Annotated in this window: 57 protein-coding genes (2 of these 57 running past the window's edge); 14 read left to right on the top strand and 43 right to left on the bottom strand. The window is 69.6% G+C overall.

Annotated elements, in window-relative coordinates; translation table 11 throughout:
• Together NHN26_RS03075 and NHN26_RS03070 are read left to right on the top strand one after the other, a co-directional pair.
• Positions 1-116, top strand: the end of a protein-coding gene (locus NHN26_RS03075; protein ID WP_253088060.1) for an SPFH domain-containing protein. The gene continues 985 nt to the left of window position 1, outside the view; only the last 116 of its 1101 coding nucleotides appear in the window; its start codon lies beyond the left edge, outside the window; it ends in the stop codon at positions 114-116.
• A gap of 18 nt (positions 117-134) precedes the next feature.
• A complete protein-coding gene (locus NHN26_RS03070; protein WP_253088059.1) occupies positions 135-1271 on the top strand; it encodes a primosomal protein N' (replication factor Y) - superfamily II helicase in 1137 nt (378 codons plus the stop codon).
• A 43-nt stretch (positions 1272-1314) separates the two neighbouring features.
• Here the strand turns inward: NHN26_RS03070 and NHN26_RS03065 are convergent, their stop codons facing one another.
• Positions 1315-1734, bottom strand: a complete 420-nt coding sequence (locus NHN26_RS03065) for an Hsp20/alpha crystallin family protein (RefSeq protein WP_253088058.1) — start codon at positions 1732-1734, stop codon at positions 1315-1317.
• A gap of 154 nt (positions 1735-1888) precedes the next feature.
• Between NHN26_RS03065 and NHN26_RS03060 the strand changes: the two genes are divergently transcribed.
• The 4 genes from NHN26_RS03060 to pdeM are packed head-to-tail and all read left to right on the top strand — an operon-like array spanning position 1889 to position 6444.
• On the top strand, positions 1889-2812 hold the full coding sequence (locus NHN26_RS03060) for a carbohydrate kinase family protein (RefSeq protein ID WP_253088057.1): 924 nt from the start codon (positions 1889-1891) through the stop codon (positions 2810-2812).
• Positions 2809-3246 carry a D-aminoacyl-tRNA deacylase gene (gene dtd / locus NHN26_RS03055; RefSeq protein ID WP_253088056.1) on the top strand — a complete coding sequence of 146 codons (438 nt, stop codon included), beginning with the start codon at positions 2809-2811 and terminating at the stop codon, positions 3244-3246. The genes NHN26_RS03060 and dtd overlap by 4 nt, the downstream gene beginning before the upstream one ends.
• A gap of 58 nt (positions 3247-3304) precedes the next feature.
• Positions 3305-5701: a ligase-associated DNA damage response DEXH box helicase gene (locus tag NHN26_RS03050; RefSeq protein ID WP_253088055.1), complete on the top strand. Its 2397-nt coding sequence runs from the start codon at positions 3305-3307 to the stop codon at positions 5699-5701.
• A gap of 38 nt (positions 5702-5739) precedes the next feature.
• Positions 5740-6444, top strand: coding sequence for a ligase-associated DNA damage response endonuclease PdeM (gene pdeM, locus NHN26_RS03045; protein WP_253088054.1), 705 nt, complete (start codon positions 5740-5742; stop codon positions 6442-6444).
• Here pdeM and NHN26_RS03040 read toward each other — a convergent pair.
• Entirely contained in the window at positions 6362-7138 is a 777-nt protein-coding gene (locus NHN26_RS03040; RefSeq protein WP_253088053.1) for a LytTR family DNA-binding domain-containing protein, read from the bottom strand. The two genes, pdeM and NHN26_RS03040, sit on opposite strands and share 83 nt — an antisense overlap.
• A gap of 182 nt (positions 7139-7320) precedes the next feature.
• Between NHN26_RS03040 and NHN26_RS03035 the strand changes: the two genes are divergently transcribed.
• Complete coding sequence (locus NHN26_RS03035) at positions 7321-7755, top strand: PaaI family thioesterase (RefSeq protein WP_253088052.1); 435 nt, start codon at positions 7321-7323, stop codon at positions 7753-7755.
• Between the two features lie 6 nt (positions 7756-7761).
• Here the strand turns inward: NHN26_RS03035 and folD are convergent, their stop codons facing one another.
• The 16 genes from folD to ruvC form a co-directional block, all read right to left on the bottom strand.
• Positions 7762-8664: a bifunctional methylenetetrahydrofolate dehydrogenase/methenyltetrahydrofolate cyclohydrolase FolD gene (gene folD, locus NHN26_RS03030; RefSeq protein ID WP_253088051.1), complete on the bottom strand. Its 903-nt coding sequence runs from the start codon at positions 8662-8664 to the stop codon at positions 7762-7764.
• The gene (locus NHN26_RS03025; RefSeq protein ID WP_253088050.1) at positions 8661-8969 is read right to left on the bottom strand and encodes a chorismate mutase; all 309 of its coding nucleotides are present in this window, start codon (positions 8967-8969) and stop codon (positions 8661-8663) included. The genes folD and NHN26_RS03025 overlap by 4 nt, the downstream gene beginning before the upstream one ends.
• Before the next feature lie 73 nt (positions 8970-9042).
• The gene (locus NHN26_RS03020) at positions 9043-10719 is read right to left on the bottom strand and encodes a formate--tetrahydrofolate ligase (protein ID WP_253088049.1); all 1677 of its coding nucleotides are present in this window, start codon (positions 10717-10719) and stop codon (positions 9043-9045) included.
• 181 nt (positions 10720-10900) lie between these two features.
• A complete protein-coding gene (gene ftsH / locus NHN26_RS03015) occupies positions 10901-12811 on the bottom strand; it encodes an ATP-dependent zinc metalloprotease FtsH (protein ID WP_132694970.1) in 1911 nt (636 codons plus the stop codon).
• A 78-nt stretch (positions 12812-12889) separates the two neighbouring features.
• The gene (gene tilS / locus NHN26_RS03010; protein ID WP_253088243.1) at positions 12890-14101 is read right to left on the bottom strand and encodes a tRNA lysidine(34) synthetase TilS; all 1212 of its coding nucleotides are present in this window, start codon (positions 14099-14101) and stop codon (positions 12890-12892) included.
• A 5-nt stretch (positions 14102-14106) separates the two neighbouring features.
• On the bottom strand, positions 14107-14937 hold the full coding sequence (ybgF, locus tag NHN26_RS03005; protein WP_253088047.1) for a tol-pal system protein YbgF: 831 nt from the start codon (positions 14935-14937) through the stop codon (positions 14107-14109).
• 10 nt (positions 14938-14947) lie between these two features.
• Positions 14948-15463 carry a peptidoglycan-associated lipoprotein Pal gene (gene pal, locus NHN26_RS03000; protein ID WP_253088046.1) on the bottom strand — a complete coding sequence of 172 codons (516 nt, stop codon included), beginning with the start codon at positions 15461-15463 and terminating at the stop codon, positions 14948-14950.
• An 89-nt stretch (positions 15464-15552) separates the two neighbouring features.
• Entirely contained in the window at positions 15553-16884 is a 1332-nt protein-coding gene (gene tolB / locus NHN26_RS02995; protein WP_253088045.1) for a Tol-Pal system beta propeller repeat protein TolB, read from the bottom strand.
• Positions 16885-18090, bottom strand: coding sequence for an energy transducer TonB (locus NHN26_RS02990; RefSeq protein WP_253088044.1), 1206 nt, complete (start codon positions 18088-18090; stop codon positions 16885-16887).
• Between the two features lie 8 nt (positions 18091-18098).
• Entirely contained in the window at positions 18099-18575 is a 477-nt protein-coding gene (gene tolR / locus NHN26_RS02985) for a protein TolR (protein ID WP_253088043.1), read from the bottom strand.
• 1 nt (position 18576) lies between these two features.
• Positions 18577-19272 carry a protein TolQ gene (gene tolQ, locus NHN26_RS02980; RefSeq protein ID WP_253088042.1) on the bottom strand — a complete coding sequence of 232 codons (696 nt, stop codon included), beginning with the start codon at positions 19270-19272 and terminating at the stop codon, positions 18577-18579.
• A gap of 108 nt (positions 19273-19380) precedes the next feature.
• Entirely contained in the window at positions 19381-19788 is a 408-nt protein-coding gene (ybgC, locus tag NHN26_RS02975) for a tol-pal system-associated acyl-CoA thioesterase (RefSeq protein WP_253088041.1), read from the bottom strand.
• Positions 19785-20411 carry a DUF2927 domain-containing protein gene (locus NHN26_RS02970; protein ID WP_253088040.1) on the bottom strand — a complete coding sequence of 209 codons (627 nt, stop codon included), beginning with the start codon at positions 20409-20411 and terminating at the stop codon, positions 19785-19787. The genes ybgC and NHN26_RS02970 overlap by 4 nt, the downstream gene beginning before the upstream one ends.
• Positions 20412-20483: 72 nt before the next feature.
• Positions 20484-21512, bottom strand: a complete 1029-nt coding sequence (ruvB, locus tag NHN26_RS02965) for a Holliday junction branch migration DNA helicase RuvB (protein ID WP_253088039.1) — start codon at positions 21510-21512, stop codon at positions 20484-20486.
• A 3-nt stretch (positions 21513-21515) separates the two neighbouring features.
• Positions 21516-22172, bottom strand: coding sequence for a Holliday junction branch migration protein RuvA (gene ruvA, locus NHN26_RS02960; protein WP_253088038.1), 657 nt, complete (start codon positions 22170-22172; stop codon positions 21516-21518).
• Positions 22169-22675, bottom strand: a complete 507-nt coding sequence (gene ruvC, locus NHN26_RS02955) for a crossover junction endodeoxyribonuclease RuvC (RefSeq protein ID WP_253088037.1) — start codon at positions 22673-22675, stop codon at positions 22169-22171. The genes ruvA and ruvC overlap by 4 nt, the downstream gene beginning before the upstream one ends.
• Positions 22676-23001: 326 nt before the next feature.
• On the opposite strand from ruvC, the gene NHN26_RS02950 reads away from it, so the two are divergent.
• Positions 23002-23235, top strand: a complete 234-nt coding sequence (locus tag NHN26_RS02950) for a DUF1127 domain-containing protein (protein WP_253088036.1) — start codon at positions 23002-23004, stop codon at positions 23233-23235.
• 227 nt (positions 23236-23462) lie between these two features.
• Here NHN26_RS02950 and NHN26_RS02945 read toward each other — a convergent pair whose 3' ends face one another.
• The 5 genes from NHN26_RS02945 to NHN26_RS02925 form a co-directional block, all read right to left on the bottom strand.
• Entirely contained in the window at positions 23463-23813 is a 351-nt protein-coding gene (locus NHN26_RS02945; protein ID WP_253088035.1) for a hypothetical protein, read from the bottom strand.
• A 70-nt stretch (positions 23814-23883) separates the two neighbouring features.
• On the bottom strand, positions 23884-24759 hold the full coding sequence (locus tag NHN26_RS02940) for a 50S ribosomal protein L11 methyltransferase (protein WP_253088034.1): 876 nt from the start codon (positions 24757-24759) through the stop codon (positions 23884-23886).
• Positions 24760-24792: 33 nt separating this feature from the next.
• A complete protein-coding gene (locus NHN26_RS02935; RefSeq protein ID WP_253088033.1) occupies positions 24793-25350 on the bottom strand; it encodes an AAA family ATPase in 558 nt (185 codons plus the stop codon).
• Between the two features lie 12 nt (positions 25351-25362).
• On the bottom strand, positions 25363-26013 hold the full coding sequence (gene msrA, locus NHN26_RS02930; RefSeq protein ID WP_253088032.1) for a peptide-methionine (S)-S-oxide reductase MsrA: 651 nt from the start codon (positions 26011-26013) through the stop codon (positions 25363-25365).
• Positions 26014-26080: 67 nt separating this feature from the next.
• Positions 26081-26572 carry a GNAT family N-acetyltransferase gene (locus NHN26_RS02925; RefSeq protein WP_253088031.1) on the bottom strand — a complete coding sequence of 164 codons (492 nt, stop codon included), beginning with the start codon at positions 26570-26572 and terminating at the stop codon, positions 26081-26083.
• 72 nt (positions 26573-26644) lie between these two features.
• Here NHN26_RS02925 and NHN26_RS02920 point away from each other — a divergent pair, with 72 nt between their 5' ends.
• From NHN26_RS02920 to NHN26_RS02910, 3 genes are all read left to right on the top strand, one after another.
• Positions 26645-27250: a flavin reductase family protein gene (locus NHN26_RS02920; RefSeq protein WP_253088030.1), complete on the top strand. Its 606-nt coding sequence runs from the start codon at positions 26645-26647 to the stop codon at positions 27248-27250.
• 92 nt (positions 27251-27342) lie between these two features.
• Positions 27343-28215: an S-methyl-5'-thioadenosine phosphorylase gene (locus NHN26_RS02915; protein ID WP_253088029.1), complete on the top strand. Its 873-nt coding sequence runs from the start codon at positions 27343-27345 to the stop codon at positions 28213-28215.
• 123 nt (positions 28216-28338) lie between these two features.
• Complete coding sequence (locus NHN26_RS02910; protein ID WP_253088028.1) at positions 28339-28878, top strand: adenine phosphoribosyltransferase; 540 nt, start codon at positions 28339-28341, stop codon at positions 28876-28878.
• 159 nt (positions 28879-29037) lie between these two features.
• Here the strand turns inward: NHN26_RS02910 and NHN26_RS02905 are convergent, their stop codons facing one another.
• The 4 genes from NHN26_RS02905 to NHN26_RS02890 all read right to left on the bottom strand — a co-directional run bounded on the left by NHN26_RS02905 (position 29038) and on the right by NHN26_RS02890 (position 33664).
• Positions 29038-30456, bottom strand: a complete 1419-nt coding sequence (locus NHN26_RS02905) for an FAD-binding oxidoreductase (RefSeq protein WP_253088027.1) — start codon at positions 30454-30456, stop codon at positions 29038-29040.
• 64 nt (positions 30457-30520) lie between these two features.
• The gene (locus NHN26_RS02900) at positions 30521-31351 is read right to left on the bottom strand and encodes an MBL fold metallo-hydrolase (protein WP_253088026.1); all 831 of its coding nucleotides are present in this window, start codon (positions 31349-31351) and stop codon (positions 30521-30523) included.
• Between the two features lie 78 nt (positions 31352-31429).
• The gene (locus tag NHN26_RS02895; RefSeq protein WP_253088025.1) at positions 31430-31771 is read right to left on the bottom strand and encodes a DUF427 domain-containing protein; all 342 of its coding nucleotides are present in this window, start codon (positions 31769-31771) and stop codon (positions 31430-31432) included.
• A gap of 87 nt (positions 31772-31858) precedes the next feature.
• The gene (locus NHN26_RS02890; RefSeq protein WP_253088024.1) at positions 31859-33664 is read right to left on the bottom strand and encodes an aminopeptidase P family protein; all 1806 of its coding nucleotides are present in this window, start codon (positions 33662-33664) and stop codon (positions 31859-31861) included.
• Positions 33665-33833: 169 nt separating this feature from the next.
• Between NHN26_RS02890 and NHN26_RS02885 the strand changes: the two genes are divergently transcribed.
• Positions 33834-34274 (top strand): BLUF domain-containing protein, encoded by a 441-nt coding sequence (locus tag NHN26_RS02885; RefSeq protein ID WP_253088023.1) that lies wholly within the window; start codon positions 33834-33836, stop codon positions 34272-34274.
• Between the two features lie 6 nt (positions 34275-34280).
• Here NHN26_RS02885 and cobT read toward each other — a convergent pair whose 3' ends face one another.
• Both cobT and cobS read right to left on the bottom strand, forming a co-directional pair.
• Positions 34281-36155 (bottom strand): cobaltochelatase subunit CobT, encoded by a 1875-nt coding sequence (cobT, locus tag NHN26_RS02880; RefSeq protein ID WP_253088022.1) that lies wholly within the window; start codon positions 36153-36155, stop codon positions 34281-34283.
• An 86-nt stretch (positions 36156-36241) separates the two neighbouring features.
• Positions 36242-37210 (bottom strand): cobaltochelatase subunit CobS, encoded by a 969-nt coding sequence (gene cobS / locus NHN26_RS02875; protein ID WP_132695016.1) that lies wholly within the window; start codon positions 37208-37210, stop codon positions 36242-36244.
• A gap of 753 nt (positions 37211-37963) precedes the next feature.
• Between cobS and NHN26_RS02870 the strand changes: the two genes are divergently transcribed.
• A complete protein-coding gene (locus NHN26_RS02870) occupies positions 37964-39340 on the top strand; it encodes an FAD-binding oxidoreductase (RefSeq protein WP_253088021.1) in 1377 nt (458 codons plus the stop codon).
• Between the two features lie 165 nt (positions 39341-39505).
• On the opposite strand, the gene recN is transcribed toward NHN26_RS02870, so the two are convergent.
• The 14 genes from recN to ftsW all read right to left on the bottom strand — a co-directional run bounded on the left by recN (position 39506) and on the right by ftsW (position 54741).
• The gene (recN, locus tag NHN26_RS02865; protein ID WP_253088020.1) at positions 39506-41158 is read right to left on the bottom strand and encodes a DNA repair protein RecN; all 1653 of its coding nucleotides are present in this window, start codon (positions 41156-41158) and stop codon (positions 39506-39508) included.
• A 24-nt stretch (positions 41159-41182) separates the two neighbouring features.
• Positions 41183-42028 carry an outer membrane protein assembly factor BamD gene (locus tag NHN26_RS02860; RefSeq protein ID WP_132695021.1) on the bottom strand — a complete coding sequence of 282 codons (846 nt, stop codon included), beginning with the start codon at positions 42026-42028 and terminating at the stop codon, positions 41183-41185.
• A 127-nt stretch (positions 42029-42155) separates the two neighbouring features.
• Positions 42156-43073, bottom strand: a complete 918-nt coding sequence (gene lpxC, locus NHN26_RS02855) for a UDP-3-O-acyl-N-acetylglucosamine deacetylase (RefSeq protein ID WP_253088019.1) — start codon at positions 43071-43073, stop codon at positions 42156-42158.
• Positions 43074-43408: 335 nt separating this feature from the next.
• Positions 43409-45028 (bottom strand): cell division protein FtsZ, encoded by a 1620-nt coding sequence (gene ftsZ / locus NHN26_RS02850; RefSeq protein WP_253088018.1) that lies wholly within the window; start codon positions 45026-45028, stop codon positions 43409-43411.
• A gap of 176 nt (positions 45029-45204) precedes the next feature.
• The gene (gene ftsA, locus NHN26_RS02845) at positions 45205-46539 is read right to left on the bottom strand and encodes a cell division protein FtsA (protein WP_253088017.1); all 1335 of its coding nucleotides are present in this window, start codon (positions 46537-46539) and stop codon (positions 45205-45207) included.
• Complete coding sequence (locus NHN26_RS02840; protein WP_253088016.1) at positions 46536-47414, bottom strand: cell division protein FtsQ/DivIB; 879 nt, start codon at positions 47412-47414, stop codon at positions 46536-46538. Before NHN26_RS02840 ends, ftsA begins: the two co-directional genes overlap by 4 nt.
• The gene (locus NHN26_RS02835) at positions 47402-48280 is read right to left on the bottom strand and encodes a D-alanine--D-alanine ligase (protein ID WP_253088242.1); all 879 of its coding nucleotides are present in this window, start codon (positions 48278-48280) and stop codon (positions 47402-47404) included. Before NHN26_RS02835 ends, NHN26_RS02840 begins: the two co-directional genes overlap by 13 nt.
• 84 nt (positions 48281-48364) lie before the next feature.
• Complete coding sequence (murB, locus tag NHN26_RS02830; RefSeq protein ID WP_253088015.1) at positions 48365-49297, bottom strand: UDP-N-acetylmuramate dehydrogenase; 933 nt, start codon at positions 49295-49297, stop codon at positions 48365-48367.
• Positions 49294-49560, bottom strand: a complete 267-nt coding sequence (locus NHN26_RS02825) for a hypothetical protein (RefSeq protein WP_253088014.1) — start codon at positions 49558-49560, stop codon at positions 49294-49296. Before NHN26_RS02825 ends, murB begins: the two co-directional genes overlap by 4 nt.
• Complete coding sequence (locus tag NHN26_RS02820; protein WP_132695033.1) at positions 49557-49817, bottom strand: DUF2484 family protein; 261 nt, start codon at positions 49815-49817, stop codon at positions 49557-49559. The genes NHN26_RS02825 and NHN26_RS02820 overlap by 4 nt, the downstream gene beginning before the upstream one ends.
• Before the next feature lie 43 nt (positions 49818-49860).
• On the bottom strand, positions 49861-51048 hold the full coding sequence (locus NHN26_RS02815; RefSeq protein WP_253088013.1) for an APC family permease: 1188 nt from the start codon (positions 51046-51048) through the stop codon (positions 49861-49863).
• 6 nt (positions 51049-51054) lie between these two features.
• On the bottom strand, positions 51055-52452 hold the full coding sequence (gene murC, locus NHN26_RS02810; RefSeq protein WP_253088241.1) for a UDP-N-acetylmuramate--L-alanine ligase: 1398 nt from the start codon (positions 52450-52452) through the stop codon (positions 51055-51057).
• Positions 52453-52480: 28 nt separating this feature from the next.
• Entirely contained in the window at positions 52481-53575 is a 1095-nt protein-coding gene (locus NHN26_RS02805) for a UDP-N-acetylglucosamine--N-acetylmuramyl-(pentapeptide) pyrophosphoryl-undecaprenol N-acetylglucosamine transferase (protein ID WP_253088012.1), read from the bottom strand.
• Positions 53572-54741, bottom strand: coding sequence for a putative lipid II flippase FtsW (gene ftsW / locus NHN26_RS02800; protein ID WP_253088011.1), 1170 nt, complete (start codon positions 54739-54741; stop codon positions 53572-53574). Before ftsW ends, NHN26_RS02805 begins: the two co-directional genes overlap by 4 nt.
• Positions 54742-54915: 174 nt before the next feature.
• Here ftsW and NHN26_RS02795 point away from each other — a divergent pair, with 174 nt between their 5' ends.
• Positions 54916-55086: the 5' portion of an error-prone DNA polymerase gene (locus tag NHN26_RS02795; protein ID WP_253088010.1), read on the top strand. The gene runs 2718 nt beyond the window's last position; 171 of the gene's 2889 nt are visible here — the first part of the coding sequence; the start codon lies at positions 54916-54918; the stop codon falls past the right edge of the window.

Genomic DNA, 55086 nt, shown 5'->3' with positions numbered 1-55086 from the left:
GGCGCGAGAGTCTCGTCTGGACCCCGGGCCAGGACGGCTGGAAACGCGCCGAGGAGGTGACGGAGCTTGCCCAGCTTTTCACCGTCGCGCCCCCTCCGCCCCCGCCTGACGCCTGATCGCGCCGCCTGCGCCCGATGCCCGACACCGCGCCCCCGCCCGCGCCGCATGACCACCGCTTCCCCTGCGACCAGTGCGGCGCGAACCTGCGCTACGATCCGGGCGCGCGGCAACTGGTGTGCGCCCATTGTGGCCATGCCGAACCGATCGCCGGGGCGGGACCGGACGCGCGGCACCTGCACGAGCTGGACTATCGCGCCGCGCTGGCCGCCGCCCTGCCCCCCGACGACATGGAGGAGGTGCGGCGGCTGAAATGCCCCAATTGCGGCGCCGAGGTCGAACTGGACGACCAGACCCATGCCGCTTCCTGTCCGTTCTGCGCGACCCCCGTCGTCACCGATACCGGCCGCCAGCGCCGGATCAAGCCGCAGGCCGTGCTGCCCTTCGCGCTCAGCGAACGCGAGGCGCACAAGGCGATGACCGACTGGCTGGGCCGGCTATGGTTCGCACCCTCGGGACTGACCGAATTCGCCCGCCGGGGCCGCCCGATGCAGGGCATCTATGTCCCCTTCTGGACCTATGACGCCCGGACGAGGTCACGCTATTCCGGCGCGCGCGGCACGATCCATTACGAGACGCGGATGGTCACACGCAACGGCCAGCGCCAGGCCGAGCGGGTGCAGACGATCCGCTGGAGCCCGGTTTCGGGCCGGGTGGCGCGGGATTTCGACGATGTGCTGGTGCTGGGCTCGACCAGCCTGCCGCGGCGGCATACCGACGGGCTGCAACCCTGGGACCTTGCGCAACTGGAACCCTACCGGCCCGACTATCTCGCGGGGTTCGGCGCCGAGGGCTATACCGTCGGTCTGGAGCAGGGCCTTGCCACGGCGCGCGCGGTCATGGACGGCCAGATCCGGCGCGACGTGATGCGCGACATCGGCGGCGACCAGCAACGCATCGACCGGCTGGATACCGAGGTTTCGGACGTCACCTTCAAGCATATCCTGCTGCCGGTCTGGCTGGCCGCCTATCGTTATCGCGGCAAGAGCTATCGCTTCGTGGTGAACGGGCGCACGGGGCGGGTGCAGGGTGAACGGCCCTGGTCGGTCTGGAAGATCGCCCTTGCCGTCCTGCTGGGGCTGATCCTTGCGGGGGCGGTGGGCTATCTGGTGGCGCTCGATCAGGGCGCCGTGGGCATGGTCGACTGGCAATAGGGCGTCCGGGGCACCCCCCCTTGCCCCGGAACGCCACGCATCCTCAGCCCCGGCCGATCGGGATCTCGGTGCTGCCTGCCGTCTCGTCGGACGCCTTCTTGCCGATGCTGACCGTCAGCACGCCGTCCTTCAGGTCGGCCTTGACCGCGCCCGCATCGGCATCGGGCGGCAACCGGAAGCTGCGCGAGAACGCGCCATATTCGCGTTCGCTGAAATACCAGGTCTCGCCCTTTTCCTCGCGGCTCGACTGCTTTTCGCCGCGCACGGTGACGACGCCATCGGCCAGCGACACCTTGACGTCCTTTTCCTCGACCCCCGGCAGTTCCATCCGGATGCTGTAGCCGTCCTCGCCGACCGACGCCTCGGATGCGGGCGCGAACCAGTCGGCCATCCGCGCGCCAAGCCCGCGGAAGGGTTCGTAAAGCGAGGGCCAGAAGCCCGCGCTGTGCGATTTCTCGACCATCTCGACCTCCTGTCTAGTGGAATGCTGCAATGGCCGCAGGATTCCCCGCCCCTGCCCGCCTGTCGTTGACGGCCGTCAAGGCGCGACGCCGCGCGGCGGGTTTGCGCCGGGCCAAGGGGCCGGGTATGGCTGGGACACGGCAAGGAGATGCGCCATGATCCTTTGTGCGGGCGAGGCCCTGATCGACATGCTGCCCGGCCGGACCGGGGCGGGCGAACCGGCCTTCGTGCCGCATCCGGGCGGGTCGGTCTTCAACACCGCGATCGCGCTGGGCCGGTTGGGCGCACCGACCGGGTTCTTCTCGGGGCTGTCGGGGGATCTGTTCGGCCAGATGCTGGACCGGGCGCTGATTGCATCGGGGGTCGATGCGGGCTTCGCGATCCGTTCGGCCCGGCCGACGACGCTGGCCTTCGTGGCGCTGAGTGATGGCCAGGCCAGCTATGCCTTCTACGACGAGAACAGCGCCGGGCGGATGCTGACCGCCGCCGATCTGCCCACCCTGCCCGACCGGATCGAGGCGCTGTTCCTCGGCGGCATCTCGCTGGCGGTCGAGCCGTGCGGCGCGGCCTATCAGGCGCTGATGCTGCGCGAGGCGGGGGCGCGGGTGACGATGCTCGACCCCAATATCCGCCCCGGTTTCGCCGCCGACGAAGCCGCCCTGCGCACCCGTCTTGCGGCGATGATCGCGGCGGCCGATATCGTCAAGCTGTCGCTCGACGATCTGCGCTGGCTTCTCGGGCCGGGCGATGCGGCGGAACTGGCCCGCGGTCTATTGGAACGCGGCCCGAAACTGGTGGTCCTGACGCTGGGGGCCGATGGCGCCCGCGCCTTTGCCCGCACGGCGGAGGCCGAGATTCCCGCCCGCCCGGTCGAGCCGGTCGATACCCTCGGCGCGGGCGACACGTTCAACGCCGGGCTTCTGGCGGCACTCAGGGCCGGGGGGCATCTGTCGAAGGCGGGGCTTGGCTGCCTGTCGCATGCCGCCCTTGTCGGCGCGCTGGATCTGGCCAGCCGGGCCGCGGCGGTCACGGTCAGCCGCGCGGGCGCGAACCCGCCCTGGCGCGAGGAACTGGCATGAGGGCGCTTGTCCAGCGCGTCAGCGAAGCGGCTGTGCGCGTCGATGGCGAGGTGCTGGGCCATATCGGTCCGGGGCTGATGATCCTCGTCTGCGCCATGGCCGCCGATACCGAGGCCGAGGCCGACCGTCTGGCCGCACGGATCGCCCGCATGCGCATCTTCCGCGACGCGGATGGCAAGATGAACCTGTCGGTTCTGGATACCGGCGGCGCGGCGCTGGTCATCAGCCAGTTCACGCTGGCCGCCGACACCTCGCGCGGGAACCGCCCGGGCTTTTCCGCCGCCGCCCCGCCCGACCGGGGCGAAGGGCTTTACGAGCATTTCGCCCGCGCGCTGGCCGCGCAGGGCGTGCCGGTGGCAAAGGGGTGGTTCGGGGCCGACATGAAGGTGGCGCTGGTCAATGACGGGCCGGTGACGATCTGGATCGAGTCCTAGCACCCCGCGAATACGGCATGAAATCGGCCCCGCCTTGCGCTAGATCCGGCTGATGCTCATGCCCGAGACCTTTGAAAGCTGGTTTGCCGCGCGCGGCTGGACCATCCACCCCCACCAGCGCGCGATGCTGGACCGCTCCGGGGCGCCCGCGCTGTTGCTGATCGCCCCCACGGGCGGGGGCAAGACGCTGGCGGGGTTCCTGCCGTCGCTGGCCGAGATTGCCAAAGGTCCGGCCCCGGGGCTGCATACGCTCTATATCTCGCCCCTCAAGGCGCTGACCGCCGATATCAGGCGCAACCTGCGCGCGCCCGTCGAGGAAATGGGCCTGCCCATCCGCATCGAGGACCGCACCGGCGACACCACCCGGACCCAGCGCCGCCGCCAGCGCGCCGACCCGCCGCATATCCTGCTGACCACGCCCGAAAGCCTGGCGCTGCTTCTGTCCTACGAGGACGCGCCGCGCATTTTCGCGGGGCTGAAACGGGTGATCGTGGACGAGATCCACGCGCTGGCCGAATCGAAGCGCGGCGACCAGTTGATGCTGGGTCTTGCCCGGCTCTCGACGCTGTGCCCCGGCCTGCGCCGGGTGGGGCTGTCGGCCACCGTCGAGGATCCGCCCGCCCTCGCCCGCTTCCTCGCGCGGCACCCGGACCCTTGCGAGATCCTGACAGCCGATCCCGGCCCGGCCCCCGATATCGCGATGCTCGACACCGGCGCGGCCCCGCCCTGGGCGGGTGGCGGCGGGCGCTATGCGATCCCGGCGGTGCTGGACCAGATCGCGCGGCACCGCACGACGCTGATCTTTCACAACACCCGCGCGCAGGCGGAACTGTTCTTTCGCGACCTCTGGCTGGCGAACGAGGACGCCCTGCCCGTCGCGATCCACCATGGCAGCCTGTCGCGCGAGGCGCGCGAAAAGGTGGAACAGGCGATGGCGGCGGGCCAATTGCGCGCGGTGGTCTGCACCGGCTCGCTGGATCTGGGCATCGACTGGGGCGATGTCGATCTGGTGATCCAGGTCGGCGCGCCAAAGAACGTCAAGCGGCTGGTCCAGCGGATCGGGCGGGCGAACCACCGCTACAACGCACCATCCAAGGCGCTGCTGGTGCCCGCGAACCGCTTCGAGGTGGTGGAATGTGTCGCAGCCCTTCAGGCGGTGCGCGAGAACGATCTGGATGGCGAACCGCGCGGCCCCGGCCCCGGCGACGTGCTCTGCCAGCATATCCTGGCCACCGCCGCCGCCGGGCCGTTCGAGGCCGATGCCCTGTTCGCCGAGATCACCACCGCCGGTCCCTATGCCGGGCTGACGCGCGCGCGCTTCGATGCCTGCCTCGATTTCGCGGCAACGGGGGGCTATGCGCTGCGCGCCTATGACCGCTGGCAGCGGCTGAAACGCCAGCCCGACGGGCGCTGGGCGCTGCGCGATCCGCGCGCCGCACAGGCGATCCGGATGAACCTTGGCACCATCGTCGAGGAGGAAAAGCTCAAGGTGCGGATGAAACCCGCGCGCGGCGGCGCGGCGCTGGGCGAGATCGAGGAGGCCTTTGCCGCGACCCTGACCCCGGGTGACACCTTCCTGATCGGCGGGCAGGTCGTGCGCTACGAGGGCCTGCGCGAAATGGTGGTCGAGGTCAGCCGCAGCCCCGGCCGCGAGCCGAAGATCGCGGTCTTCGCAGGCACCAAGTTCGCCACCTCCACCCGCCTGTCGGACCGCATCCTGACCATGTTCCGCGCGCCCGACTGGCCCGAATTGCCCACCCACACCGCCGAATGGCTGGCGCTGCAACGCGATGTCTCGCGCCTGCCCGAACGCGACCGGCTGCTGGTCGAGACCTTCCCGCAGGATGGCCGCCAGCACCTGTGCATCTACGGTTTCGCGGGCCGGAACGCGCAGCAGACGCTGGGCCTTCTGGTCATGCAGCGGATGGAAGCGGCGGGGCTGGCGCCGCTGGGCTTCGTCTCGACCGATTACGCCACGCTGATCTGGGGGCTGGACGAGGTGACGGCCCCGGCCGATCTGCTGGACGCCACCGGACTGCGCGCCGCGTTCGAGACCTGGCTTGCGGGAAACGCGGTGATGAAGCGCACCTTCCGCACATCCGCCGTGATCGCCGGGCTGATCGCGCGCAACCTGCCCGGCACGCGCAAGACCGGGCGGCAGGCGACGTTTTCCTCGGACATCCTGTATGACACGCTGATGAAATACGACCCCCACCACCTGATGCTCGAGATCACCCGCGAGGAGGCGATGAAGGGCCTGGTCGATTTCGGCCGGATCGAGGCGATGCTGGCCCGCGTCAAGGGCCGGATCGACCACATCCGCCGCCCCCGCGTCACCCCGCTGGCCGCGCCGCTGTTCCTTGAGGCCGGGCGCATCCCGGTTCGGGGCGCGGCGGAACAGCGCCTGATCGACGCCGCGGCAGAGCTGCTGATGGCCGAGGCGAGGCTGGCCTGACCCCTTGCGGGCGGTCGCGGATCGGGTGAAGACGAGCCATGACCGCCCATGCCTTCACCCTGTCCGGCGCCCCGCTCTCCGCCCTGCCCTCCGGCGCGCTTTACTGGGCCGACGCCGGGCTGCTGGTGGTTTCCGACCTGCATCTGGGCAAGGCCGAGCGGCTGGCGCGGCGCGGCGGCGCGCTGCTGCCGCCCTATGACACCGCCGAGACACTGACCCGGCTGGAGGCCGAGATCGCCCGCACCGCGCCGCGAATGGTCGTCTGCCTCGGCGACAGTTTCGACGACGACGCGGCCGCCCGCGCCCTGCCGCCGGGGGCCGAGGACCGGCTGCTGCGTCTGATGGCGGGGCGGCGCTGGATCTGGATCGCGGGCAATCACGATCCCGGCCCGGTCACTCTGCCCGGCACCCATCTGGCCGAATGGCGCGAAGGCCCGCTGACCTTCCGCCACATCGCGCAGCCCGGCGAAACCGCCGAGATCTCGGGCCATTACCACCCCAAGGCACGGCTTTCCCTCGGCGGGCGGCGCATCGCGCGGCCCTGTTTCCTGGCCGATGCGGCGCGGGTGATCCTGCCCGCCTTCGGTGCCTATACCGGGGGGCTTGCGACAGATGCCCCGGTGCTGGACGCGCTGATGGGACAGGAGGCCATCGCCATCCTTACCGGGACGCGGGCGGTTCCGCTTCCGATGCGCCCGGCGCAAGGCCCAGCGCCTCGACCTCTGCGCGGTGACGGCGGCTGACAGGCAATTCGGTCCCATCCGACAGCGTCAGGAACAGCCGCCCGCCCGACCGCCGCGCCCCGGTCACCGCATCCAGCGCGACCCAGTGCGAACGATGCACGCGCAGCCCCTCGACCCCGCCAAGTTCCGCGATGGCGTCGGCGAAACGGATCAGGATCGGTGTCGTGCCACGCTCGGTCACGACCTGAACGTAATGGTCCGACGAACTCAGCCGGATCACCGCCCCGCGCCGCTCCGCAGGCAGACGCCTCAGCAAGGGGCAGTCCGCGCCCGCCGTCGCCGCCTCCCTGCGTCGCGCCAGCGCGATATGCAGCGCGCTCAGCCCCATCGACAGCCCGAAAACGCCCAGCGCGGCCTCGGCAATACCTTTCGTCGCGTCCCGCTCGATCACCTCGGGACCCAGACCCTCGGCCATCCGGAACACCGGCACTGCAAGAACCGCTGTCAGCACGCCCGCCTTGACCAGGGCACGCTGCCAGAACCCCAGCCAGCACAGATGGTGCCGCAGCACGACACGCAGCGCCGCCCCCCCGGCCAGCCCAGCCCCGACCACAAGCGGCCAGAAGGCCAGGCGCTGCGACAGGGACGCCGCATAGGTGCCGAACGGGCCGCCCAGCGCCAGCAGGAGCGACAGCCCGATCCAGAGCAACAGGGTCGAGGGATGAAACAGGACACGACCAAATTCTTGCGACATCAGAAACCGGATAACCTTAACCAGACCAATGAATTGCGGTAAACGCAAAGACGCCAATTCGTTAGACGGGCTCCAGAATGCCGCGTAAGGGCTGCACGCGCAAGCCCTGCCACGGCCCGCAGTTGCACAGAGCCGGGGGACCGGGCTAGCCTCACTCCGACCCCGTCAACGAGGCCCTGCGCATGACCCACAGCCCCCGCAATCCCGACTATGATCCGACCGTCAGAGACAGCTTTTCCCGGCAGGCCATGATGCGGACAATCGGCGCGGATATCGTCTCGCTCGCCCCCGGTCTGGTCGAGATCGCTGCCCCGATCCGGCCCGAATTCGGCCAGCAGCAGGGCATGGCCCATGCCGGGCTGACCTTTTCGCTGGGCGACAGCGCGGCGGGCTATGCGGCGCTGAGCCTGATGGCGCCGGGGCAGGAAGTCGTGACCAGCGAAATGACGATCCACCTGCTTGCCCCCGCGATGGGCGCGCGGCTGATCGCCCGGGGCGAAGTGGTGCGCGCGGGGCGGCGGCTGATCGTGGTGCGCGCCGATGTCCATGCCGAGGCGGACGGCGCGCGCCGCCATGTGGCGACGCTGCTGGGGACGATGGTGCCGGTCAGCCCCTGACCGCGCTCAGGCGGTCAGCCCCTCGGGCTCGGCCAGGCCATGCGCCCGGCAAAACGCGGTCAGCGTGTTGGCCAGCAGGCAGGCGATGGTCATCGGCCCCACGCCCCCCGGTACCGGCGTGATCGCGCCTGCGACCTGCACGGCGCTGTCGAAATGCACATCCCCCACCAGCCGCGACTTGCCATCGCCCTTCTCGGGCGCGGGGATGCGGTTGATGCCGACGTCGATCACCGTGGCGCCCGGCTTGATCCAGTCGCCGGGGATCATCTCGGGCCGACCCACGGCGGCCACCAGGATATCGGCGCGGCGGCACACCCCGGCCAGGTCACGGGTGCGGGAATGGGCGATGGTCACGGTTGCACTGTCGCGCAGCAGAAGCTGGGCCATCGGCTTGCCCACGATGTTCGACCGGCCCACGACCACCGCATCCATCCCCGCCAACGACCCATGCCGGTCACGCAGAAGCATCAGACAGCCCAGCGGCGTGCAGGGCACCAGCGCCTTCTGCCCCGTCGCCAGAAGCCCGACATTCGAGATGTGAAAGCCGTCCACATCCTTGGCCGGATCGATCGCGTCGAGAACCTTGGCCGAGTCGATATGATCGGGCAGCGGCAGTTGCACGAGGATCCCATGAACCGCAGGCGCCGCGTTCAGCCGCGCGATCAGCGCCAGCAAATCGGCCTCGGAGGTCTCGGCCGGAAGTCGATGCTCGAACGAGGCCATGCCGGACTCTTCGGTCTGCTGGCCCTTGTTGCGCACATAGACCTGGCTGGCCGGATCCTCGCCCACCAGCACCACCGCCAGCCCCGGCGTCAGCCCGTGTTCGGAATGCAGCCGCGCCACATGCTCGGCCACCTTGCCGCGGATCGTGGCGGCGAATGCCTTGCCGTCGATGATTTCCGCACTCATGCCTTGTTCTCCCCCTGTCCCATCGCCACCTCTTCGCGCGCGATCGACCATTCGATCAGTTCGCGCCAGAGCCGTTCCACCAGTTCGGGGTCAAGCCCCTCCGCCTCGGCCCGCGCCCGGACCCTGGCGATCACCTCGTCGATCCGCGCGCCGATCCGCGCGGGCAGGGCCTCGGCGGGTTTCAGTTCCGCCGCCCGGTCGATATAGCGCGCGCGTTCGGCCAGCAGCGCCACCAGATCGCCGTCCAGCGCGTCGATCTGGGCGCGCAGTTCGGCCATGCTCCGGCAGTCCTGGGGCGGGATCATCGGCATCTTTCCTTGCGTCGGTCCTAAGTCCCGCCCCTGTTAGCCTGCCCTCCGCTGGCCTGCAATCCGACCCTCAGAACAGCCCCTCGATCTGGCCCTCGGGGTTCAGCCCGATGGTCTCGGCCGCCGGTTTGCTGGGCAGGCCGGGCATGGTCATGATCTCGCCGCAGATCGCCACGACGAACCCAGCCCCTGCCGCCAGCCGCACCTCGCGCACCGGCACGGAATGATCCTCGGGCGCGCCGCGGACATTCGGATCGGTGGTAAAGGAATATTGCGTCTTGGCCATGCAGATCGGCAAATGGCCATAGCCCGCCTGTTCCCAGGCATGCAGCTGGTCGCGGATCTTCTTGTCGGCGATCACCTCGCCCGCGCGATAGATGCGTTTGGCGATGGTCTCGATCTTGTGGAACAGGCCCATCTCGTCGGGATAGAGCGGCGCGAACCCGTGATGGTCGGCCTCGGCCAGCGCGACGACGCGCTGTGCCAGCGCCTCGATCCCCGCGCTGCCATCGGCCCAATGCCTGCACAGGATCGCCTCGGACCCCTGATGCGAGACGAACTCCTGCACGGCGGCGATCTCGGCCTCGGTATCGCCCGCGAAATGGTTGATCGCGACAACCGCCGGCACGCCGAAGGATTTCACGTTCTCGATATGGCGGCCCAGATTCGCGCAGCCCGCCCGGACGGCATCCACGTTCTCGGCCCCCAGATCGGCCTTGGCCACGCCGCCATTCATCTTGAGCGCGCGCACGGTCGCCACGATCACCACCGCGGACGGCGCCAGCCCGGCCTTGCGGCACTTGATGTTCATGAACTTCTCGGCGCCCAGATCGGCCCCGAAACCGGCCTCGGTCACGACGTAATCGGCCAGTTTCAGCGCGGTGGTGGTCGCCATGACCGAATTGCAGCCATGCGCGATATTGGCAAACGGCCCGCCATGCACGAAGGCGGGCGTGTTCTCCAGCGTCTGCACGAGGTTCGGCTGGAGCGCATCCTTCAGCAGCACGGTCATCGCACCGTCCGCCTTCAGATCGCGCGCATGCACGGGCGCGCGGTCGCGGGTATAGCCCACGATGATGTCGCCCAGCCGCTTTTGCAGGTCATGGATGTCGGTCGCAAGACACAGGATCGCCATGACTTCCGAGGCCACGGTGATGTCGAAGCCGGTCTCGCGCGGATAGCCGTTCGCCACCCCGCCCAGCGAACAGACCATGTCGCGCAAGGCCCGGTCGTTCATGTCCATCACGCGCCGCCAGCTTACGCGGCGCTGGTCGATGCCCAGTTCGTTGCCCCAGTAGATATGGTTGTCGATCATCGCCGCCAGCAGGTTATGGGCGGACGTGATCGCGTGGAAATCGCCGGTGAAGTGAAGGTTCATGTCCTCCATCGGCACGACCTGCGCATAGCCGCCGCCCGCAGCGCCGCCCTTCATCCCGAAGCACGGCCCGAGCGAGGCTTCGCGGATGCAGATCGCGGCCTTCTTGCCGATCCGCGCCAGCCCGTCGCCAAGGCCCACGGTGGTCGTGGTCTTGCCCTCGCCCGCGGGCGTCGGGTTGATCGCGGTCACGAGGACCAGCTTGCCATTGGGCCGGTCCTGCAGCCCCGCGATGAACTCCGCCCCGACCTTGGCCTTGTCATGGCCAAATGGCAGCAAATCCGCCTCGGGGATGCCCAGCCTGGCGCCGATCTCTTGGATCGGGCGTTTCTGCGCCGCGCGGGCGATCTCGATATCGGATTTCGGGGCCATGTTCGTTTCCTCCCTCAAGGCCGGTTTGTGCCAGAGATAGCGGCAGCAGGAAGGCAGGACCAGCATACATAAGGATTAGGCGCCGAAGCGACCGAGCGCACGCCAGCCGACACAGGTCACAAACGAAAACCCCGGAACCTTGTCCGGGTTCCGGGGTTTCTGTCCGTCACTGCGAAACGGATCAGGCCAGCGGTTCGGGTTCCAGCCCCGATTTGGGCCGCGGCTTGGTCTTCGGGATCGCCGTGACCGAGGGCGTGTCGCCCCCCTTGGGCGGCACATCGCCATCGTCGCCGCGGTTCAGCGGCTCGCCCGCGATGACCCTCGTGATCTCGGAGCCGGTCAGCGTCTCGTATTCCAGCAGACCCTGCGCGAGCCTTTCGAGGTCGTCGCGCTTCTCGGTCAGGATACGCTTGGCGGTCTCATAGCCTTGGTCCACCAGTTCCTTGACCTTGTCGTCGATCAGCTTCTGCGTGGCCGCCGAATGCTGCGCGCCGCCGCCATAGGTGCCCAGATAGCTTTCCCGCTCGTTCGCGTAGTCGATATAGCCCAGTTCCTCGGCAAAGCCGAACTGGGTGACCATCGCCCGGGCGATCCGGCTGACCTGCTGGATGTCGGAGGCCGCGCCGGAGGTCACGTTCTCCTTGCCGAAGACCAGTTCCTCGGCCACCCGTCCGCCCATCGCCATCGCGATCTTGGAGGTGTATTTGGTATAGCTGACCGAAAGCTGGTCACGTTCGGGCAGCGACAGCACCAGACCCAGCGCGCGGCCGCGCGGGATGATCGTCGCCTTGTGGATCGGATCGTGCTGCGGCACGTTCAGCCCGACGATGGCATGGCCGGCCTCGTGATAGGCGGTCAGCTTCTTCTCGTCCTCGGACATGACCATGGACCGCCGCTCGGCGCCCATCATCACCTTGTCCTTGGCGTTCTCGAAATCCTCCATCGTGACGAAGCGCCGGCCGACGCGGGCGGCCATCAGCGCCGCCTCGTTCACGAGGTTCGCCAGATCCGCGCCCGAAAAACCCGGCGTGCCGCGCGCGATGATGCGCAGGTCCACATCGGGGCCCAGCGGCACCTTGCGGGCATGCACGCCCAGGATTTTCTCGCGGCCCTTGATGTCGGGATTGGGCACCTGCACCTGCCGGTCGAACCGGCCGGGGCGCAGCAGCGCGGGGTCCAGAACGTCGGGGCGGTTGGTCGCGGCCACGATGATGATGCCCTCGTTGGCCTCGAACCCGTCCATCTCGACCAGAAGCTGGTTCAGCGTCTGCTCGCGCTCGTCATTGCCGCCGCCATAGCCCACACCACGCGACCGGCCGACCGCGTCGATCTCGTCGATGAAGACGATGCAGGGGGCGTTCTTCTTGGCCTGCTCGAACATGTCGCGCACGCGGGACGCGCCGACGCCCACGAACATCTCGACGAAATCGGAACCGCTGATGGTGAAGAAGGGCACGCCCGCCTCGCCCGCGATCGCGCGCGCCAGCAGCGTCTTGCCGGTGCCGGGCGGGCCGACCAGCAGCGCGCCTTTCGGGATCTTGCCGCCCAGGCGGCTGAATTTCTGCGGGTTGCGCAGGAACTCGACGATCTCCTCAAGTTCCTCCTTGGCCTCGTCGATGCCCGCCACGTCGTCGAAGGTCACGCGGCCATGCTTTTCGGTCAGCAGTTTCGCCTTGGACTTGCCGAAGCCCATCGCGCCGCCGCGCCCGCCGCCCTGCATCCGGTTCATCAGGAACAGCCAGATCCCGATCAGGATGATGAAGGGCAGCAGCGTGCCGATATAGGCCAGCAGCCCGCTTTGCTCCTGCGGCTCGGCGCGCACATCGACATTGCGGGCCAGCAGGCGGTCGGTGATGTCCGCCCCGCGCGGGATGATGGTCGTGACCGTGCTGCCGTCATTTGCGCGGATCACGGCGCGTTCGCCGTCCAGCGTGACGCTCGCCACCTCGCCGTTTTCCACGCTGCTCAGGAACTCGGTATAGCTGATCGAGCGCGAGGACATGGTCCCCTGGCCGCCGCTGAACAGGTTGAACAGGGCGAGGATCAGCAGGAACAGGACCACCCAGAATGCGATTTGTCGCGCGTTGCCCACGGCGTTCTCCTTGAAATGACGGCACGGACAGGCCGGGGGCATGCCCGTTGGCCTAAGATAGCGATCAGGCGATCATGTTCAATGCGAGATGATCCGCTGGCTTAACGTTGTCGTGAGCCGGGCCTGCCAGCCGTTGGACAGCCCCGCAAGCGGCGCCGCGACCAGCTGCTTGCCCTGCCAGATGCCCGGCGATGCCAGCAGGGAGGCACGCGGCAGGCCGGTCGCACGCCAGTCGGGGCAATCGCCCAGCCCGGCCTCGCCCAGCGCGCGGATCTCCAGCCCCGGCCCCGAGGGTCCGTCCAGCCGCCAGCGCCCGTCCCAGAGCGCATCCGCTTGCGCGACCGTTCCGGCCACCGCGGCAGGCTCCCGCGCGATGCGCAGACACTCGCCCTCTCGCGCGATCAAGCAGCCATGCAGCGTGGCCCGCGGCGCGCTGTCCAGCGCGGCCAGCGTTTCGGCCAGCGCCTCGGCCCGCGGCGGATAGTCGGACGAGGCAACCCAGCACAAGGCCGCGACCAGCAGGCGGCGGGCGATCTCGTCTTGCAGCGCGTCCAGCCCCGCCCGGGCCAGAACCACATCGCCCCGCTCCTCGCACGCCACATGCCGCGCGGCCGCCAGCGTCGCCGCCTCCAGCGCCGCGCGGGCCGAGCCCATGCGCGCAGCGGTCGCCGCAAGCCCTTCGGCGGTGATCCCCAGCGGCGCCAGCGTGGCCAGCGCGCGGCGGGCCTGCACCCGGTCGAAACGCGCATCCTCGTTCGAGGGATCCTCGATCCAGCCCTGCCCCCGCTCGGTCAGGAAGGCGCGCAGATCGGCCCGCGACAGGCCCAGAAAGGGCCGCAGCCAGGTCACCCCCAGCGCATCGCGCGCAGGCGCCATCGCCGACAGCCCGTCCACCCCCGCCCCGCGCGCCAGCCGCATCAGCACCGTTTCGGCCTGATCGTCGCGCGTATGGCCCAGTGCGACCCGGCCGATCCCCTGCCCCGCCGCCCAATCGGCGATCAGCCGATAGCGCGCCCGGCGCGCCGCATCCTGAAGATTGCCCTGCCCGTCCCAGCCCCGCCAGCGCAGCGTTTCATGCAGCAGGCCCAGCCGAGCGCAGGTTTCGGCCACGAAGCGCGCCTCGGCAGAGGCCTCGGGCCTCAGCCCGTGATCGACGGTGACCGCGTGAACGCGCCGCCCGGCCAGCGCCAGCAACAGCGCCACGGAATCCCCCCCGCCCGAGACCGCGACCCCAAGCGGCGCATCGCCCGGGCAGGAGGCGGACAGGGCCGCCTCCAGCGCGCGGGCGATGGGGCTCAGTTGCACCCGATGGCGTCCAGCGCGGACTCGGCCTGCTGCGCCTCGGCGCTGCCCGGAAAGCGCGTGCCCACTTCGACCAGCGTGACGCAGGCCTCGCGCCGCTGGCCCAGCCCGTCCAGCGCCAGCCCCAGCCGGTAAAGGGCGGTGGCCGCGCGCGGCCCGTCCGGGCTGCCCGAGAAACTGTCGAGATAGGCCCGCGCCGCGCCCGAGGTGTCGCCCTGCGCGGTCAGCGCCTCGCCACGCAGGAAATGCGCCTCGCCCGACAGGGGGCTGCCGGGATAGGCCTCGGTAAAGGCGGCGAATCCCGCAGCGGCCGTTTCGGCGTCGCCCCCGTCCAGCGCCGCCTTCGCCGCGTCGAAATCGGCCCGTTCCCCAACGGCAAGCTGCGCCCCGTTCGAGATCGCAGGCGCCGGCGAAGGGGCGGGCGCGGGACGGGCGAGGTCCGCGCCACCCAGCGTGCTGGTCTGGCCCAGCTTGCTGACATCGCCGCCCTCAAGCTCGACCAGCCGGAATTCCAGATCCCCGATCCGCCGCGTGCCATCCTCGACGATCCGCTGGATGCGGAACTCCAGTTCCTCGGTCTTCGAGGTCAGCCGCTGCAATTCCTGCTCGATCAGGTCGAGCCGCTGCAGCGCCGAACCGCCCCCGGCCGCGCCGCCCGGCGCCCCGGTGGTGGACAGCTCGCGCTTCAGGCGCTGGATCTCGACATGAAGGATCGACATTTCCTGCCGGATATCGGCCAGCGTTTCCTGACGCGACTGGGCGGCGGCGGGCAAGGCCGCGCCCAGCGCGACGGAAACGGTCAGCAGAATGGCGAAACGGCGCATCGGGCGACCCTCAGACGCCCGCGCCCGCGGCGATCACGGTCACGGCGCGGCGGTTCTGCGAATAGCAGGCCTCGTTCGAACAGATCTCGATGGGCCGCTCCTTGCCATAGCTGACGGTGCGCAGCCGGGCGGGAGAAACGCCGCGCGAGATCAGGTATTCCTGCGCCGCATTGGCACGCCGGGCCCCCAGCGCGAGGTTGTATTCGCGGGTGCCCTGTTCGTCGGCATGCCCCTCGATGGTGGCGGAATATTCGGGATTGTCCATCAGCCAGCGCGCCTGACCGTCCAGCGTGGCGCGCGCGGTATCGCTCAGCGTGCTCTGGTCCACGGCGAACAGCACGCGGTCACCCACCGTCTGGTTGAAATAGGCGACCGAGCGCGGATCGGACGCAACGCCGTCCATGCCGAAGCCGCTGCCGCCCGCGCCCATGCCGGCACCGCTGCCGGAACCGAAACGGTCGGGATTGGAACAACCGGCAACGGCCAGCGCGGCCACCACCATCAGGGTCTTGGAAATCGGGGTCATGCGGATCTTCCTTGTGTCTTGCCTGATTGTCCGTGCCGGACCGATGGAGACATCCTATCAGCCGGATCGCGGTTTGAAAATGTGGCCCCCTAGGGCAGAAGCGGTGACCAGGACGGGTCCGAGGCCGATCCCTGCACCGGCACGCGGCGCAGGTTGCGGCCGGTGATATCGACCGAGAACAGCGCCGGTGCCCCCTCGGCCCCGGCACTTTCGCGGGTGAACATGATGACCCGCCCGTTCGGCGCCCAGCTCGGCCCCTCGTCCAGGAAGGACGCGGTCAGCAGCCGTTCCTCGGATCCATCGGTGCGCATCACGCCGATATGGAAACGGCCCTGATGCTGCTTGGTAAACGCGATGTAGTCGCCGCGCGGCGACCAGACCGGCGTGCCATAGCGCCCCTGCCCGAAAGAGATGCGCCGCGCCTCGCCGCCCGAGGCGGCCATGACGTATATCTGCGGCACGCCCGAACGGTCGCTCTCGAACACGATCTGGCGGCCATCGGGCGAATAGCTGGGCGCGGTCTCGATCGACGGGGCCGAGGTCAGCCGCGTGCGCCGCCCGTTCGACAGGTCAAGCTCGTAAAGGTCGGTATTGCCGCCCTGCGCCAGCGAGAACACGACCCGCCGCCCGTCCGGCGCAAAGCGCGGCGCAAAGGTCATCGAGCCGGGCTGATCGTCCAGCCCCCGCCGTCCCCCGGTCGCAAGATCCAGCACATAGATCCGCGGGAACCCGGATTCGTAGCTGGTATAAAGCACCCGGTCGCCCGTCGGCGAGAAGCGCGGCGCCAGCACGATCGACGCGGCATCGGTCAGGTATTGCACATTCGCGCCGTCGTAATCCATGATCGCCAGCCGCTTCTGGCGGGCGTTCTTGGGTCCGGTCTCGGCGACGAAGACCACGCGGCTGTCGAAATAGCCGCCCTCTCCGGTGATCCGCGAATAGACCTGATCGGCGACCTTGTGCGCCACGCGGCGCCAGTTCGCGGCCGAGCCCCCGAATTGCAGCCCGTCGCCCAGCGGCGCCTCGGAATAGATGTCGAACAGGCGGAACTTGACGTTCAGCCGCCCGTTGCCATCGACCGACACCGCCCCGGTGATCAGCGCCTGCGCATTGATCGCCTTCCAGTCGGAATATTGCACGGGGCTGGCGAAATTCGTCACCCGCGCCAGATGCGCCTCGGCCGGGATCTCGCGGAACAGCCCCGTCCCCGCCAGATCGGCGGCCACGACCCGCGCGATATTGCGCGCGAATTCCGCCGCGGCCGCGTTCTCGGCCACGAAATCCGGCACGGCGAAGGGCAAGGGCTCGATCACGCCCTCGTCGATCTCGATGCGCAGCGGACCGCCCTGGGCCAGCCCCGCGGCGGGGACCAGCATGGCGCCAAGCGCAAGGGCAAAAAGCGGGGTCAAAACGCGCAACATCTACCGGATCCTCATGTTCTCGGGATTGAATGTCATCTCGATCTGCCGCCACTGGTCATATTTTTCAACGGGTAGCGGAAAGCCCGACGAACCGCACATCACGATCGCGCGGCGCGCCGAATCGAAGACCTGCCGCGCCGCCATGTCGGACCCGCCCGACGAGGACACAAGCCGGATCGACTCGATCACCGGGCGTCCATCCTCGCGCATGTCCAGCGCCACCACCACGCTGGTCATCAGCGCATCGGTCGACAGCGCGCCCACATTCCAGCAGCGCGAGATCGCAACGCGCAGCGCGTCGCGCTCTCCGGCGGTCATCGGCGGCCCGGAGGCGGCGGTGCCGGTGCCCGCCCGCGGCGTCTCGTCCGCGCCCGAGGCCAGCGCATCGGCCACGGCACCGGCCACCGCATCGGCCAGGTTGTCCTGGGCGGGCGGCTGGGGTGGCTCAGGTGCGCGCTGCGGCTCCGGCGCGGGCGTCGGTTGGGGCGTCGGCGGCGGCGTGGCGGCGGTCTGGGTCTCGCGCGCCGGTTCGGGCGGTCGCTCGGGGCGCACGCGCGGGCGGGGCGAACTGGCCAGGATCTGTCCCGTCTCGACCCGCTCCTCGGCCTCGGTCACGATCTGCGGCGCGGCCTCTTCGGGGGCGGCGGCCTCGACCTCGGGCGCGGGGCTCGGCGCGGCGGCATAGGGGCGCACCGCCTCGCGCGGCTGGGGCGCGACCGCCACATCCTCGGGCCGCGGCGCGGCCGGTTCGGGCGCCACCCGCGGCGCGGGGCGCGGCGGTGCGGTATCGGCCACGGGGGCCTCCGGGCCGGTGGTGCTGACCGGGGGCGGGGCGGCCAGCGGCGGCAGCGTATCGGTCACCTCGGCCTCGGGCGGGGGCTGCAACGCACTGGTATCGGGCGCCGGATCGGGCGCGGGGCGGTCCTGCGGGGGCGGCGGCGCGGGCGGCGTGGGCCTGCGTTCGGGCGCAGGCGCGGGCCGGGGCGACGTTGTCACCACGGGGCTGCGCGGCGTCTCGACCTGCTGGGCGGGGGCTTGCGGCGCGGCCGCGGGGGCGGTCAGCGCGGCGAATTCCTCGCCCGACAGGATGGTGACATCCGTCACCTGCATCGGCCGGGGCTTCGGCGTGGTGAACAGCCCGCCGAACAGCACCCATGCCACCAACAGGAGGTGCACCGCCCCCGAAATCTGGGTGCCCCGGTCCATGCCCTCACCTAGCCGTCCGACTCGTCGAGCCGCGGCCCGCCGCTGTCGGTCACAAGCCCGATATCGCGGAATCCCGCGGCATTGAGCGCACCCATCACCTGCACCACGCGCTCATAGGAAATCGCGCCATCCGCGCGCAGATAGACCTTGTTGTCCCGCCGCTCGGCCGCCACGGCGCGCAGCTTGGGGATCAGCCCGGCCGCCTCGACTTCTGTCTCCTGCAACAGGATGCGGCCATCCGCCGTCAGCGTCACCGCCAGCGGTTCCTCCTGCGCGGCAGGCAGCGCCTCGGCGGCGGTGCGCGGCAACTCGACCGGCACGCCCACCGTCAGCAGCGGCGCGGCCACCATGAAGATGATCAGCAGCACCAGCATCACGTCGACAAAGGGCGTGACGTTGATCTCGGACATCGCGGGCGGATGCCGCCGATGGCGCCGCACGCGCTTGCCGCCCGAGTTCTGCCGAGGGGTGAGCGTCGCGCCCATCTCAGGTATCCAGCTGGCGCGAAAGGATGGTCGAGAATTCGTCGGCGAAGGATTCGTAGCCGCCCACGATCCGGTCGCTGTCCGACGACAGCTTGTTGTAGAAGATCACCGCCGGGATCGCCGCCAGAAGCCCCAGCCCGGTCGCCAGCAGCGCCTCGGCGATACCGGGCGCCACGACGGCAAGGTTGGTGTTCTGCTGCAAGGCGATCTGCTCGAAGGCGTGCTTGATCCCCCAGACCGTGCCGAACAGCCCGACGAAGGGCGCGGTGGACCCGACCGTGGCCAGGAAGGACAGCCCGCCATTCAGCTCCTCGGCCTCCTTGGCGATGGCCACATCCATCGACCGGTCGATCCGCGCCGCAGCCCCCGCGATCAACCCGCCATCCTGCCGGTGGCTGCGCCGCCATTCCATCATGCCCGCGGCGAATATCCGCTCGGGCGCAGCCTGCGGCTCGGGGCCGATCTTGTCGAACAGCTCGTCCAGCGGCTCGCCCGACCAGAACGCCTCGTCAAAGCCCAGCGCCTGAACCCGCGCCTTGCGGAAATTGATCGTCTTCTGGATGATGATCGCCCATGACCAGAACGAGGCCAGGACCAACAACAGCATCACGACCTGCACCGTAAAGGTCGCGCGCGCGAAAAGGGCAAGCAGGGAGAAGTCAATCTCCTGCGCCAACGCAAGGGTTTCGGTTTCCATTCTGCCTGCTCGTTGCTGAGGGCCGTGTTCTCCCGGCCTCCTTAACGTGATTCTACCCGTTTTTCATGGGGAATGCCAACACAACCGCATCACCGCGCCGCGATCCGGTCACCCCGCCGCCGATGGGGCCGCTGCCCCCTGGCAAAGCTCCGCCGGCAAGCGCACCGGCCGGCCGGACTCGCCCAGCGCGACAAGGGTCACGCGCGCGGAAAACAGCACCGCGTCCCCGCGCAGAACCCGCTGGTCCAGGATCAACCGGGCGGGCGTGACCTGGGCCAACCGGGTTTCGACCTCCAGCAGATCGTCGAAGCGGGCGGGCGACAGGTAATCCGCCTCGACGCGGCGGACGGCAAAGACGATGCCCCTCTCCGCCTTCAGACGGACCTGGTCCACGCCCAGGCCGCGCACCCATTCGCTGCGCGCGCGTTCGATGAATTTCAGGTAGTTCGCGTAATAGACGATGCCCGCAAGATCGGTGTCCTCGTAATAGACGCGGACCGGAAAACGATGGGTCATTGCCCGCCCTCCAACCGCGCCGCCAGCCGTAGCGCATGCGCCGGGTCGCTGGCCACCGGCGGCATCACGGGATCATAGCCCGCCCGGATCACCCCGGCGATCTCGGGGCGCAGGACCAGCCTGCCATCGGGCAGCCGGGCCAGCGGGCTTCGTTCGGCAAAGGCGCTCTCGGACCACAGCAGGATCACCTGCACAATCTGGTTCAGCGCGATCGCCTCGGCGGGCAGCGCGGCAATCGCGTCATCGACCCGCTGAAAGACAAAGGCCGCGCGGATCGCCCCATCCGCATCGAAGCGGAACAGCCGGTATTGCGTCGCCCCCGCCGCGGCCAGTCGTTCGACCAGCGGGCCAAGATCGGGCACCAGCCGGTCAAGGTTCGGCACAAGCGGCAATTCGGACCAGTCGCGAAAGAAGAACACCATCAGGTTCGCGCCCAGTTCGGGGTCGGTCTCGGCCATCTGATGCCCGGCCAGCGCCACGACCGCCTCGCAGGCGCCCTTGAGCGTGGCCAGCGTCTCGTCGCTGACGCCAAAGACCACGGGCGCGATCGGACGGCCCCAACGGGCGAACCGATAGCCGCCGTCCTGCCCCGTGAACAGCGCGCGCAACTCGCCCGGCGTCATGCCCGCCCCTTCTTCTTGGCGAAAATACCCATGGCCCTGCCCTATCCGCCCGCCCGCCGCCGGGCAAGGGCCTCAGCCGTCGAAAAGGCTGCCCTGCCCGGGCGGGCGCGGGGCGGGCAGGCCCAGATGCGCCCAGGCCTTCGAGGCCAGCATCCGGCCGCGCGGGGTGCGCTGGATCAGGCCCTGCTGCAACAGATAGGGCTCGATCACCTCCTCAAGCGCATCGCGCGATTCCGACAGCGCGGCCGACAGCGTCTCGATCCCGACCGGCCCGCCCGCATAGCTTTCCGCGATCAGCCGCAGATAGCGCCGGTCTGCGCCATCGAGCCCGAGTCCATCCACCTCCATCCGCGTCAGCGCATGATCGGCCACGGCGCGGGTAATCCGCCCGTCGCCCTCGACCAGCGCGAAATCCACCACCCGGCGCAACAGCCGCCCTGCGATCCGCGGCGTGCCGCGCGCGCGCCGGGCGATTTCCTTCAGCCCGTCCGCATCCGCCGGCACCCCCATCATCCGCGCGCCGCGGGCAACGATCAGCTCCAGCTCCTCGACAGTGTAGAATTGCAGCCGGACCGGGATGCCGAAGCGGTCGCGCAGAGGCGTCGTCAACAGCCCCAGCCGCGTCGTGGCGCCGACCAGCGTAAAGGGCTGCAACTCGATCCGCACGGTGCGCGCGGCCGGTCCCTCGCCGATCACCAGATCCAGCGCGAAATCCTCGAGCGCCGGATACAGCACTTCCTCGACCGCCGGATTCAGCCGGTGAATCTCGTCGATGAACAGGACGTCGCGCGCCTCCAGATTGGTCAGGATCGCCGCCAGATCGCCCGCCTTGGCCAGCACCGGCCCCGAGGTCATGCGAAAGCTCACGCCCAACTCCCGCGCCACGATCTGGGCCAGCGTGGTCTTGCCCAGACCGGGGGGGCCATGGAACAGCGCATGATCCATCGCCTCGCCACGCTGGCGCGCGCTTTGCAGGAAGACACGCAGATTCGCCCGCGCCTCGGCCTGGCCGACGAATTCGTCCAGCGTCTCGGGCCGCATCGCGCGGTCGGCATCCTCGGGGCGCTTGTCGGGGCGCAGGCTGGGGTCGGGTTCGGTCATGTCCTACCCCTTGGGCGCCAGCAGCTTCAGCGCGGCGCGGATCAACTCGGGCGTGTCGACCTCGGGCGCCTCGTTCGCAGCCCGGGCAACGGCCTGCACCGCATCGGCCGGGGCGTAGCCCAGATTGCCCAGAGCCGACAGCGCCTCGGCCTGCGCCGCGGCCGAGGGCGCGGGGCGCGGCGGTGCCGTGCCGACCGGCCCGGCCTGCGCGGGAGCGGCACCCGCAGCCTCGACCATTGTCCCGCCCAGCGCCATGACGCCCGGCGCCTTGCCCTTCAACTCGTTGACCACGCGTTGCGCGATCTTGGGTCCGACGCCCGGCGCGGCCTTGATTGTGTTCCAGTCGCCCAGCGCGATGGCGCGGCCCACGCCCTCGGCCCCCAGCGTACCCAGGATCGCCATCGACGCCTTGGCCCCGATCCCCTGCACGCCCATCAACAGCCGGTGCCATTCGCGTTCCAGCATCGTGGGAAAGCCGTAAAGCTGCAGCAGATCCTCGCGCACCAGCAGATCGGTATAGAGCGCGACCGCCTCGCCCACCGGCGGCAGCCCCGTCAGCGTGCGGTCCGAGACCTGCACGATGTAACCCACGCCGCCCACGTCGATCATCACGTGGTCGGGACCGCGATGGATCAGCCGCCCGGCGATGCGCCCGATCAAGCGCCCGCCCTCGCCAATGCCGCGGCCAGCCGCCCGCCCGCCGTCAGGTGAAACGCATGGCACAGCGCGATCGCCAGTGCGTCGGCCGCATCCGGGCCCGCGATCTCGATGCCGGGGAATTGCAGGCGCACCATGTGGTCGATCTGCCGCTTGTCGGCGTGCCCCACGCCCACCACCGCCTTCTTGACCGCGTTCGGGGCGTATTCCCCCACCGCAAGCCCCGCCCGCGCGGGCACCAGCACCGCGATGCCGCGGGCCTGGCCCAGCTTCAGCGTGCCCGCCCCATCGCGGTTGACAAAGGTCTGTTCCACCGCCGCCGCGTCTGGGGCGTGGCGAGCCACGATCTCGCAAAGCTGGTCGTGCAGCGACAGCAGGCGCGCGGCCAGCACCCCCTCTCCCGAACGGCAGATGCCGTTCGCCACATGGGCCAGCCGCCCGTTCGCCTGCTCGATCACGCCCCATCCGGTGCTGCGAAGGCCGGGATCAATGCCCAGAACACGCATGCGCACCCCGCTTTGTTGTGTCTTTTGCCACGAACTAGCACGAAAAGCGAACATCGGCCAGCGGCAATCGGATCGGGCCGGGTCCGGCCACGCCAGTCAAAGGGCATCGGGACGGGCCGAAATCGCCGTTTCAGCATCCGAAAGCGACATTTTTGAACCCGTTTTTTCCATTTATCACCAATGTGTTACGGATCTTTGTCGCCATGCAGCGACTGCATGTGTCCCTTGCGTTTTTTGTGGATTGCGAATGGCGGTGCGCGCGCTTACCTCGCCCATCGAAGTCGTGCGGCAAGGTTGCCGCCCGGGCCTCGCAAGGACAGCGCAAGATGACCGTTATCCCCCTGAACCGCCGACCTCCCGCCACCCGCCATCCCCAAGGCGGGCTGCATGCGCTCATCGCAGGGCTTGCCGGGCAACTGGCGGCGTGGAACGACGCCCGCCTCACCCGAAAGCTGCTCTCGCAGCTGACCGACAGGGAACTGGACGATATCGGGCTGAATCGGGCCGAGATCGACCTTATCGCGCGCCGGGCGCCGTCCGACCGGCCGCTTGCGATGTAGGACCCGAACCACACACCCGGATCCGGAGCACGCGGCCTTAACCCCCCCGGGGTCGCGCCTTGCTCCGGTCTCGACCGGCTCGTTCCGGACCGCCATTTCGCGGCAGCCGGGCGGGTCGGCCCTCCCGCCAACTCACGGACGGGAAGACGCCCCGGCAGGTTCTCCTGCCGGGGCGTTCGCATTCAGGCCCTCCAACGCGGCCCGGCGCGCCGCCCGACCGCCGGGGGTCAGCCGAACAGACCCAGCACCCGGCGCATCTCGCCCGCCAGCCAGTCGGTGATCGGGTCGATCTGCATCACGAAGACCGTGACCTTCTGCACGACCCCATCGCCCGCGGCGCGGTCCAGATGCGCAGAATAGGCTTCCGGCCCGATCTGCATCAGGATCAACGCCTTCACCATCAGCATGCACAGCGCGATCATGCCGATCACGCGCCAGACCGGAACCCCGTCATGGGCGCGGCGACGGTAGAACGACCGGCCAAGCGTCCCCGGCGCCTCGAACCCGTAGCCCTGCCGGCGCATGCGATCCAGCCGCGCAAGGCGGTCGCGGAATTCCTCATATTGCGGATCGTGCATGACCTTGCCCCATTGCCCCATTCGCCTCACCCAAGGCGATACTGCGACGAAAACGGGGCGAAATTACGGCCTAGAGCGACGGTTTCCGCAGACAAAGGGTGATCCAGTCGCCGATTTCCTCGGTTTCGTGGACGATCAGCCCGTTTTCAGCATAGCGCGTCGCCACTTCGGGGCCTTGTTCGATCAACAGCCCCGACAGGATCGCATGCCCCCCGGGCGCGATTCGCTGCGCAATCCCGGGCGCCAGCTCCAGCAGCGGCGCCTTGAGGATATTGGCGAAAACAAGGCCAAAGGGCGCCGCCGCCTCCAGATCGGGATGATCGAGCCCCGCAGCCTCCAGGCATTGCACCCGGCCCGTCAGCCCATTGGCCGCGACATTCTCGGCCGCCACCTCGACCGCGACCGGGTCGATATCCGAGGCCAGCACCGGCACATCCCACAACCGCGCCGCCGCCATCGCCAGCACCGCCGTTCCGCAGCCGATATCGGCCACCGCGCGCGGCGTGGCGCCCTGCGCCGCCAGCCGGTCCAGCGCGCGCAGACAGCCCTGCGTGGTGCCGTGATGGCCCGTGCCGAACGCCATCGACGCCTCGATCAGCAGCGCGATCCGGTCCTCGGGCACGCGGTCGGCATCATGGCTGCCATAGACGAAGAAGCGCCCGGCCTCGACCGGCGCCAGTTCGCGCTTCACCTTGGCCACCCAATCGGTCTCTGGCAGTTCCGAAACGGCGAAATCGCGTGCACCATACATGCTGGCCAGCAGCGCCAGCCCCGCCGCATCGGGGGCTTCGGTGAAATAGCCGCCCACCTCCCACAGGCCCGAGCCGTCCTCGATCTCGAACACGCCGACGCCGGTAGGCTCGGGGTCGAGATCCTCCATCGCCTCGCCCAGCGCCTCGGCCTGGTCCTTGCCGGAAAGGGTGGTCAGCGCTGTGAAGGTGGGCATGGGCGGGTCTCCTGCGGTGGGTCGCCCCAGCGCCTAGGCCCCCTGCGCCGCCTGGTCAAGCGCGGCAAGCGCCCGCTCGGCCAGAACGCCGTGCAGTTCGCTGCCGTCAAGCCGGATCACCGGGCAGGCCAGCGCCGACAGCCACGCCTCGTGCTGCACCCGGCTGCGCCCGGCAAAGGCGGGATCGTCATAGCCCGAGGCATAGTCGAGAAACGCCCGGAACTCCTGCGCCCGCGCGCCACCCGGGGCCACCGCCGCGCCGTGGCGCTGGCGCTCGCGGCGGCGCAGACGGATGATCCGGGTTTCCTTGGGTGCGGTCAGGAACAGCACCTGCGTCAGCCGCGGGATCAGCGCATCCCCCCAGCCGCATATCGCGCCCGCCAGCACCCAGTCCGAGCGCGGCGCGAACATCGCCTGCATCAGCGCCACCCGCTCGTCCGGCGGGCGGGTCTTGCGAAAGGGCGGCTCGGTCGGCTGCCACAGGAAATCGTCCGCGTCGAAAACCTGCGAGGAGAGCCGGTCCGCCAGCGCGCGGGCCAGCGTGGAACTGCCCGCCCCCGCAGCGCCCAGGATCAGGATGCGCCGACCCATGGCCGCAGGGGATCAGGCGCCGATGCCCACCGGGCAACTGACCCCCGTGCCTCCCAACCCGCAATAGCCGCCCGGGTTCTTGGCAAGATATTGCTGGTGATAGCCTTCGGCATAGTAGAAGGGCGGCGCCGCCCGGATCTCGGTGGTGATGGCGCCAAAGCCCGCCTTGCGCAGACGCTCCTGATAGGCGGCGCGGCTGGCCTCGGCGGCGGCCTCCTGTGCCGCGGTAAAGGTATAGACCGCCGAGCGATACTGCGTGCCCCGGTCGTTGCCCTGCCGCATCCCCTGCGTCGGATCATGCCCCTCCCAGAAATGGCGCAGCAGCGTTTCATAGCTGATCTCTGCCGGGTCATGGACCACGCGCACCACCTCGGTATGGCCGGTCTTGCCGGTGCAGACCTCCTCATAGGTCGGGTTGGGCGTGAAGCCGCCCGCATATCCGGCGGCCGTCATCCACACCCCCGGCAACTGCCAGAACTTGCGCTCGACGCCCCAGAAACAGCCCATGCCGAAGACGGCTTCCTCCATCCCCTCGGGGATCGGCGCCTTCAGCGGGCGGCCAAAGACGAAATGCGTCTCGGCGGTCGGGATCGGATCGGGGCGGCCGGGCCAGGCATCGGCCTCGGCGACCATGTCGGTCTTGCGGCTGAGAAAGGAAAACATGCGGCGAACTCCCTCTTGGGTCGTGGCTCGATATAGGACGCCGCGCCGCGCCGCCCAGATCGCCGCGTCAGCCTTCGGCCGCCCGCATCACCGGCCCCGCGACCCCGTCCCAGGCACCCGGCACCAGCGCAATCCCCAGCACGCGGTCGGGGTTGGTGGGCGGCGGCATCTCGACGCCGTCCAGCCGCACGAACCCGAACCGCCCGTAATAGGGCGCATCGCCCACCAGCATCACCCGGCCGAACCCCAGCAGCCGCGCGCGCTCCAGCGACTCGCGGATCAAGAGCGCCCCCAGCCCCTCGCCCTGCCGCGTCGGGTGCACCGCCACCGGCCCCAGCAGCAGCGCGGGCGCCCCGCCCACCAGAACCGGCCAGTAGCGGATCGCGGCAGCGAGGATCCCGTCCCCATCCCGCGCGGTCATGCACAGGCCCGGGACCGGATCGACCCCCTCGCGCAGCCGGTAGGACGACAGCGCCGAGCGCCCCGGGGCAAAGCAGAGGTCGTAAAGCGCCTCGACCTCCCACCAATCCTCCGCCGTTTCCTCGGCCAGCCGGATCACCCGCCCCTCCCTGCTTCTGGAAACGGCCCTAGCACGGGGCTATGACGGGGGCAAACGCGCGAAAGGAGCCCCATGTTCTACCGCCCCGCCGACGGCCACCCGTTCCCCCACAACCCGTTCAACGCGATCGTCACGCCGCGCCCGATCGGCTGGATCTCGACCCGCGCCGCGGACGGGGCCGACAACCTCGCGCCCTATTCCTTCTTCAACGCGGTCGCCTATGTGCCGCCGCAGGTGATGTTCGCCTCGACCTCGGCCAAGCCCGACCGCGACGGCACCAAGGACAGCGTGGCCAATATCCGCGAGACCGGCGTCTTCTGCGTCAACATCGTCGAGGTCACGATGAAGGACGCGATGAACCTGACCTCCGGTCCATGGCCGCGCGATGTGGACGAATTCGCCCACGCCGACATCGCGAAAGCCGCCTGCGACACCATCGCCTGCGCCCGCGTCGCCGCCGCCCCCGCCAGCCTGGAATGCCGGCTCACCCGGATCGTGCACTTGCCGGGCGAGGCCAATTTCGCCGTCTTCGGCGAGGTGACCGGCATCCACCTGCGCGACGATTGCGTGGTGGATGGCCGCTTCGACGTGACCCGCTTCCAGCCGCTCGCACGCATGGGCTATCGCGATTATGCCGTGATCCGCGAGGTGTTCGAACTCCGCCGCCCCGGCGAATAGCCCGCCGGACCTGCGGCCACGCACAGGCTTTCCGTCGCGCGCCCCGCCCCCTAAAAGGGGCCGACTCGTGAAACCGGAAAGAGGGACGGACCATGGAACGGATGATCGCGGTGATCGGCGGCTCGGGCGTCTATGACATCGAGGGGCTGGAGGATGCGCGCTGGCAGGCGGTGGACAGCCCCTGGGGCCAACCCTCCGACGAGATCCTGACCGGCACGCTGGGCGGCGTGAAGATGGCCTTCCTGCCGCGCCACGGCCGGGGCCATGTCCATTCGCCCTCGACCGTGCCCTACCGCGCCAATATCGACGCGCTGAAACGGCTGGGCGCGACCGATGTGGTCTCGGTTTCGGCCTGCGGCTCGTTCCGCGAGGAACTGGCGCCGGGCGATTTCGTGGTGGTGAACCAGTTCATCGACCGCACCTTCGCCCGCGAGAAAAGCTTCTTCGGCCAGGGCTGCGTCGCCCATGTCAGCGTGGCGCACCCGACCTGCGGGCGGCTGTCGGCCGCCTGCCTTCAGGCCGCCCGCGACGAGGGGATCACCATCCACCAGGGCGGCACCTATCTGGCAATGGAAGGGCCGCAATTCTCGACGCTGGCGGAATCGAAGCTCTACCGCGAGAACTGGGGCTGCGACGTGATCGGCATGACCAACATGCCCGAGGCGAAACTCGCCCGCGAGGCCGAGCTTTGCTATGCCTCGATCGCCATGGTCACCGACTACGATTGCTGGCACCCCGATCACGACGCGGTCGAAGTCGCCGACATCGTGAAGACCCTGATCGGCAATGCCGAAAAGGCCCGCGCCATGGTCACCCGCCTGCCCGGCCTTCTGGGCGCGCACAAGCCCTGCGACAAGGGCTGCGACACGGCGCTGGAATACGCTCTGATCACCGCGCCGGAAAAGCGCGACCCCGCGCTGGTCGCGAAGCTCGACGCGGTCGCCGGGCGCGTGCTGAACCGCTAGGCGCATCCCGGCGCGGGGACGGGGTCTGGCCCCGCCCCCGTCCTTGCGGCAAACCGCAATCTTGCACCACCCGCCCCGCCTGGGCGACACCCGGACCAGGCACAGACCGAAAGGGCCCCCGCCATGCCGTCGAACAATTCCGTCAAGGATTACATCCGCACCATCGTCGATTTCCCGCATGAAGGGATCATGTTCCGCGACGTGACCACGCTCTTCGCCGATCCGCGCGGCTTCCGCATGGCGATCGACCAGATGCTGCACCCCTATGCGGGCCAGCAGATCGACAAGGTGGTCGGGCTCGAGGCGCGCGGCTTCATCCTGGGCGGCGCCATCGCGCACCAGTTGTCCAAGGGCTTCGTGCCGATCCGCAAGAAGGGCAAGCTTCCGGCCGCCACCATCGCCGAGGAATACCAGCTCGAATACGGCTCGGCCGTGGTCGAGATCCATGACGACGCGCTTGTCGCGGGCGACAAGGTGCTGATCGTGGACGACCTGCTGGCCACCGGCGGCACCGCCGAGGCCGGGATCAAGCTCTGCGAACGGCTGGGCGCCCGGATCGTCGGCTGCGCCTTCGTGGTGGACCTGCCCGATCTCGGCGGCCGCCGTCGGCTCGAGTCGATGGGGATCGAGGTTCACGCGCTCTGCGACTTCGCAGGCCACTGAGCCCCGCGCCCCGACCACAGGGCGCGCCCGGTCGCAAGCGCGGGATCCGGGTATTTTTGCCAAGAAGAAACACAAGGCGGCCCGGCGGTTTCCCGGCGCGCGCCCTGCTTCTTCTGGCCATAAATATCCATGTCCCGACGCCACCGCCGGGCGCGCCCGTCAGGCAGGGGCGCGCAGCAGGACGCCGGGATTCATGATCCCCGCCGGGTCCAGCGCGGCCTTGATCGCCCGCATCGCCGCCAGCCGGGCCGGATCGCCATAGCGTTCCAGGTCCTCGACCTTGAGCCGCCCGACCCCATGCTCGGCGCTGACCGATCCGCCGAGCGCATGCACAAGGTCATGCACGCAACGCTTGATCGCGGCGCGCTTGTCCTCGTGATCGGCGCGCGTCTCGCCCTTCCGGGGGAAGACGTTATAATGCAAATTGCCATCGCCCACATGGCCGAAGCAGTTGATCCGGAACCACCCCAGCCCGGCCAGCGCGGGGCCTGCCCGCGCGATGAATTCGGGGATCGCCGACAGCGGCACCGAGATGTCGTGGGACGAGATCGCGCCGATCTTCCGGTTGGCCAGCGGCAGGCTTTCGCGCAGCGCCCAGAACGCGGCCCGCTGCGCCTCGGATTGCGCGATCAGCCCGTCGCTGACCAGCCCCGCCCCGGCCGCCTCGGCGAACAGCCCCTCCAGCGCCGCGCCCGGATCCTGTCCCGCGCCCAGGCCAAGGTCGATCAGCACGCACCATTCGGGCGGATCGGGCCAGGGCAGGCGGATCTCGGGCAGGGTCTCGGCCAGGAAATCGAACCCCTGCCGATGGATCAGTTCGAAGGCCGAGACCCCCTCGCCGATCCGCCCCTGCGCCAGCGCCAGCAGGTCGAGCGCCGCCTGCGGATCCGTCACCGCCAGCAGCGCCGCGCCGCTGCGCGCAGGCCGCGGCGCCAGTTTCAACGCGGCGGCGGTGATGATGCCCAGCGTCCCCTCGGCCCCGATCAGCAGGTGGCGCAGATCGTAGCCCGTGTTGTCCTTGCGCAGCCGTTTCAGCCCGTGCAGGACCGACCCGTCGGGCAGCACCGCCTCGACGCCGAGGCACAGCTCGCGCGCATTGCCGTAGCGCAGCACGTTCACCCCGCCCGCATTGGTCGCCAGCACGCCCCCGATCCGCGCCGACCCCTCGGAGGCCAGCGAGAGCGGGAACAGCCGCCCCGCCGCCTCGGCCGCCGCCTGCACCTCGGCCAGGATCGCGCCCGCCTCGGCCACCAGCACATTCTCGGCCGGATAGACCGCGCGGATCGCCCGCATCCGTTCCAGCGTCACGATCACCGGCGCGGGACCGCTCTCCATCACCTGCCCGCCGACCAGCCCGGTGCCGCCCCCATAGGGCACCACCCCCACCCGCGCCGCGGCGCAGGTGCGCACGATCTCGGCCACCTCCTCGACCCGGCCCGGCGCCAGCAACAGCCCGCCCTGCCCGCGATAGCGCCCCCGCGGTTCCTCCAGATAGGCGGGTGTCAGGTCACGGAAACACGCCGCGGGCAGGCGGGCGCGCAGATCGGCGGCAAAGGCATCGGTTACGGGGTTCAGCATGGGCGGTCCTTTCGCCCAAGCTCAAAGCACAGAGCCCGCGCGGCTGGCAAGTCACTCGGGCCAGTCACTCGGGATCGCGCAGCGGCTGCGGGTCCAGCACGATCACCGTGGGCCGGTCGGGCAGCGTGCGCAGCGAGATCTCCAGATGTCCCGCCCCTTCGCGCCGGATCACGAACTCGCCGGACATGCCCGCCAGGAACCGCTCCAGCGACTGCGCCCCGAACCAGTGCATCGGGATCACGACCGAACTGCGCAGCCGTTCCAGCACGCGGATCATCGTCGGCAGATCCAGCGTCAGCCCGCCATCGACCGGCGCCATCACAACGTCCAGCCGGCCGAGCGAGGCATATTGCATCTCGTCGGGCTCGTGATGCAGGTGCCCCAGATGCCCGATGCACAGCCCCGCAACCTCGAAAACGAAGATCGAATTGCCGTTCTCGCGCACCACCGAGCGGTCGAAGCCGCGCACATCGGTCGGCACGTTGCGCACCAGCATCTCGCCCAGATCGAGGTGATGATCCGCCGCCACGCCATCCCTGGCCCAGCCTTCCAGCACATGGGGGATCGCGGGATCGGGGAAGGCGGTGAAATGGGTCTGATGCGCGTTGTTCATCGTGACCACATCGGGGATCAGCCGGGTCGAGCCCAGAAAGCCCGTGAAATCGGTCGCGACACGCAGCCCGCCCGCCGTCTCGATCACGAAGGTCGCGTGATCGACGAAACTGATGCGCACACTATGCGGATCGGGCAGCGGCATGCCGAAACCGGCAAGCTGGACATATTCCAGCGCGGGATCGGCCTCGGCGATGGCGATGCAATGGCTGGGGCGGCGGTCCTGGGCGGCGGCGGGCAGCGCCAGCAGGGCGGCAAGCGCGGTCAGGCAGGATCGGATCATCGTCAGGCACCTCCTGAGCGACTGGATAGCGCGCCGCCGCCCGCTGTCATGGTGCCACGCCACCGGGGCGGGCCACGATCACAACTGCTCGACCGTCACCTTGTCGGCGTGAAAGGCCAGATGGCCCGCGATCCGCTCGACCCCCGGACCCGGGTTTTCGTAGCACCAGCCCGCATCGGGGATGTCATAGCTCTTGGCATGCAGGGTGTAATAGCTCGCCTCGCCCTTGACCGGACAGGTCGTCCGGCTGTCCGAGCGTTCGAGGAAGGCCATCGCCACATCCTCGCGCGGGAAATAGATCACCGGGGCGCGGTCGCCCTCGACCAGTTCCAGCGCATTGCGGCTTTCGGCAATCACCGCGCCGCCCGCCCGGACCACCCAGGCCCCCTCGGCCCGATGAATCGCGACATGTTCGGCCATGGCTACACTCCCCTCGCTGGTTTCGGCGTCTGACGCGCCGCCGTTCAGTCACACGATCGCGGCGGGAATGTCCAGACAGCGGAAAGGTCAGATCGGCAGGGTGGCCGCCGCCAACCAGTCGCGCGCGGGCTGCGAGACCTCGGGGCCGACCAGATCGGCAACGCGCGCGTGATAGGCATTCAGCCAGTCGCGCTCCTCGGCATTCAGCATCCCCGCGACGATCAGGCGGCGGTCGATGGGCACGAAACTCAGCGTCTCGAAGCCCAGCATCTCGCGGTCGTCGCCGCCCTCCGGCACCGGCGCGGGCTGAACCACGATCAGGTTCTCGATCCGGATGCCGAACGCGCCCTCGCGGTAATAGCCCGGCTCGTTCGACAGGATCATCCCCGGTTCCAGCGCCACATGCGACAGCCGCGAAATCCGCTGCGGCCCCTCATGGACCGACAGATAGGCACCGACGCCGTGGCCCGTGCCATGGTCGTAATCCTGTCCCGCCAGCCACAGCGGATAGCGCGCCAGCGCATCCAGATCGCGCCCCGCGACCCCCTTGGGAAACCGCGCGCGGGAAATCGCGATCATGCCTTTCAGCACCCGGGTAAAGGGCGCGCGCGCCGCCTCGGGCGCCGTGCCGACCGCCACCGTGCGGGTGATGTCGGTGGTGCCGTCCAGATATTGCCCACCCGAATCCACCAGCAGCACCTCGCCCGGAACCACGCGCCGGTTTGTCGCCTCGCTGACCCGGTAATGCACGATGGCCCCGTTCGGCCCCGCCCCCGCGATGGTGTCGAAGCTGATATCGCAAAGCTTGCCGGTCGCCCGCCGGAACCCCTCCAGCCGCTTGACCACGTCGATCTCGGTCAGCTCGCCCCCCGGCGCCTCGGCATCGAGCCAGGCCAGGAACTCGACCATGGCCGCCGCATCGCGCAGATGCGCGGCCCGCGCGCCCGCCAGTTCCGCCGCGCTCTTGCGCGCCTTGGGCAGGATGCAAGGATCCTCCCACCGCGCGACCTCGATCCCCGCCTCCTGCAACTGGCGCAGCACCCAGAGCGGCGCACTGGCGGGGTCGATCCGCACCGGGCCGACAAGGCTGCGCAGCCCCGGGCCAAAGGCGGCAACGGGGCGCAGGGTGACATCGGGGCCAAGATGGCGGCGCAGCTCGTCCGAAACCTTGGCCGCGTCGGCAAACAGCGTCACGCGCGCATCGTCATGCAGCACCGCAAAGGCGTGCGGCACCGGGTTGCGCGGCACATCCGCCCCCCGCACGTTCAACAGCCAGGCAATGGAATCGGGCAGGCTCAGCACCGCCGCCGCCTGCCCGGCCTTGCGCAGGGTCTCGGCCAGGCGCGCGCGCTTCTCGGCATGGCTCGCCCCCGCCAGCGCCTCGGGATAGGCCGAGATCGCGCCCTGCGGGGCGGCGGGCTGGTCGGACCAGAGGCGGTCGATCGGGTTCTCGACCTCGCGCAGCGAAATCCCGGCATCCCGCAATGCCTCGCTCAGCTTTTCCACCTGTTCGGGCGTGTGCAGCCAGGGGTCGAGCCCCACCACGCCGCCCTGCGGCAGCGCCGCGCGCAACCAGTCGGCAAGCTGCGTCTCGGGCCAGTCGACCGGCGTGAAATGGTCCGGATCCACCTGGCTCCTGACCTGCACCCGGTAGCGGCCATCGACGAACACCCCCGCGCGGTCCATCAGCACGCAGGCAAAGCCCGCGGACCCGGTGAAGCCCGTCAGCCAGGCCAGCCGCTCGTCGCGCGGGGCGACATATTCGCCCTGATGGGCATCCGCCCGCGGCACAAGGAACCCGGCCAGCCCCGCCCGGGCCATCTCGGCGCGCAAGGCGGCAAGGCGCGGGGGGCCATCCTGCGGCGATGTGGGGCTTTCGAAGCTCTGGAACATGGCGGGCCTTGCGCGGAAAGGCGCCCCGCAGGGCGCCGTCAGCGCCAGACTAGCAGCCCGCGCATCGACGGCAAGCCATGCGCATCCGCCCCGTCCACCAGGGCCGCCCTTAACCGTCGCTTAAACCTGAAAGGCTATCCAGATCCAGCCCCGAAGCATGAGGTCGCGCATGGCCCCGGACCTGTTCTTCCTGCTCTATCGCAGCACCGCCCGCCGACCGCTCGACGGCGATACCGTCGCCGATATCCTGCTCGCGAGCCTGCGCAACAATCCCCGAAACGGGCTGACCGGCTTCCTGCATGTCGAACGGGACTGCTTCCTGCAATATATCGAAGGCCCGCGCGAGCCGTTGCTGCGAACCGCCGCGCGCATCCGCAAGGACCGCCGCCACAAGGATTTCCTGCTTCTGGCCGAAGGCACGATCGACGACCGGTTCTTTCCCGACTGGGACATGGGCCAGATCGCCAGCGAGAACCTCCCGACCGACGGGCTCCTCGCCGAACGCACCTGGCTGCGCCCAGACCCGGATATCGACCCGCTGCCGCTGATCCGGGCCTTCGCGGTCCATGCGAATCGACAGAACGGGCTGGAGATCTCGGAAACCGCGTGATCCGGGCTAGACCGCCTTGCGGATCCCGATCATCCGTGCCCGCCCGCGCGGGTCCTTGTCGAACAGCGCGGCCAGTTGCTCGGTCATCGCGCCGGCCAGTTGCTCGACATCGGTAATCGTCACCGCGCGCTGGTAATAGCGGGTGACGTCATGGCCGATGCCGATGGCGATCAGTTCGACCGCCTTGCGCCGCTCGACCATCGCGATCACGTCGCGCAGGTGCTTTTCCAGGTAGTTCGCGGAATTCACCGACAGCGTGGAATCGTCCACCGGCGCCCCGTCCGAGATCACCATCAGGATCCGCCGCGCCTCGGGCCGGGCCATCATCCGCCGATGCGCCCATTCCAGCGCCTCGCCGTCGATATTCTCCTTCAGCAGGCCTTCCTTCATCATCAGCCCAAGGTTCTGGCGTGCCCGCCGCCAGGGCGCATCCGCCCCCTTGTAGATGATGTGGCGCAGATCGTTCAGCCGCCCCGGCGCCATCGGCCGCCCCTCGGCCAGCCATTTCTCGCGGCACTGCCCGCCCTTCCACGCCCGCGTGGTGAAACCCAGGATCTCGACCTTCACGTCGCAGCGTTCCAGCGTCCGCGCCAGAACATCGGCACAGATCGCGGCAATGGAAATCGGCCGCCCGCGCATCGACCCCGAATTGTCCAGAAGCAGGGTCACCACCGTGTCGCGGAACTCGGTATCCTTCTCGACCTTGAAGCTCAGCGGCGTGGTCGGGTTCGCCACCACGCGGGCCAGCCGCCCAGCATCCAGGATCCCTTCCTCGCAATCGAATTCCCAGGACCGGCTCTGCTGTGCCTGCAAGCGGCGTTGCAGCTTGTTGGCCAGCCGCCCCACCGCCCCCTTCAGCGGGTCGAGCTGCTGGTCCAGATAGGCGCGCAGCCGCTCCAGCTCGGCGGGTTCGGCCAGGTCCTCGGCCTTCACCTCCTCGTCGAAGACGGACGTGAAGACCTTGTAATCCGGATCGGCCTCGGAATGGGGCGCAGGCGGCGGCGGCTCGTGCGGGGCCTCGCCCTCGGGCAGCTCGGCCTCCTCGCCCATGTCCATGTCGGCCAGGTCGTCCGGGCTGACATGGGCCTGGGCGGCATCCTGCAACTCGTCCTGCGAGCGTTCGGAACTGGCGTCGGCCTCGTCGCTCTCCTCGCCCTGCTCCTCGCCATACTCCTCGGGCGCGTCCTCGTCGGTCTCGGCGCCCTCGTCCTCGGACTCGTCCTGCTCGGCATCCGGATCGTCGCCCAGCTGGTCGCCATAGCCCAGATCCGAGATCACCTGCCGGGCCAAGCGGGCAAAACCCGCCTGATCGGACAGCACCTCCTCCAGCCGCTCCAGCGTGCCGCCCGCCTGCTCCTCGATGAAGCCGCGCCACAGCGCCATCGCATTGTCCGCCCCCCGGGGCAGCGGCCGCCCGGTCGCCAGATGCCGCAGCATGTAGCCCGCCGCCACCGACAAGGGCACCTCGCCCGCCTCGCGCGCCTGGGCATAGCCGCGCTTGGCGGCCTCGGCGGCGATCACCGCGTCGATATTCCCCGCCGTGCCGGGCATCGCGCGCGCGCCCACCGCCTCGCAGCGGGCGGACTCCAGCGCCTCGTAAAGATCGCGCGCCATCTGGCCCTGGGGGCGATAGCGCGCATGCAGCCCCGCATCGTGAAACCTGTGGCGCAGCGCAAAGCCGTCAGCCGTGCCGCGCGCGATCAGCACCTCGTCGCGCGTCATCCGCCGGCTGACCTGCGGCAGGCGCACCGCATCCGCCATCAGCCCCGGCGGATCGACCGAATAGGACACGCCCAGATCGGCATCGTCGGCCAGCACGCGCGTGGCCTCGGCCAGCGCCTTCTTGAACGGATCGGCGGGGTTGTCAGATGGCTTGCTCATCCCGTCGCGGCGCCGCGCGCGCCCTCACCCTTCTTCTGGCCTCAAATATCCCCGCCGGAGGCACGCGCCCGCAAGGGCGCGTCCCCCTACCCGACGGCGACGCTCGCCGCACTTTCGGGCAGTTCCTCGTCGAACAGCCGCTGGTAGAACTCGGCCACCGTGGCGCGTTCCAGCTCGTCGCACTTGTTCAGGAAGGTCAGCCGGAACGCATAGCCCACATTGCGGAAGATCTCGGCATTCTGCGCCCAGGCGATCACCGTGCGCGGACTCATCACCGTGGACAGATCGCCATTCATGAAGGCCGTGCGCGTCAGGTCGGCCACCGTCACCATATGGCCGATGGTCTTGCGGCCCTTGTCGGTGTTGTAATGCGGGCACTTGCCCAGCACGATCGCGCATTCGGCGTCATGGGAAAGGTAGTTCAGCGTGGCGACCAGCGACCAGCGGTCCATCTGGCCCTGGTTGATCTGCTGGGTGCCGTGATAAAGCCCCGTGGTGTCGCCCAGGCCCACCGTGTTCGCGGTCGCGAACAGCCGGAAAAAGGGATGCGGCGTGATCACCTCGTTCTGGTCCAGCAGCGTCAGCTTGCCGTCCGCCTCCAGCACCCGCTGGATCACGAACATCACGTCGGCGCGGCCGGCATCGTATTCGTCGAAGACGATCGCGCAGGCATTGCGCAGCGCCCAGGGCAGGATGCCTTCCTGGAACTCGGTCACCTGCTTGCCGTCGCGCAGCTTGATCGCGTCCTTGCCGATCAGGTCGATCCGGCTGATATGGCTGTCGAGATTGACCCGCACGCAGGGCCAGTTCAGCCGCGCGGCGACCTGTTCGATATGGGTGGACTTGCCGGTGCCGTGATAGCCCTGGATCATCACGCGGCGGTTATGGGCAAAGCCCGCCAGGATCGCCAGCGTCGTGTCCGGGTCGAACTTGTAGGTCGGGTCGATGTCGGGCACGCGATCCGTGCGCTCCTCGAACCCCTTCACCACCATGTCGGTGTCGATCCCGAAGACCTCGCGCACCGAGATCTCCTCGGTCGGTTTGACTAGGCTCATGATGCTCGATCCGTCCAGCTCGCTTTCCTCGCGACGTAGTGGAACATATCGCCCGGGCGCGCAAGGGGAAGGGCGGGATCCCACGCGACCGGGGCGCATGCGATGCAACCGTTTGTCAATCTTTTCAAGGCATCTTGTGGCCGAGACGAACTGTCCGGGTGACGCCCCAGCGAATATGGGTCACGGTCGGGCGCGCCGCTCCGACGGTTCCAGGGAACGTATCGCCGATACGCGAGTGTCGTGGTTGTCAGTTCCATCGGCGATCGCCGCATGTGCGCCCGAGGCCGGGACGCACTTGCGGACCCCGCCCGCCGCTGCGGTGGCGGGCGGGGCTTCTTCGCCCGAGCCGCAACGCCCCATGGACCCGCCCTGCCCGGACCCCGCGCGCCCCATGCGCCCTCGCCGCGGCCCCACCCGGCATCCTCCGCGCGGGACGCTTTTCCCCCGCCGCCCCGGCCCGTGCGGGCCGATGACGGACCGATGGCAGGCGGCCGCGGCGACGAATCCGTCACCTCCGCCCCGGCACCGGCCGGGACCGGTCCCGGGGGTCCACCCCGGTCCCGCCCGGCAGGGCGCCTACCGATCGTTGTGCCCGGCGACACGGATTCCGTTCCGGGTTGAGATTATCCGCATTGGCGCAGGGTGGATCCCGCTTTTCCGCCCCTTTCGGCAACGCGGCGCGCGTTCTGCTTTCGCCTGCCGCCGGTCTCGCCTAGGGTGCCCGCCGTCGCCCGCAGAGCAAGGAGTTGCCGGATGCCCCTTCCCGCCGAAGCCGTGACCGTGTTGGGAAACATCCTGGGCAACCGGATCAGCCTTTCGCGATCCGATCTGGACCTGCACGGCCGCAGCGAAGCGTGGTTTCCGCCAACCCCGCCCGAGGCGGTGGTCTATCCCGAAACGACCGAGGAAGTCGCCGCGATCGTGCGGGCCTGCGCCGCGCATGGCTGCCCGCTGACCGCCTGGGGCGCGGGCAGCTCGCTGGAGGGCCACGCGCTGGCGGTCAAGGGCGGCATCAGCGTCGATTTCACCCGGATGAACCGGGTGCTGAAGGTGAACCCCGGGGACATGGACGCGGTGGTCCAGCCCGGGGTCACGCGCGAGGCGCTGAATGTCGAGCTGCGCGCCACGGGGCTGTTCTTCCCGGTCGATCCGGGCGCGAACGCGACGCTGGGCGGCATGGCCTCGACGCGCGCCTCGGGCACGACCGCCGTGCGCTATGGCACGATGCGCGAGAACGTGCTGGGGCTGCAGGTGGTGCTGGCCGACGGGCGGGTCATCCGCACCGGCACGCGGGCGCGCAAATCGGCGGCGGGCTATGACCTCACGGGGCTGTTCGTGGGGGCCGAGGGCACGCTGGGCCTGATGACCGAGCTGACGGTGAAGCTCTACGGCCAGCCCGAGGCGATCTCGGCCGCGGTCTGCGCCTTCGACGCGATCGGGCCCGCGGTCGAGACGGTGATCCAGACCATCCAGTCGGGCATCCCGATGGCCCGGATCGAATTCGTCGATGCCGCGACGGCGGCGGCCGTCAACGCCTATGCGGGCGCCAGCTTCCCCGAAAAGCCGCATCTGATGGTGGAGTTCCACGGCTCGACCGCGGGCGTCGCCGAACAGGCGCAAGGTTTCGGCGAGATCGTGGCCGACAATGGCGGCTCGGGCTTCGCCTGGTCGTCGCTGCCCGAGGAACGCAACGCGCTCTGGACCATGCGGCACAACGCCTATTACGCCTGCCTCGCCTCGCGTCCCGGCGCGACGGCGCTGGTGACCGACATCTGCGTGCCGATCTCGCGGCTGGCCGAGGCGGTCGAGGAGACCCGCGCCGACATCGCCGCCTCGCATGTGCCGGGGCCGATCCTGGGCCATGTGGGCGACGGCAATTTCCACGCGATCCTGCTGGTCGATCCGCGCAACGCGGTCGAACTGGCCGAGGCCAGGCGGCTTGCGCACCAGATGGTCGAGCGCGCGCTGCGGCTGGGCGGCACGATCTCGGGCGAGCACGGGATCGGCATGGGCAAGCTCGGCCACATGGCCGCCGCGCATGGCGAGGCCTGGGAGGTGATGGGCGAGATCAAGCGCGCGCTCGACCCCGCGGGGCTGATGAACCCGGGCAAGATGCTGCGCCAGGGCTGAGGCCGTTCCGAGCCGGACCCGCACCGGCGACCCCTCCCGCCCCCGGCCTGCGCGGGGCTTGCGCCCCGCTTGTCCGGCGTTGGGCCGGGCGCACCCGCCAGGGCGGGCGCGCGCGCGCTCCGCGCGGGGGTATTTGAACCAAAAAGAAGCCCGGGCCGCGTGCCCCTACCCGGCCAGCAAGGCACGGGCGGCGGCGCGGGCCTCGTCGGTGATCGTGTCGCCCGAGAGCATGCGCGCGATCTCGTCCACCCGGGCCGGGGCGTCGAGCGGGGTGACCGAGGACAGCGTGCTGCCATGCGCAACGCGCTTTTCCACGCGCCAGTGATGGCCGGCGCGTGCCGCGACCTGGGGCGAATGGGTGACGACCAGCACCTGCGCGCTGCGGCTGAGCTCGGCGAGGCGGCGGCCCACCGCATCCGCCGTGGCGCCGCCCACGCCGCGGTCGATCTCGTCGAAGATCAGCGTGAGCGGGCTGGAGCCCTGCGCGAGGCAGACCTTGAGCGCGAGCAGGAAGCGCGACAGCTCGCCGCCCGAGGCGATCTTGTCCAGCGGACCGGCCGGCGCGCCGGGATTGGTGGCGACCGTGAAGCTGACCAGGTCGATGCCTTCGGGGCCGGGCTCGGCGCGGGTGATGGCGGTGGCGAAGCTGGCGCGGTCGAGTTTCAGCGGCGGCAATTCGGCGGCCATGGCGGCATCGAGCCTGCGGGACGCGGCATGGCGGGCCGCGCTCAGCGCGGCGGCGGCGGCATCATAGGCGGCTCCGGCCGCATCGCGCGCCTTTTCCAGCGCCGCAAGGTCATGCGCGCCCGCATCCAGCGCGGCGAGCCGGGCGCGCAGCCCGTCGGCGAAACCGCCCAGATCGTCGGGCAGCACCGAATGCTTGCGCGCCGCCGCACGGATCGCGAACAGCCGTTCCTCGGTGGCGTCCAGCGCGCCGGGGTCGAACTCGAGCGCCTCGAGGCAGGTTTCCACCCCCTGCCCGGCCTCGCCCAGTTCGATCAGCGCGCGCGACAGCGCCGCGATCGCCCCGTCCAGCCGCCCCTCGGCGCGGTCGGCCACGCCGTCGAGCCAGCGCAGCGCGTCGCCCATCCGCCCCTCGGCGCCCTCGCCCGGCCCCAGCGCGGCCAGGGCGCGGGCGATATCCTCGCGGATGCGGTCCGCCGCCTGCATGGCGCGGCGGCGCGCGTCAAGATCTGCCTCTTCGCCGGGCAGGGGGGAAAGCGCGTCAAGCTCGGCGACGGCATGGCGCAGGTACTCCTCCTCGGCGCGCAACGCGGCCAGCCCCGCCTCGGCCTCGGCCAGCGCGCGCTCGGCGCGGGCCTTCGCCGACCAGGCGGCGCGCAGCGCCTCGACCTCGGGCTCCAGCCCGCCAAAGGCATCCAGCAGCGCGCGATGGCCGCGCGGGTTCAGAAGGCCGCGGTCATCCTGCTGGCCATGCAGTTCCACCAGCGCGTCGGACAGCGCGCGCAGCACCTCGCCCCCGGCGCGGCGGTCATTGACCCAGGCGGTCTTGCGCCCGTCCACGCTGTTGACGCGGCGCAGGATCAACTCGTCCCCGCCGGGCAGCCCGGCCTCGTCCAGCACCGCGCGCGCGGCATGGCCGGGCGGCAGGTCGAACACCGCCACCACCTCGCCCTGGCTGGCGCCTGCGCGCACCAGATCGGCCCGGCCGCGCCAGCCCAGCACGAAGCCCAGCGCATCCAGCAGGATCGACTTGCCCGCCCCAGTTTCCCCGGTCAGCACGTTCAGACCGGGCCGGAACGCAAGCTCCAGCCGGTCGATGATCAGCACATCCCGGATGTCGAGACTGCGCAGCATCGCCACCCCCCTCGACCGGTCAGATCAGAGCCATTCGCCCTTGATCATCTGGCGATAAACCGTCCGCAGGAAGCCGGTGCCGATCGGATCGGGCTCCAGCCCCCTGCCCTTGAGCAGCTTGTAGGCATCGGCATACCAATCGGTGCCCTGGAAATTGTGGCCGAGGATCGCGCCTGCGGTCTGCGCCTCGGCATCGAGGCCCAGCGCAAGATAGGCCTCGACCAGCCGCAGCAGCGCCTCGGGCGTGTGGGTGGTGGTCTGGAAATCCTCGACCACGACGCGGAACCGGTTGATCGCGGCGGTGTGGTGGCCGCGTTTCAGATAGTAGCGCCCGACCTCCATCTCCTTGCCCGCCAGATGGTCGAAGGCCAGGTCGAATTTCAGGATCGACGAGCGGGCATATTCGGTGTCGGGATAGCGCTCGATCACCGTGCGCAGCGCCTGCAACGCCTGGAAGGTCAGGCCCTGGTCGCGCCCGACAAGGTCGATCTGGTCGTAATAGGACAGCGCCAGCAGGTATTGCGCATAGGCGGCGTCGTCATCGGCCGGGTAGAAGTCGATATAGCGCTGCGCGGCGGTGCGGGCGTCCTCGTAGTCGCGCGCGCGGTGATGGGCATAGGCCTGCATGATCAGCGCGCGCTTGGCCCATTCGGAATAGGGGTAAAGCCGCTCGACCTCGCCATAAAGGCGGGCCGCTTCCTGGGGCTTGCGGTTGGTCTCCAACTCGACCTCCGCCTTCTGGTAGATCTGTTCGGCGGTGAAGGTCTCCAGCGGCTGCTCGCGCCGCGACCCGATCGCCCCGCAGGAGGCCGTCAGCGCAAGGAGAACGACCGCCCCCACTGCCCGGATGCGTATGCTGCGCTTCGCCATCTGCCCGCTACCCCGTCCTCGGATCGTCCGACCACCGTTCATGCGCGTTCGCCGCGCGCGATTATGCGGCTGTCCTAGCACAGATAATCGGGAGGCAAAACGCCTTTGGGGCGGAAAAAAGCGCGCCTCAGGCGACCGCGCGCAGGTCGGCCGCCTCAAGGCAGGCCCCCGGCAGCCGGGCGGCCTCGGCCGGCGAACAGGTCACCAGCCGGAACGCACCGGGACGGGCAAAGAGCGCGCGAAGCAGCCGGTTGGTCAGCGCGTGCCCGGCCCGTTCGCCGCGATAGCGGCCAAGGATCGGCGCAGCCGCCAGCGCCAGGTCGCCCAGCGCGTCCAGCATCTTGTGGCGCACCGCCTCGTCGGCATGGCGGAAACCGCCGGGGCTGAGCACCCGGTCGCCCTCGACCACGACGGCATTCTTCAGCGAACCGCCCAGCGCCAGACCCGCCGCGCGCATCGCCTCGACATCGGCATTGCGGCAGAAGGTGCGGCTGTCGCTCAACTCGCGCAGGAAGGCGCCGTTGGCCATGCTCAGCCGCTTGGCCTGATGGCCGATGGCGCGGTCGGCAAAGTCGATCTCGAAATCGATCTCCAGCGTGTCGGCGGGCGACAGGCTGGCCCGCGCATCGCCCTCGCTCACCTCGACCGGTTCGAGGATGCGCAGCGCGCGCACCGGCGCGGACAGGCGGCGCAACCCGCGCGACAGGAAACCCTCGACAAAGGGCTGGGCCGATCCGTCCATCACCGGCACTTCGGGGCCGTCGATCTCGATCAGCGCGTTATGGATGCCGCAGCCCGCCAGCGCGGCCATCAGATGTTCGACCGTCGACACCTCGGCCCGGCCATTGGCCAGCTTGGTGCACAGCCGCGAGGGCACGACCGCGTCCCAGCGCGCGGGGATCAGCGCGTCGGGGCCGTCCAGATCGGTGCGGCGGAACCAGATGCCGTATTCGGCCGAGGCCGGATGCACGCTCATGCGAACGGCGCGGCCCGTATGCAGGCCAATGCCAGAAAAGGTGATCGGGGATTTCAGCGTCGTCTGCACGGTGCCACCTGCTCATGTTCTTTGCGGACTTCGACCGGTCCATGTCATCAGAGTTAGGCCCGCGACGTTTTCGACACAATTCAAACTTTGCAACCGTGTGAAACATCCCGCCCGCACCGATCGGCGCCGCAGGATCGGGCTGCAACCTCAGGATTTTCCGCTTCTTTCGGGGAATCGCAGCGGCGCCGACACGGCCCGCGCCCCGCACGGGATCACGCATCGACCGCGCGGGATCACGCATCGACCGCGCGGGACGCCATTTCGTGACGGGCCGGACATGCGAAAGGGGCCGGTTTCCCGGCCCCTCGCGCCATGCTTGCGGCGATGACGCCCGCTCAGTTCGCCTGACGGCGCAGGAAGGCGGGGATCTCGATGCGTTCCTGTTCGGGATCCAGCTCTTCCTCGTCGCGATGGTTCAGCGCAGGCCCGCGGCCATAGACCGGGGGCTGATGGCGCACGCTCGGGGCATGCCCGCGCTCGGACGCGCCGGGACCATGGCCGGACATGCGGTTGATCAGATCGCCGATGCCGAACCGGCCCCGGCCTTCCTCGGCCTGCGGCTGGGGCGCGGCGCGCTGGGCGGTCACCGGGGCGCCGCCCTGACGGGGCGCCGCCTTGCCGACGGCATCGCGCAACCGTTCGAGACGCGCCATCGCCTCGGGCGTCGGCTGACCGGGCGCGCGCGGACGCGGCGCGACAAAGGCGGCCTCGGCCTCGGGCTCGATCTCTTCGGCAGGCTGGTAGGCCGGCGGCGGAACATCGTCCGGCGCGGCATCCACGGGCGCCTGGGCCGCAGCCGCCGCGGCGGCCGGGTCGAACCCCTCGAACAGCGAGGGCTCCTGCGCGGGGGCCTGCGCCGCGACGGGGCGGGTCACCGCCGGTTCCGCAGCTTTCGGCGCGGGTGCCGCAGCGGGTGCCGCCGCCGCCGCGGGCCGGTGCAGAGGCTCGCTCATCGGGCGGCGCGGAACCGGCATTTCGGCAGGTTTCTCGGCCGCGTCGATGCCCGTGGCGACCACCGACACCCGCATCATGCCCTCCATCGCCGGATCCAGCGTCGAGCCGACGATGATGTTGGCGTCCGGGTCCACCACGTCGCGGATGCGGTTCGCGGCCTCGTCCAGTTCGAACAGCGTCAGGTCATACCCGCCGGTGATGTTGATCAGCACGCCCTTGGCGCCGTTCAGGCTGACCTCGTCCAGCAGCGGGTTGGCGATCGCCTTCTCCGCGGCCTGGATCGCGCGTTCCTCGCCGCTGGCCTCGCCGGTGCCCATCATCGCCTTGCCCATCTCGTCCATCACCGAGCGCACATCGGCGAAATCGAGATTGATCAGACCCGGCCGCACCATCAGGTCGGTCACGCCCTTGACGCCCTGGTAGAGAACGTCATCGGCCATCGAGAACGCCTCGGTAAAGGTGGTCTTCTCGTTGGCCAGGCGGAACAGGTTCTGGTTCGGGATGATGATCAGTGTATCGACCACCTTCTGAAGCGCCTCCACGCCTTCCTCGGCCTGGCGCATCCGCTTGGCGCCCTCGAACTGGAACGGCTTGGTCACCACGCCCACCGTCAGGACGCCCAGTTCGCGCGCCGCCTGCGCGATGATCGGGGCCGCCCCGGTGCCGGTGCCGCCGCCCATTCCGGCGGTGATGAAGCACATATGCGCCCCGGCCAGGTGATCGACGATCTGCTCGATGGATTCCTCGGCCGCGGCCGCGCCGACCTGGGGCCGCGCGCCTGCGCCCAGACCCTCGGTCACCCGGACCCCCATCTGGATGCGCTGCGGCGCGTTCGACTGCTTGAGGGCCTGCGCGTCGGTATTCGCCACCACGAACTCGACGCCCTCAAGGCATTTCTCGATCATGTTGTTGACGGCGTTTCCGCCTGCGCCACCGACACCGAAGACCGTGATCCGGGGCTTCAGCTCGTCTTGCTCGGGCATGGATAGGTTCAAAGCCATTGGTTTTTCCGCCTGCTGTCTTTTCTAGTGCCCCGCCGGGCGTTTTCCCCTAAATCTTGCGTTATCCTACGCAAGGGCTCACAGATCGTCACCAAAAAAACACGGTTCCCACACAAAATGTGCAACCGTCTTGCGGTTGATACGCGGGATTTCGCCTATCGTGCCACATGTTGCGGTTACCAGTTCTCCTTGAACCACCTGACCGCCCGCTTCAACGAGCGCGCCGGGTAGCGTTCTGCGGGAATGTCGAAATCCCACCATTCGTCCTGAGGATGCGCCGCGAACAGGCACAAGCCCACCGAGGCCGCGAATCCCGGCCCCGTGGCCGATTGCGGCAGGCCCTGGATGCGCAGCGGCCGGCCGAAACGCACCTGCTGGCCCAGGATGCGCGCCGCCAGCCCGTCGAGGCCCGGGATCTGGCTGCCTGCCCCCGTCAGCACGATCTGGCGCGAGGGCAGATGATCGAACCCCGCCACATCCAGCCGGACGCGCACCTCTTCCAGGATCTCCTCGACCCGCGGGCGCATGATGCCGATCAGTTCCGTCCGGCTGATCCGCCGCGTGTCGCGCTCGTAATCGCCGCTGTCGCCGCCCAGGTCGATCATCTCGCGATCGTCCACCCCGGTCGCGACCACGCCGCCATGCAGCGTCTTGATCCGCTCGGCCGTGGCGACCGGCACATGCAGGCCCTTGGAAATGTCCGAGGTCACATGCTCGCCGCCCATGCGCACGCTGTCGGCATAGATCATGTGCTTCTTGATGAAGATCGACAGCCCCGTGGCCCCGCCGCCCATGTCGATGCAGGCAGCCCCCAGTTCCTGTTCGTCCTCGACCAGCGCCGACAGGCCCGCGGCATAGGCCGAACTGGCCAGCCCCGCCAGTTCCAGGTCGCAGCGCTTGACGCATTGCACAAGGTTCTGGATCGCGCCCGCATCCACGCTGAGAAGATGCATGTCGCAGGCCAGCCGGTTGCCGGTCTGCCCGCGCGGATCGACCAGCCCCGACCGATGGTCCAGCGCGAAATTCACCGGCTGGGCATGCAGCACCTCGCGCCCCGGGCCGATATCGGGCATCTCGCAGGCCGACAGCACGCGCGCGATATCGGCCTCGGTCGCCATGCTGTCGGCAAGCTCCACCTGCCCGTCCAGCCCGTAGGAGCGCGGCTCGGCCCCCGAGAAGCTGGCGATCACATGATCCACCCGCACCTGCGCCATCTTCTGCGCGGCCTGAACGGCGGTGCGGATCGCGCGCTCGGCCTCGTGCATGCCGTGGATCTCGCCGAAACGCACCCCGCGCGAACGTGTCGTCGCCGCGCCGATCACCCGGAACCGCGACTGGCCGGCCAGCGCGCCGATCTGCTCGACGCCGCCCACCGGCCGGATGCCGTCAAAGCGCAGCACGAGGCAGGCGATCTTGGAACTGCCCACATCCAGGATCGCGATCACGCCCCGGTCCATCGCCTGCTTGCGCATCCGCCGCATCGCCCGCTGCGCCTGGTAGAGATCGGTCATCCGTTGGTCGCTCCTGCCCCTGATCTTCTGATCTTCCTGAATTCCTCGACCGCGTCCGGCGCCAGCCGCACCGTCGGCCGCCCCGGATTGCGCAGATCGACCACCGCGATGTCGCGCCCCAGCATGTCGGTCACGCCGTCCAGCGCGATCACCCGCTCCAGCGCCGCCACCGCGTCCTGCCCGGGCAAGAGGATGCGCTGGTTGCGGTCCAGCACAACGTCCCAGCGCCGTTCGCCCACCCGCACCAGCCCGCGCAGCCGTTCCTCGATCGGCGCGGCGGCCGCGACCAGCGCCAGCGCCTCGGGCACCGCACGCTGCGCGCCCTCGCCCGCGATCAGCGGCAGATCGGCACGCAGGCTGCGCGTCTCGATCGGCGCGACCCGGTTGCCCTGCGCGTCCAGCAATTCCAGCCCCGCGGCGCCGCGCCAGACAACCGCCGGAACCCGCTCGACCACCTTCAGATCCAGCACGCCACCCGGGCGCACCCGCAACTCGGCGGTCTCGACGGCATCCAGCGCCTCGACCGTCCGGCGCATCTGCTGCAAGTCCAGATCGAAGGAGGATACCGGGAAGTCGAGCGGCAATGTCTCGCGTATCTCGGCGTCGATCAGGGCAGAGGCGCCCTCGACCGCCATCAGCTTGACCATGAATTCGGGCCGCGTCTCGACCTGGCGGCGAATGTCGGCGATCTGCCCCGCGACCTCCGCCCGCCGGTCGGCATCGCCAAACCACAGCGCCGGGATCGCCAGCACCGCGGCCAGCGGCAGCCCGCGCAGCACCGCAAGCCGGAACAGCGGCGTCAGCCACAGCCGCTGCATCCGGTAGGTCAACCGCGAGGGCGCCGGATCGCGCGGCGGCAGGATCACCGCGCACATGAGGCATCCTCCACGATCCAGCGGCAGAGCGCGCCGAACGGTATCCCGCAATGACGCGCCTGTTCGGGGCTCAGCGAGGTGGGCGTCATGCCGGGTTGCGTGTTGGTCTCCAGCAGGATCAGCCCGTCCAGCCCGCGCGCCTCGTCCCAGCGGAAATCCGTGCGGCTCAGGCCCCGGCAGCCCAGCGCGCGATGGGCGCGCAGCGCGTAATCCAGACAGGCGTCGAACACCTCGCCGGGCAATTCGGCCGGGACGACATGGCGCGAGCCGCCCGTCACGTATTTCGCGTGATAATCATACCAGCCGTCGGTCAGGATATCGGTCACGCTCAGCGCCCGGTCGCCCATGACGGTCACGGTCAGTTCCCGGCCCGGCGCATAGGCTTCGACCATGACCAGATCGGGCATGTCCTCGCCCATCCGCAGCGGCGTGTTCGCATCGGCCTGCACGATATGGATGCCGACCGAGGATCCCTCGTTGTTGGGCTTGACGACATAGGGCGGCGGCAGGATGTGGCGCGCGGCGACCTCGGCCTTCTGCGCGATCACGCTGTCCACCACCGGCAGGCCCGCGGCGCGATAGACCTCCTTGGTCCGCTGCTTGTCCATCGCCAGCGCCGAGGCCAGAACGCCCGAATGGGTATAGGGCAGGCCCAGCCATTCCAGCAGGCCCTGCACGCAGCCATCCTCGCCCCAGCGGCCATGCAGCGCGTTGAACACGACATCGGGGGCACACTCGGCCAGACGCGCGGGCAGATCCTGCCCTGCGTCGATCTCGACGACGTCGAAGCCTTCCCCACGCAGCGCCACGGCACATTCATGCCCCGAGGACAGCGACACCTCGCGCTCGGCCGAGGGGCCACCCATCACTACCGCCACGCGGAGGGCTGTCCTGCTCGACCTGCCCGCCACCTTTGCCTCAATTCCGGGGCGTCTGTCGGCCCCGTTCGCCTATTCGTTGTCAGGGGCCGGTTCACCGACCCTCATGATTTCCCACTCTAACTGTATTCCGGCATTTTGAAAAACCCTTTTTCGGACCTCCTCGCCCAGCCCTTCCAGGTCCGCCGCACTTGCCCCCCCGGCATTGAGCAGGAAGTTCGAATGCTTCTCCGACATCTGCGCACCGCCGCGCCGCGCACCGCGCATCCCCGCCGCGTCGATCAGCGTCCAGGCCTTCAGCTCGTGGCTGTCATCCGCCCGCCCCGTGGAACTGAACCCCGCCGGGTTGCGAAAGGTGGACCCCGCGCTGCGCTCCTTCGTGGGCTGGCTCGCGTCGCGTTTCGCGATCTGACCGGCCATCGCCGCCTCCAGCGCGTCAGGATCGCCCGGCGGTCCCTCGAATGTGGCCTCGATCAGCACCCAGCCTTCGGGCAGGTCGGTCTGGCGATAGCGAAAGCCCAGATCGGCCGCGCCCAGCGTCACGATCCGGCCATCCCGCGTCACCGCCCGGGCCGAGACGAAGACATCGGCCACATAGCGCCCGTAGCAGCCCGCATTCATCCGCACCGCGCCCCCCACGGCGCCAGGAATGGTGCGCAGGAACGTCAGGTCCACGCCTGCCTCCGCCGCACGCCGCGCCACATGGGCATCCAGCGCCGCCGCCCCGGCAGTGACGCGCGCCCCCTGAACCGTGATCGCGTTGAACGCGCGACCCAGCCGGATCACCACGCCGCGGATCCCGCCATCACGCACGATCAGGTTCGAGCCCACCCCCATCGGAAACACCGGCACATCGGCAGGCAAGGCGGCGAGGAAGGCGGCCAGATCCTCGGCATCCGCAGGCTGGAACAGCCAGTCCGCCGGCCCGCCCACGCGCAGCCAGGTCAGATCGGCCAGCGGCCGGTCCGGTGTCAGGGTGCCGCGCGCGGCGGGCATCGGGGTCATCTGTCGCGTCCGATCCATGCGCCGACGGCATAAAGCAGCCCCGAAAGCACCGCAACGCCTGCCCAGGGGCCGATCACCGACATCGGCGCAACCGGACCGCCCGCGCCGCGGGCCAGCGCCGCCCAGGTCAGCCAGACGAAGACCGAATAGCCCCCGATCAGCGCCAGGAATTCGGGCAGGGCCCGGCGCAGCCCGTGCGACAGCGCGGCATAGACCACGATCGGACCCGCCGCCCAACCGGCAAAGACCAGCAATAGGGTCATTCCTCGCGCTGGCCGCGGCGCAAGGGCCGCGCGAGCCAGCGCAGCAGGTAAAGCGTGGGCCAGCGCAGCACCGACACCCCCGCCGCCATCGCCACCATGCCCAGCATCGGGCCGTTCTGATAGGTGACATAACCCAGCAGCGGGATGCCCAGCGCGATCAGCCCATAGGCCGCGGGCCAGTGATACCGCTGGGGCAGCATCCCCAGCCCGGCCGCGACAACGACCCACAGACAGGCCAGGATCAGCGAAACGGTCATGGCGTGGCCTCCTTCTCCGCGCGACGGATGTCCCCCGCCCCGCTCATGCCAGCCCCCCAAGCGACAGCACCAGCGCCGCAAGCGCCCCGCCCAGACCCGCCCAGGGCACCCAGGCGGGCACCCGGAACGGCGCCTCGGGCGCGCGGCGCTTGAGCACGATCAGCGACAGGTTCACCACCGCGAACACCAGCAGCAGCACGACCGAAGTCGCCCCCGCAAGGGCCGCGACCGGCAGCACTAGCGCCGCGACCAGCACCGCGCCACCCACGACAAGCGTCGCCAGAACCGGCGTGCCGAACCGCGGATGGGCATGGTGAAAGGCCGCCAGCCGCGCCTCGCGCCGACCCAGCCCGAACAGCACGCGGGCGGCCATCACCACCTGCGCCAGCACCCCGTTCAGCGCCGCCGCCCCCGCGATCAGCGACAGGAACGCCGCCGACCCGCCCGTGCCCCGCTCCCACACCAGCGCCAGCGGGCGCTCGCTCGCGGCCAGGTCGGCCACGGGCACGGCGCGCAGGGTCACGATGGACACGACCGCATAGACCAGCGTCGTGATCGCCAGCGCCAGCAGGATCGCGCGCGGCAATGTGCGGGCGGGGTCGGCGACCTCCTCGGCCATGTTCACCATGTCCTCGAACCCGATGAAGGCGAAGAAGGCCAGCACCGTGGCCAGCCCCAGCCCCGCCAGCGGCAAGGGGCCCGGCCGGATCCAGTCCTCCACCGGCGCGGCCAGGACCCCGGCATAGACCACCAGCCCCAGCCCGATCAGTTCCACCACCGTCAGCACCGCGGCCAGCACCAGGCTTTCCAGAACCCCCAGCACCGCCACCAGCACCAGCCCGCCCCCCAGCGCCAGCATAAGCGGCGCGAAAGGCAGGCCAAGCACCGCCACCAGATAGCCCGTGCCGCCGCGCAGCACCGCCGCGGCCGAGATCGTGCCCGCCAGCACGATGGCCAGCCCCACCGCCACCGCCAGCCCGTGCAGCCCCAGCGCCTGCTCGACATAGGACGCCTCGCCCGCGGCTTCGGGAATGCGCGCCGAGAGTTCCGCATAGGACAGCGCCGCAGGGGCTGCGACCAGCGCCGCCAGCAGGAAGGCCAGCGGCGTCCACACCCCCACCACACCCGCAATCGCGCCGACAAGCACATAAATGCCCGCCCCCACGATCACCCCCACCCCGTAAGCCGTCAGAAGGCCAAGGCCGATGCGCCGCTTGAGAGCCTCGGCCATCGCCTCCTAGCCCCCCAACCGTTTCGGCAGCCCGTTCGCCCAGGCGCTGATCGTGCCGGCGCCCAGGCACACCACCATGTCGCCCGGACCGGCCTCGGCGCGGACCATGCGTTCCAGATCGTCCTCGCACAGGATCGCGTGGGCGTGGCGGTGGCCGTGGCGGATCAGGCCCGCCACCAGGTCGTCGCGGCTGATGCCGGGGATCGGGTCCTCGCCCGCGGCATAGACTTCGGCGATGCCCACCACATCGGCATCGTTGAAACAGGTGCAGAACTCCTCGAACAGCGAATGCAGCCGCGAGTAGCGGTGCGGCTGGTGCACCGCGATCACGCGCCCCGTGGTGGCCTGCCGCGCGGCCTTCAGCACGGCGGCGATCTCCACCGGATGGTGGCCGTAATCGTCGATGATGGTGACGCCGCCGACCTCTCCGACCTTGGTAAACCGGCGGTTCACGCCGCGGAAGCCCGCCAGCGCCGAGCGGATCTCGTCGCCCTTCATGCCGAGGTGGCGGGCCACGGCAACGGCCGCCAGGGCGTTGGACACGTTGTGATCCCCCGGCATCGGCAGGGTGCAGCCCTCGATCAGGACATCCTCGGCCTGCAACGCGATGTCGAACTGCGCCACGCCCGCCTTGTAGCTCAGGTTCACCGCGCGCACATCGGCCTGCGCGTTGAAGCCGAAGGTCACCACCCGGCGGTCGGTGACGCGGCCGACCAGCGCCTGCACCTCCGGGTGATCGGTGCAGCAGACCGCCAGCCCGTAGAACGGGATGTTCGAGACGAAATCGTGAAAGCCCTGCCGCAGCCGGTCGAAATCGCCCCAATGCTCCATATGCTCGGGGTCGATATTGGTGACGATCGCGATGGTGGCGGGCAGCCGGGTAAAGGTGCCGTCGCTTTCGTCGGCCTCCACGACCATCCATTCGCCCGCCCCCAGCCGCGCGTTCGAGCCATAGGCATGGATGATGCCGCCATTGATGACGGTCGGATCCAGCCCGCCCGCATCCAGCAGCGTGGCGACCATGGTGGTGGTGGTGGTCTTGCCATGCGTGCCCGCCACCGCGACATTCGATTTCAGCCGCATCAGTTCGGCCAGCATGTCGGCCCGGCGCACCACCGGCAGACCCTTCAGGCGGGCGGCGTCCAACTCCGGATTGCCCGGCTTGATCGCCGAGGACACCACCACGACCGCCGCACCGCCCAGATTCTCGGCGCGCTGGCCCTCGAAGATGGTGGCACCCATCGCCCTCAGCCGGTCGGTGATCTTCGAGCCCTTCAGATCCGAGCCCTGCACCCGGTAGCCCAGGTTCAGCAGCACCTCGGCAATGCCCGACATGCCGATCCCGCCGATGCCCACGAAATGGATCGGCCCCACATCGGTCGGAAGCTTGGTCGCCGCGTTCATCCAGTCCTGTCCCGTCACAAGGTTCATGCTATCGCCCTTCTCCGCCCAGCGCCTCGACGATCTCGACCAGCCGATCGGCCGCATCGGGCCGTCCGCAGGACAGCGCGGCATGGGCCATGCGCATGGCCCCTTCGGGTTGGTCGAGAACCGTGGCGATTTGCGTCGACAATGCGGCAGGGTCAAGGGCGGATTCGGGGATCAGGATCGCCGCCCCCGCCTCGACCAGCCCGCGGGCATTCGCGGTCTGGTGATCGCCCGTCGCGTAAGGGTAAGGGATCAGGATCGACGGCCGCCCGATCACGGAAATGTCGGCAATCGACGAGGCACCCGCCCGGCTGATGACAAGCTGCGCCTCGGCCAGACGCGCGGGGATGTCCTCGAAGAAGGGCCGCACGTCAGCCTCGATCCCGGCCTCGGCATAGGCCAGTTCGACCCGCGCAAGATCCTCCTCGCGGGCCTGGTGGGACACGCGGACATGGCGGCGCATCCGCTCGGGCAGGGCCGCGACGGCGGCGGGCACGTTGTCCGACAGCGCCCGCGCGCCCTGACTGCCACCGATGGCGACGATGCTCATCGGGTAATCGCCCGGCGGGATATAGGGCGCACCCGCGCGTTCCATCACCGCGGCGCGCACCGGGTTGCCGACATGCCAGCCCTCGACGCCCTCGGGCAGGTCGGTGGGCCAGATGCCGCAGCCGATGGCATGCACGCGCTTCGCGTAAAGCTGGTTCACCTGCCCCAGCACGCCGTTCTGCTCGTGGATCATCCGCGGCAGTTTCAGCACGATTGCGGCCGTCAGCGCCGGGAAGGACGGATAGCCGCCAAAGCCCGCCACCACCGCCGGACGGTCGCGCAGCATGCTCACCAGCGCCGCCAGCACGCCCACGCCCAGCCGGAAGGGCGCCGCGATCCGCTCGACCAGCCCGCCGCGCGCCAGGCTGTCGGCGGCCACGCGCAGGATCTCGACCTGCCGCGGGAAGCCGCCCGCATAGCGCGCGCCGCGCGCATCGGTCGACAGCTTCACCCGCCAGCCGCGGGCCAGCATCGCCTCGGCCAGCGCCTGCGCCGGGAACATGTGCCCGCCGGTGCCGCCCGCGGCGATGACCAGAAGCGGCGCGCTCATGCCAGCCCCCGGCGGCGCAGGATGTCGCCGATCTCGCCCTGCGGCCGGCTGCGCGTCAGCGCCAGCAGCATGCCCACCATGATCCCCATGGCGATCAGCGACGAGCCGCCATAGCTGACAAAGGGCAGCGTCATGCCCTTGGCGGGCAGGAGCTTCACCGCCACGCCCATGTTGATCAGCGCCTGCACGCCGAAGGTGCAGGCCAGCCCCGTGCCCGCGATCCGGATGAAACTGTCACGCTCGCGCATCAGCCGGAACAGCGAGCGCACGACGATCACCGCGTAAAGCGCGATGATCGCGGCCACCAGAACCAGCCCGTATTCCTCGGCCGCCACCGCAATGATGAAATCGGTATGCGCATCGGGCAGCGACCATTTCACCTGCCCCTCGCCCACGCCCACGCCGAAGAACCCGCCCTCCTGGATCGCGTTCACCGCATAGCCAAGCTGGGTGCGCGGGTCGATCTCGGGCGACAGGAAGCCGTCGATGCGGCGGGCGAAATGCTCGGACCCCTGATAGGCCAGCGTGCCGCCCGCGACCACCGCACCCGCCACGGCGACCAGCAGCAGGAACGGCGCGCCCGCCACGAAATACATCACCCCCCAGGAAAACAGGATCAGCGCCGCCTGCCCGAAATCGGGCTGGAAGGCCAGGAACAGCACCACCACCAGCGTCACGCCCAGCGACATCATGCGTCCCGGCGGGCCGTTCAGTTCCTGCGCCGCGGCCAGCATCCAGGCGGCCAGAACGATGAAACCGGGCTTCAGGAATTCCGAGGGCTGCACGCTGGCAAAGCCCAGCGAATACCACCGCACCGCCCCCTTGCCGAAATCCGTGCCCAGGACCGGCAGCAAGGCCAGCGCCAGGAACGCGCCCAGAAAGCCGATCACGCCCAGCCTGCGCACCATGTCCGGCGACATCATCGAGACAAGCATCATCGCGCCCAGCGCCAGCACTCCGAACAGCATCTGCCGCTCGACATAGTGGAAGGCGTCCAGCCCGTGCTTGGCCGCCAGCGGCGGCGAGGCGGCCAGCCCCAGCAACAGCCCGACCCCGAACAGCACCAGGATGCAGGAGATCGCCCATCTGTCGACCGTTCGCCACCAACGCGGCAAGACCGGTTCGCCCGCGCGAATGGGCGCGGTCCCGTAGACCATTTCCGTCATGGGCGTGCTGCCTCGACTGCCTCTGTTCTTGCCCGTTTTCCGGGTCTGGGAGCGAGTGTAGCGCCAAAACGGGCCTGACGCCAGTCTGCAAAGGTTACCGGCCCGCGACCGCCCCGGATCCGGGCAATCGGGACTCCAATCGGGAACAAAACGTGAATATACTCCCGACTCGCCATGTTCGCCGAACTTTCCGCCAGCTCCAACTTCACCTTCCTGACCGGCGCCTCGCATCCCGAGGAGCATATGCAGCGTGCCGCGATTCTGGGCATCGCGGCGCTGGCCATCGCCGACGAGAACTCGGTCGCGGGGCTGGTGCGGGCGCATGTCGCGGCGCGCGAGATCGCG

This window comes from Rhodovulum tesquicola (assembly GCF_024128855.1).
Classification (GTDB): domain Bacteria; phylum Pseudomonadota; class Alphaproteobacteria; order Rhodobacterales; family Rhodobacteraceae; genus Rhodovulum; species Rhodovulum tesquicola.
This window is presented reverse-complemented; position numbering and strand designations above follow the sequence as displayed.

Excerpts from the sequence above, each read along its gene's own strand:
- NHN26_RS03070 (WP_253088059.1), top strand. The coding sequence starts at position 135 with ATGCCCGACACCGCGCCCCCGCCCGCGCCGCATGACCACCGCTTCCCC.
- NHN26_RS03065 (WP_253088058.1), bottom strand. The coding sequence starts at position 1,734 with ATGGTCGAGAAATCGCACAGCGCGGGCTTCTGGCCCTCGCTTTACGAA.
- NHN26_RS03060 (WP_253088057.1), top strand. The coding sequence starts at position 1,889 with ATGATCCTTTGTGCGGGCGAGGCCCTGATCGACATGCTGCCCGGCCGG.
- dtd (WP_253088056.1), top strand. The coding sequence starts at position 2,809 with ATGAGGGCGCTTGTCCAGCGCGTCAGCGAAGCGGCTGTGCGCGTCGAT.
- NHN26_RS03050 (WP_253088055.1), top strand. The coding sequence starts at position 3,305 with ATGCCCGAGACCTTTGAAAGCTGGTTTGCCGCGCGCGGCTGGACCATC.
- pdeM (WP_253088054.1), top strand. The coding sequence starts at position 5,740 with ATGACCGCCCATGCCTTCACCCTGTCCGGCGCCCCGCTCTCCGCCCTG.
- NHN26_RS03040 (WP_253088053.1), bottom strand. The coding sequence starts at position 7,138 with ATGTCGCAAGAATTTGGTCGTGTCCTGTTTCATCCCTCGACCCTGTTG.
- NHN26_RS03035 (WP_253088052.1), top strand. The coding sequence starts at position 7,321 with ATGACCCACAGCCCCCGCAATCCCGACTATGATCCGACCGTCAGAGAC.
- folD (WP_253088051.1), bottom strand. The coding sequence starts at position 8,664 with ATGAGTGCGGAAATCATCGACGGCAAGGCATTCGCCGCCACGATCCGC.
- NHN26_RS03025 (WP_253088050.1), bottom strand. The coding sequence starts at position 8,969 with ATGATCCCGCCCCAGGACTGCCGGAGCATGGCCGAACTGCGCGCCCAG.
- NHN26_RS03020 (WP_253088049.1), bottom strand. The coding sequence starts at position 10,719 with ATGGCCCCGAAATCCGATATCGAGATCGCCCGCGCGGCGCAGAAACGC.
- ybgF (WP_253088047.1), bottom strand. The coding sequence starts at position 14,937 with ATGCGCCGTTTCGCCATTCTGCTGACCGTTTCCGTCGCGCTGGGCGCG.
- pal (WP_253088046.1), bottom strand. The coding sequence starts at position 15,463 with ATGACCCCGATTTCCAAGACCCTGATGGTGGTGGCCGCGCTGGCCGTT.
- tolB (WP_253088045.1), bottom strand. The coding sequence starts at position 16,884 with ATGTTGCGCGTTTTGACCCCGCTTTTTGCCCTTGCGCTTGGCGCCATG.
- NHN26_RS02990 (WP_253088044.1), bottom strand. The coding sequence starts at position 18,090 with ATGGACCGGGGCACCCAGATTTCGGGGGCGGTGCACCTCCTGTTGGTG.
- tolR (WP_253088043.1), bottom strand. The coding sequence starts at position 18,575 with ATGGGCGCGACGCTCACCCCTCGGCAGAACTCGGGCGGCAAGCGCGTG.
- tolQ (WP_253088042.1), bottom strand. The coding sequence starts at position 19,272 with ATGGAAACCGAAACCCTTGCGTTGGCGCAGGAGATTGACTTCTCCCTG.
- ybgC (WP_253088041.1), bottom strand. The coding sequence starts at position 19,788 with ATGACCCATCGTTTTCCGGTCCGCGTCTATTACGAGGACACCGATCTT.
- NHN26_RS02970 (WP_253088040.1), bottom strand. The coding sequence starts at position 20,411 with ATGACGCCGGGCGAGTTGCGCGCGCTGTTCACGGGGCAGGACGGCGGC.
- ruvB (WP_253088039.1), bottom strand. The coding sequence starts at position 21,512 with ATGACCGAACCCGACCCCAGCCTGCGCCCCGACAAGCGCCCCGAGGAT.
- ruvC (WP_253088037.1), bottom strand. The coding sequence starts at position 22,675 with ATGCGTGTTCTGGGCATTGATCCCGGCCTTCGCAGCACCGGATGGGGC.
- NHN26_RS02950 (WP_253088036.1), top strand. The coding sequence starts at position 23,002 with ATGACCGTTATCCCCCTGAACCGCCGACCTCCCGCCACCCGCCATCCC.
- NHN26_RS02945 (WP_253088035.1), bottom strand. The coding sequence starts at position 23,813 with ATGCACGATCCGCAATATGAGGAATTCCGCGACCGCCTTGCGCGGCTG.
- NHN26_RS02940 (WP_253088034.1), bottom strand. The coding sequence starts at position 24,759 with ATGCCCACCTTCACAGCGCTGACCACCCTTTCCGGCAAGGACCAGGCC.
- NHN26_RS02935 (WP_253088033.1), bottom strand. The coding sequence starts at position 25,350 with ATGGGTCGGCGCATCCTGATCCTGGGCGCTGCGGGGGCGGGCAGTTCC.
- msrA (WP_253088032.1), bottom strand. The coding sequence starts at position 26,013 with ATGTTTTCCTTTCTCAGCCGCAAGACCGACATGGTCGCCGAGGCCGAT.
- NHN26_RS02920 (WP_253088030.1), top strand. The coding sequence starts at position 26,645 with ATGTTCTACCGCCCCGCCGACGGCCACCCGTTCCCCCACAACCCGTTC.
- NHN26_RS02915 (WP_253088029.1), top strand. The coding sequence starts at position 27,343 with ATGGAACGGATGATCGCGGTGATCGGCGGCTCGGGCGTCTATGACATC.
- NHN26_RS02910 (WP_253088028.1), top strand. The coding sequence starts at position 28,339 with ATGCCGTCGAACAATTCCGTCAAGGATTACATCCGCACCATCGTCGAT.
- NHN26_RS02905 (WP_253088027.1), bottom strand. The coding sequence starts at position 30,456 with ATGCTGAACCCCGTAACCGATGCCTTTGCCGCCGATCTGCGCGCCCGC.
- NHN26_RS02900 (WP_253088026.1), bottom strand. The coding sequence starts at position 31,351 with ATGATCCGATCCTGCCTGACCGCGCTTGCCGCCCTGCTGGCGCTGCCC.
- NHN26_RS02895 (WP_253088025.1), bottom strand. The coding sequence starts at position 31,771 with ATGGCCGAACATGTCGCGATTCATCGGGCCGAGGGGGCCTGGGTGGTC.
- NHN26_RS02890 (WP_253088024.1), bottom strand. The coding sequence starts at position 33,664 with ATGTTCCAGAGCTTCGAAAGCCCCACATCGCCGCAGGATGGCCCCCCG.
- NHN26_RS02885 (WP_253088023.1), top strand. The coding sequence starts at position 33,834 with ATGGCCCCGGACCTGTTCTTCCTGCTCTATCGCAGCACCGCCCGCCGA.
- cobT (WP_253088022.1), bottom strand. The coding sequence starts at position 36,155 with ATGAGCAAGCCATCTGACAACCCCGCCGATCCGTTCAAGAAGGCGCTG.
- cobS (WP_132695016.1), bottom strand. The coding sequence starts at position 37,210 with ATGAGCCTAGTCAAACCGACCGAGGAGATCTCGGTGCGCGAGGTCTTC.
- NHN26_RS02870 (WP_253088021.1), top strand. The coding sequence starts at position 37,964 with ATGCCCCTTCCCGCCGAAGCCGTGACCGTGTTGGGAAACATCCTGGGC.
- recN (WP_253088020.1), bottom strand. The coding sequence starts at position 41,158 with ATGCTGCGCAGTCTCGACATCCGGGATGTGCTGATCATCGACCGGCTG.
- NHN26_RS02860 (WP_132695021.1), bottom strand. The coding sequence starts at position 42,028 with ATGGCGAAGCGCAGCATACGCATCCGGGCAGTGGGGGCGGTCGTTCTC.
- ftsZ (WP_253088018.1), bottom strand. The coding sequence starts at position 45,028 with ATGGCTTTGAACCTATCCATGCCCGAGCAAGACGAGCTGAAGCCCCGG.
- ftsA (WP_253088017.1), bottom strand. The coding sequence starts at position 46,539 with ATGACCGATCTCTACCAGGCGCAGCGGGCGATGCGGCGGATGCGCAAG.
- NHN26_RS02840 (WP_253088016.1), bottom strand. The coding sequence starts at position 47,414 with ATGTGCGCGGTGATCCTGCCGCCGCGCGATCCGGCGCCCTCGCGGTTG.
- NHN26_RS02835 (WP_253088242.1), bottom strand. The coding sequence starts at position 48,280 with ATGGGTGGCCCCTCGGCCGAGCGCGAGGTGTCGCTGTCCTCGGGGCAT.
- murB (WP_253088015.1), bottom strand. The coding sequence starts at position 49,297 with ATGACCCCGATGCCCGCCGCGCGCGGCACCCTGACACCGGACCGGCCG.
- NHN26_RS02825 (WP_253088014.1), bottom strand. The coding sequence starts at position 49,560 with ATGACCCTATTGCTGGTCTTTGCCGGTTGGGCGGCGGGTCCGATCGTG.
- NHN26_RS02820 (WP_132695033.1), bottom strand. The coding sequence starts at position 49,817 with ATGACCGTTTCGCTGATCCTGGCCTGTCTGTGGGTCGTTGTCGCGGCC.
- NHN26_RS02815 (WP_253088013.1), bottom strand. The coding sequence starts at position 51,048 with ATGGCCGAGGCTCTCAAGCGGCGCATCGGCCTTGGCCTTCTGACGGCT.
- murC (WP_253088241.1), bottom strand. The coding sequence starts at position 52,452 with ATGAACGCGGCGACCAAGCTTCCGACCGATGTGGGGCCGATCCATTTC.
- NHN26_RS02805 (WP_253088012.1), bottom strand. The coding sequence starts at position 53,575 with ATGAGCGCGCCGCTTCTGGTCATCGCCGCGGGCGGCACCGGCGGGCAC.
- ftsW (WP_253088011.1), bottom strand. The coding sequence starts at position 54,741 with ATGACGGAAATGGTCTACGGGACCGCGCCCATTCGCGCGGGCGAACCG.